This window comes from Flavobacterium sp. (assembly GCF_013823965.1).
In the GTDB taxonomy this organism is placed as follows: domain Bacteria; phylum Bacteroidota; class Bacteroidia; order Flavobacteriales; family Flavobacteriaceae; genus Flavobacterium.
The window spans coordinates 1-51718 of the sequence record NZ_PNNA01000060.1; the positions used below are offsets into that span (position 1 = coordinate 1).

The window sequence follows — 51718 nt, forward strand, 5'->3', positions numbered from 1 at the left end:
CTACAGGTGCCGGAATGATGGACTGTAAAAAAGCTTTAGTTGAAGCTGATGGAGATTTCGATAAAGCTATACAAAACCTTAGAGAAAAAGGACAAAAAGTGGCCGCTAATCGTTCTGACCGTGAGTCTTCTGAAGGAGCTGCTGTTTCTTTTATCAATGCCGACAAAACCAAAGGAGCTATCATCACTTTAAACTGTGAAACAGATTTCGTAGGTAAAAACGAAGCTTTCGTAACTTTGGCTAAAGAATTAGTTGAAAAAGCAATCAACTTCTCTTCTAAAGAAGAATTCTTGGCATCAGATTTCAACGGAATTACTGTTGCTGAAAAATTAATTGAGCAAACTGGCGTTATTGGAGAAAAAATCGAAATCGGTGGTTTCGAAATTTTAGAAGGCGCTTTCGTTGGATCTTATGTTCACGTTAACAAAATTGCTGCTTTAACTGCAATTTCTGCACCAATTGCTAATGGTGACGTTTTAACTAAAGACATCTCTATGCAAGTTGCTTCTATGGGAGCTGACACACTATCTTACAAAGATTTTGACCCATCTTTCGTTGATTCTGAACTTGCTGCACGTATTGCTATCATCGAAAAAGAAAATGAAGAAGCAAAACGTTTAGGAAAAACATTGAAAAATGTTCCTAAATACATTTCTTTCTCTCAATTAACCGAAGAAGTGTTAAAACAAGCGGAAGAAGATGCTAAAGCGGAATTAAAAGCGGAAGGTAAACCAGAACAAATTTGGGATAAAATTATTCCAGGAAAATTGCTACGTTTCATCTCTGACAATACTACTTTAGATCAAGAAAAAGCTTTATTAGATCAAAACTTCATCAAAGATGATAGTAAAAAAGTAGGTGATTACGTTAAAGGATTCAACGTTGAAATTACAGGTTTCAAAAGAGTTACTTTAGGTTAATCTATTCTAAACTCAAATATAAAATCCCATTTCGAAGCAATTTGAAATGGGATTTTTATTTTAAAATCAGTTCAGTAATTTATTTCGTCTTCAAACTCGACTCTCTTTCTATGATACTCGTCTCCAATTCGATTGTTCTGGGAACAAACACCTTTCCGTCTTTGTGGCAAATCATTTCTTCAAGTAGTAAACCGAAAGCGGCAACTCCCATTTCGTAACTCGGTTGGTCTACAGTACTTAATTTTGGGGTTATTACTTGCGACATAAACCAATTGCTGAAACCAATTACCGCAATTTGATTGGGCACTTGAATCTCTTTTTCATTAAAATAGGCCAAAACCCCAACGGCAACCAAATCCGTGATGACAAAAATTCCATCCACATCAGGATGATCTTCCACAATTTGTTTGGCAAATTCCACGCCTTCTTCAAATGTGACATTTTTGCAAGTGTAAACCAATTTGGAATCATAAGGAATTCCATTTTTTTCCAAAGCTTTTTTATAACCTATAAAACGATCAATGGCGTTTTGTGGATTTTCTGGACCCCTAATATGGGCGATTTTTTTGCATCCCTTGTCAATTAAATGTTGAACTGCTTCCATCGCTGCTTTCTGGTCATTGATAATCACTTTGGAACTTGGAATTAATTTCGATATTTTGTCAAACTGGACAAAAGGAATTTCTTTTCGAAGGATTTCCTTGATGTGAAAATCATTGTTGGATTCATTGGAAAGCGACATTATGATTCCGTCCACCCTTTTATTGACCAAAAGGGCCACCTGTTTTTTTTCTAATTCCAAGGATTCATTCGACTGTAGAATAATAACGAGATAACCTTTTTTCTCGGCTTCGGCGATGATGCCATTGATTACGTTCGAAAAAAAATGATGTACCACTTCAGGGATGATTAACCCAATGGTTTTTGACTCTTTGGTTCGCAGGTTTACGGCAAAACTATTGGGCGTGTAATTTAGTTCATCTGCCAAAGCAACAACTGCTTTTCGAGTTTTCTCGCTTACGTCTGGATAGTTTTTTAATGCTTTTGAAACAGTGGTAATCGATATTCCCAAAGTTTCGGCAATTTCTTTTAGAGTAGTCTCTTTCATGTAACAAATATGAGAAAAAAATATTAAATATAATCGAAAACGTTTTCGGTGTTTTCGAAAACGTTTTCGAAAAAAATATGTTTAAATTTAACAGTTATAAAATTAGTTTTGAAAAAAAATAACCAAACTATTTATTAATCAAATAATTTTAAACCATGAAAAGAAGTAATTCAGTATTGAAAAAGTTGGGATTGATTGTGGCATTGCTGATTGTCAACCTATCCTTTTCACAAAATGAAACTGCAGCTGTTAGTGACACAATAAAAACGACTCAACTGGAAGATGTTGTCATAACTGGTGTTGTAAACCCAAAAGCAAAAATCAAGTCCAGCGTGTCAATCACGACTATGGACGTGAAACAAGTTGAGCAATCAGCACCTAGATCTACAGCAGAAATTTTCCGTTCCATTCCTGGAATTCGCTCCGAATCGTCCGGCGGAGAAGGAAACTCGAATATTTCGGTTCGTGGTGTGCCTATCTCATCTGGAGGGTCTAAATATTTACAAATTCAAGAAGACGGATTACCTGTGCTTTTATTTGGTGATATTGCCTTTGCAACAGCTGATATATTTACAAGATTTGACGGAAACGTTGCCAAAATCGAAGCCATTCGTGGTGGATCGGCATCTACTTTATCCTCCAATTCTCCTGGTGGAATCATCAACTTTATCAGCAAAACAGGAAAAACTGAAGGCGGAATGTTGAGAACTAGTTTTGGATTGGATTACAACAATTTTAGAACAGATGTTGACTACGGAACCAAAATTGGGGACGGTTTATATTTTCATGTTGGCGGTTTTTACAGAGCGGGTGAAGGTGTAAGAAAAACGGGTTCCACATCTAATAATGGTGGACAGGTAAAATTCAACCTTACGAAAGAATTTCAAAATGGAAAAGTAACGGTTTATGCCAAATTCTTAAATGACAGAGCTGCGGCTTACATGCCAATGCCGGTAAAAGTTACAGGAACAAATGCCAATCCAAGTTGGGGAAGCGTTAGTGGTTTTGATGCCACAACAGGAGCCTTGCAATCCATTTATTTGAACCACAATGTAGGTCTTGGTACCAATGGAGAATTAAGAAGAGAAAATGTTGCTGACGGAATGAATCCCATTTCAAAATCGATTGGTGTGAGTGCAGCATTTGATTTGGAAGACGGTTGGAAAATTACCGAAAATGGTCGTTATTCCTCAAACAGCGGTGGATTTATTGCTCCATTTCCAGCAGAAGTTGGTTCGGCTGCGGCAATTGCTGCTTCTTTTGGAGCAGGTTCCACATTGACTTATGCCGATTCAGGAACTCCATTTAACAATCCAAATGGATTAGTATCCAGAATTCACATGTTCGACGCACAATTAAATGATTTAAGCAACTTCATGAATGATTTAAGAGTGACTAAAAAATTTGATAACATAGGCGTTACTGCGGGTTACTTCAAATCTATCCAAAATATTTCTACATCTTGGTTGTGGAACTCCTATTTACAGGAAGTTTCGGACAACAACCCGCGTTTGATAAATGTGAAAAATGCCACTGGAAATTTATTGTCAGAAAATGGTTTGTATGCTTATGGCACACCAGCTTGGGGTAATTTAGCCCGTAATTATGACACACAGTACAATGTATCGGCTCCTTATGTAAACATTTCTATTGATGCAACTGAAAACCTTTCTCTTGAAGGTGGTTTGCGCTATGATTTGGGTAAAGTGTCAGGATCTTTTACTGGTGGTACATCAAGCACTCATGACATCAATAATAACGGAATTATTTCAGTTCCGGAACAAAATGTTTTTGCTGTAAATACCGCCAATGAAACTGCCGTAAATTACGATTACGATTATGTTTCTTACACTTTGGGCGCCAACTATTTATTGACGGCAAAACAATCTCTTTTTGCCAGATACAGCAAAGGTGCTTCCGCAAAAGCAGACCGTATTTTGTTTTCAGGATTGAATTATCTAGATGGAAGTAAAATCAATGCATTGGACTTTTTGACTCAAGCCGAATTAGGATACAAACTTAAGTTTCCAAAAGGATATGTTTATGCAACTGCTTTTCATTCTAAAACCGACGAGCAAGGTGGTTTTGAAGCTACTTCAAACAGCATCATCCAAAACAATTATAAATCGTATGGTTTAGAATTGGAATCTTCTTATAACGTGAATGACAATTTCAATGTACGTGGTGCTTTAACATACACAAAAGCGGAAATTACATCAGGTGGCAACAAAGGAAATGAGCCAAGAAGACAACCAAAATTGATGTACAATTTGATGCCAACTTATAACTTCTCTGGAAATAAAAATGCTGTAGGGTTGAGCTTTATTGGTCAAAGCAAAGCATTCGCACAAGATTCAAATCAATTGGTAATGAACGGTTTTGTAATCGTAAATGCATTTGTTGATTTTGAAATCACAAAAGGATTATCCGTAAATTTATCTGCAAACAACTTATTTGACACCTTGGCAATTACCGAGTCAGAAGAAGGAAACATCACAGACAATACGGTAAATTACGTAAGAGCAAGACCAATGCCGGGAAGATCGGTTTCTATGGCTTTATCTTATAGATTTTAATCAATTCCTGTATTTAGTTTATGAACAATTCTTGTATCTCAAAAGTACAGGAATTGTTTTTAATAAAAATCGAGTTTATTATAAGATTCTTTAAACGTGTCGAAATTAAAAAAATCGTTTATTTGTTTCATTCTTTTTCCATTTAATGATCTAATAAAATAACTTCCCAAGCTATGTTCAAAAAGACAAAACTGAATTTCTGGCAGATTATCAATATGAATGTGGGTTTTTTTGGAATTCAATACAGTTTTGGTTTGCAACAAAGTGCTGTTAATCCTATATATGACTTTTTACATGCAAGTCCAGATCAAATTCCGATACTTAATCTTGCTGGGCCATTAACGGGATTATTGATTCAACCCATTATTGGCGCGATGAGTGACAAGACATGGCATCCAAGATGGGGAAGAAGAAAACCGTACTTTTTTATTGGAGCCATCATTTGCAGTATCGCGTTGTTTCTATTCCCGTTTAGCAGTTCCTTATGGATGGCCGCTGGTTTGCTTTGGATTTTAGACGTAGGAAACAACACCGCCATGGAACCGTATCGTGCTTTTATTGCAGATACTCTGGACGAAGAACAACAACCCGTAGGTTTTCAGGCTCAAAGTTTTTTTACAGGGTTCGGACAGTTTCTGGCTTATATTTCTCTTTTTCTGTTTCCAATTGTTTTTGTTGGTTATACAGGATCGTTGCCCACTTGGATTTATGCCTCCTTCTTTTTAGGAGCAATCCTTTCTGTAACTTCCATTTGGTGGAGTATGAGCAAAACCAAAGAAATTCCGCCATCAGCAGAAGAATTAGCGATTTTAAAAGCGGAACCATTAAACATCTTTTCGCCCTTCATTGATATTTATAAAGCCGTTTTAGAAATGCCAACAGTGATGTGGCAACTGTTTTTGGTGTATTTGTTTCAGTGGTATGCAATGATGTGCTATTGGCAAAACAATTCGAAAAGTATTGCCTTGTCTGTGTGGAATGTCACTCCAAAGGATGCGATAAATTACGAAAAAGCTGTAGAATGGAATGGTTTAATTGGCGCTTTTGGATTTATAGTTACATTTTCAATTGCCTTTTATTTGGCCAAATTAGCCAAAAAACACGGCGCAAAAATGATTCATTTTGGGTGTCTGCTTTTTGGAGCTAGTTCTTTTTTGTGGTTTCCAACTGTAGAAAATCAATACCTGTTTTTTGCAGTAATTATTGGCTACGGAATTGCTTGGGCAAGCATGATGGGTATTCCTTATTTGATGGTCGTAGCGGTTGTTCCAAAAGAACGTTATGGAGTTTATATGGGAATCATAAACATGATGATCGTGATTCCAATGATTATCCAAAACCTGTCCTTTGGTTACATCTTAAAGAACTTCTTGGATAATGACCCTCGTCAAGCCATTCGTTTTGCGGGTGTATTATTAGTGCTTGCTGCTATTTGCACCTTGTTAATCAAAATAAAAAACACAAAATTAAGTGAATAATGTAATACATAATAATATGGATGAAATAGATATCCTTTGTGTAGGTGAAGTCCTAGTCGATTTTATTGGGCATCAAGAAGGGGTACTCATCAATGAAACTAGAGATTATCACAGGTATTTAGGAGGTTCGCCCACTAATGTTGCCATGAATTCAACGCGATTAGGGTTGAATACCATTATGGTTGCAACTGTTGGAAACGATGGTTTTGGATCCTATATTACGAAACGATTAGAGAGTGTTGGCGTGAACACAAACCATCTTAACGTCCTGGATGATAAATCGACTAGCGTGATTTTTGTTTCAAGATCCGAGGGAACACCAGATTTCATTCCGTATCGTTCAGCAGATTGTTGCATTTATGAAGAACAAATTTCAAGAGAAATACTATCCCGTACAAAGATATTTCACACCACTTGTTTCGCATTGAGTAAAAATCCCGCGCAGAAAACCATCTTAAAGAAAGCACAAGAAGCACACGATTTAGGATGTCAGTTAAGTATCGATGTCAACTATGCCAAAAAACTGTGGAAAAGTCAAAAAAAGGCTTTTAAAGTAATAAAAACCTATTGTCAGTATAATCCATTAATAAAAATTAGTGAAGATGATATGCTGCGTCTTTTTGAGAAAGAACTTCCCCATCAAGAAATATTTGATTTTTTTCATCATCAGGGAGTAGACACGGTTTGCTTGACTTTAGGCAGCAAAGGGGTAAAATTATCTCAAAAAGGAAAAGAAGTCATACAAATGCCGGCAATAAAAATTGACAAAGTTTTGGACTCCACAGGAGCGGGTGATGCTTTTTGGTCCGGATTTTTATTTGCTCACATAAAAGAAAAATCAATCAATCAATGTCTGGATATTGCTTTAAAATTAGCAGCTTTAAAACTACAAAATGTAGGTCGATTACCGGACAACATCAACATTCTATCTAAACTTTTGTAAATACGATGCAACAAAATAATAAAAAAATCAGCAATGGTGTAATGCTCAATATTTATCCGGATAGCATTGGAGAAAAATTTAGTGACACCATAACCATGCTTAAAATGCCCGATTTTAAAAAAGTGTTCTCTTTACTATACGTGTTGCCTACCTTTTTTAATAGTGATTTAGACAGAGGTTTTTCTATTATTGATTATGACATAAATAAAGATTTAATAGACCCCAAAGATTTAAAGGACTTGAATGAACTCCAGATAAAGCTGAAGTTTGATATTGTGCTAAATCATCTTTCGGTAGCTTCACCGCAGTTTAAAGACTTATTGGAGCACGGAAATAAATCTAAATTCAAAGACTTTTTCATCAATTGGAATGAGTTCTGGGAAGGTAACGGACTAAAAAATGAAGACGGAATTGTAATTCCAAAACCAGAGTTTCTCAACAAATTGTTTATGAGAAAAACGGGCTTGCCCATATTGAAAGTGCGTTTTCCAGATGGTACGGAACAACCGTATTGGAATACTTTTTATCAACAAATAACCTACAATCCGATTGCTGTAACAGATTTAAAAAACATAAAAGGATTAACTGAAGAGCAAAACCTATTTATTATTGACCTCATTAATACTGCAATTAAAGATAATCAAGATTTTACAACCATTAATTTTGAAGATTGCACTCCATTTAAATCAGCAATTTTACAAATTATAGAACAAAAGCGCTCCTATTTAGGACAAATGGATGTCAATGCGGCATCGCCTTTGGTGTGGGAATTTTATAAAGAAACTCTAAAAAAATTAAGCGAATACGGTTGTAATATCCTTCGATTAGACGCGTTTGCCTATTTGCACAAACAAGTAGGAGAATCCAATTTTTTCAATAAACCGGGAACTTGGGAGTATTTAGAGCGTATTAAAAAAATAGCACAACAAAATGATTTGATGCTATTGCCCGAAATTCACGCAGAATATGGTTTGCATTTACATGATGAAGTCGCCAATGAAGGATATCACATTTATGACTTTTTCTTGCCTGGTTTAACGATACATACCATCGAAAATAAAACCAGTAAAGCCTTGATAAAATGGGCTAAAGAAATTGTTGCCAAAAAATATAAAACAGTAAACATGCTGGGTTGCCACGATGGAATACCTGTTCTGGATTTGAAAGGCAAGGAAGTAAATGGTGTTTATAACAAAGGATTACTAGAAGATGCCGAAATCGAAAGCATCATGAATACAATTATGGAACGTGGCGGTCGAGTAAAAAATCTTTACGACCCTTCTGGGAATAAAATTTCTTATTATCAAATCAATGCAACCTTTTTTAGTGCATTGGGAGAAGACGAACAAAAGTTGCTTCTTGCCAGAGTCATTCAAATGTTTATGCCGGGAATACCGCAGGTTTGGTATCTAGATGTTTTTGCTGGTAAAAACAATTACGAAGCAGCAGATAATGGTGGAAGTGCCGGACATAAAGAAATTAATCGCACCACATTGACAATGCACGATATCGAACAAGGGCTTAAAAGAGAAGTTGTTGCAAAACAGCTAGACATTATTCGTTTAAGAAATACGTCGAATGCGTTTTCAGGTCAAATAGAAATCAATGATACAATAGATAGCATTATAGACATCAAATGGATAAATGGCAACACGATAGCGCACTTAAAAGCAAACCTTCAAACTAATGGTTTCACAATTGACCAAACGGAAAATAATTTGACAAACACCATGTTTTTTTAAATTCCAAAAGCAACAGCCTAGACATATTTATGCAATATTAATGTAAACAATGGCTTAAAATAATTTATTCCGGTCTTAAACAAACACAAATCCAAAAATAAAACTCTATTTTTGGGTATTGAAAATTTAGAAGAACAGGAATATTATATGGAAAATAAAACAAGATGCGGCTGGTGTTTATCCAGTGATTTGTACAAAAAATACCACGATGAAGAATGGGGAATTCCCGTTTATGACGACCAAAAATTGTTCGAATTCCTGATTCTCGAAACTTTTCAAGCGGGTTTGAGTTGGATAACCATTCTAAAAAAAAGGGAAAACTTCCGATTAGCTTTCGATGATTTTGATTATCTAAAAGTTGCCCAATATCCCGAAGACAAAATTCAGGAATTAATGCAAGATGCCGGAATCATTCGCAACCAATTAAAAATTCGTGCTGCTGTTTCCAATGCGGTTGCCTTCATGAAAGTGCAGGAAGAATTTGGCAGTTTCAGCAAATACATCTGGAACTTCACCGACGGAAAACCAATTGACAACAAACGACAATCCTTAAAAGAAGTTCCCGCCACTTCCCCACTTTCAGACGAAATTAGCAAGGATTTAAAAAAACGAGGCTTCAAATTCGTGGGTTCCACAGTAGTTTACGCCCACATGCAAGCCACAGGAATGGTCAACGACCACGTGGAAGATTGTTGGACGAAAATTGATTCTTGATTCAAAAACCTAAAAGACCACATCGGCTCCAACCGCAATTATCCCTTCATTTAAAGAAAAAATATTTGTTCCAAAAAGAACATTATTGTTTGAAGTTCGATAGGTGCTTAATGTTTTTAATGGTTCTTTCATCATAATTCCCGTCATCGGATTGTTGTTGATCATTACGCATCGTCCGCAAGGTTTGGCGTTTTGAAATTTCACGCTCCCAATTTGAAAAACAGTAAAAAAATCTTCTTCGTGGGGAGTTTCAGTGCTAATCACGATATTCGGCCTAAATCTTTTAATCGTTACTTTTTCTTCCAATTTTTCGTTTAATGCATCCAAACTTTTAGAACCTATTAACAAATAAGGATAACCATCGGCAAGACTCACATTCAGGGTTTGATTAAGTTTCGTGCTTATGTGTTTCCTATCGCCTTTGTTGATGATTTTAACTAATTTACAACTAAAACCAAGTGCTTCGCTAAACCATTTTGAAGTTGCTTTGTTGACTTCAACCACTTTGCTTTCGTCATCCCAAACTTTTGAAAAAATATGTTCGTCTAAACTTTCGCTAATGAAAAATTCATGTTTTTTATCCTGATGCAAAATTTCAATCTTGTCTTCCTTGATTTGGGGATAAAACTGGCTCAAATTAGGATGTTTTCGTTGGGTTATAAACTGGTTTTCTTCGTCGATCAACATCCATCTTCGGTCGTTTTCGAAGCCCATTTCTTCGGCTTTGGCACTTTGAACAGCAATTCCGGCCAAACTTTTGATGGGATAGAGATACAATTCTTTTACAACATATTTCATAATCATTTACTTTTTTAACCTTTCCATAAAATCCGTTCTTTCCATTTCGCGGCAACCCAAACTTTCGAGATGTTCATTGTAAACCTGACAATCCAAAAGCTTGTAATTTCCTTTTTTTAATTGGTTGACCAAAGCTATGAAAGCCACTTTTGAGGCATTCGAAACTTTGGAAAACATACTTTCCCCGCAGAAAACATGACCCAAATCAACACCATACAAACCGCCCACCAACTTCTCGTTTTGCCAAACTTCAACTGATTTTGCAATTCCCAATTCGTTCAATTTGCAATAAGCTTCAATCATGTCGTTAGTAATCCAGGTTCCGTTTTGACCGTCTCGTTTTATCTTTTGGCAATTCGAAATTACTTCCCTGAAATTCTGGTTGAAAGTAACCGTGAAAATATTTCGATTAAGAATATTTCTCATGCTTTTTGAAATCACCAATTCGTCCAAAAACAACACCATTCTGGGATTGGGCGACCACCAAAAAATGGGTTCGCCTTGCTCAAACCAAGGAAATATTCCGCTGTTGTAGGCCAATAATAATCTTTCTGGAGACAAATCGCCACCAATGGCCAAAATCCCATCCGAATTGGCTTCGGAAACAGGAGGAAAAAATAATTCTTTGGATAAAAAATACATAGTCTTGGAACAAAAGTATAAATTTGGCAAAGCTAATTTACATTTTAAATTCCAATCCCAAAATTTTTATAAATTCCATGAAAATCAAACTCACGACACTTTTATTTTCCTTGTTGGTTTTTATGGGAAATGCCCAGTCGAAAGACACGATTGCCGCAATAAAAAATCAAGACAAAATCTCGTGCAAACAATTTATTGCTCCCGTTGCTCTCATAACCGCGGGAACTTTGCTTTTGAACAAGGCGCTTAATGATAATTTACAATCAAATGCCAACAACTTTTTTGGCAGAAATTTCAATACAACTGCCGACAATTATCTTCCATTTGTTCCTGTTGCCCAAATCTATCTTGGAAAAACTTTTGGACTCAAACCAAAAAATGATTTTCAACACCAGACTATCAACATAGCCATCGCGAATGCCATTATGGGAACCGTGGTTTTTGCTTCCAAAAATATATTCCAACAAGAAAGACCCGATCAATCTGACAATTTAAGCTTTCCGTCAGGACATACGGCAACTGCTTTTACCAATGCTTCCTTGCTCTATTATGAGTATAAAGATTCTAATTTATGGTATGCCAGCAGTGGCTTTTTGTTTGCAACGGCAACGGGAATTCTCCGAATTGCCAACAACAAACATTACACCTCCGATGTTCTTGCCGGAGCAGGTATTGGTTTGGCAACGGGATTGATTGTTTCGCACTGGAATCCGTTTCAGCCCGTGACATTTAGAAAAAAGAAAAAAACAACCGCTTTTATTTATCCACAAATTGGAAGCCAAATTGGGATGGGAGCCATTGTTCAACTAAATTAACATCCGTTAAAATTTTACCATTAAGGCATATAAGATCATTTTGGCCAAAGCTATTTGATTGTTTAAGTCAAAAAAAAAATCCTTGAAAATTTCAAGGATTTTTTTTTATTAGAACGGTAAATCGTCCGGTTCTTCTTCGTTGATGCTTGTTGCGGGTGGAAATGCAGCAGCAGCTGGCATTGGTGGCGCTTGAGGTGCAGGAGCTTCGGCTTGAGCTTTGGCAATTCTCCAACCTTGGATGGTATTGAAATAAACCGTTTCTCCTTGTGGGTTGGTCCATTCGCGACCTCTCAAGTTGATGTCGATTTTTACGGATTCTCCCACTTGGTAATTATTCAACAAATCACATTTGTCCTGAACAAACTGAACCAAAATATGTTGTGGATATTGTTCGTCTGTTGTAACAACAACATCTCTTTTTTTGAAACCTGCAGATCCAACCTCTTTGGTTTGATCGATCATTTTGATTTTTCCTGTAACTTCCATCTTAATTTTATTTATTTATATTGTTGTTATTCGGTTTAAATTCCTTTGGCCAAAAGCAGCTTCCAAGCCGAAAGAGTGTCGTTGTTGTCCAAATATTTTTTAGCTTTCCAATGTATTTTTTGAACATCATCGGAGCTTAAAACACCTTTCACCGCAAAATTTTGCTTTACAAATATATCAATTTCTTCATTAGTAGGCAAACTATTGATGTTGCCTAGTTTTCCGAAATCATTGCCGTCAAAAACAGGACTTTGCTTGACAAAATCAGGAATGGCATCTACTCCTATTCCCAAAGTTTGCAAGGGTTTTTCGACTTCAAACAATCCCGCTTTCGCCCGCGAATACCAGTTGGCTCCCATTCGGGAAACCAAGTCGATTTTCTCGGGATTGATGTCGCCATTTTCGTCTAGAATGGTTTCATTGACATGTATTTTGACTACTTCGCAAATAATTAAATTTCCCGCTCCACCTTCTTTTCCCAAAGCAATAATTTCGTTGACTTTGCATTCAAATTGCACGGGACTTTCGGCAACGCGATACGGTTTTACGATATCTGAAGGAATTTGTGTGAAGCCCGATTTCAGGAATTCGTTTACCCCTTCGGGATATTCGGTGCTAGAAAGGGACATTTGTTGTACCATGTCGAAATTGACGATGTTTATCACCACTTCCCGAGTGGCATCGCAATTGATCAAGGTGTGTTTTATGGTGTTGTCCCGAACGCGACGCGCCGGCGAAAAAATAAGTATGGGCGGATTGGAACTAAAAACATTAAAAAAGCTGAAAGGAGACAAATTGGGCTTTCCAGTTTGGCTCATTGTACTGGCAAAAGCGATAGGTCGAGGCGCAACGGCACCTTGTAAATAGCTTTGTAGTTTTGCTGGAGAAATTTCCTTTGGTTCAATGCTAATCATGGAATTTGTATTTAAACAAAAGTAGGAAATATGAAAATGGAATATGAAATTGTCAATGAATTTATTTCTACATCGCTATTGATAATTGATATTTGATATTGCTATTGCCATTGGAATTGTTATATTTATGCCACAAAAAACAGTTTATGCAGTTTTCCAAAAGTAGAAACACAACCCGTTGGGTTATCATTTTCGCTTCCTTTTTAATTATTTCGATGATTCTTTGGAATACCTACACTTTTTTCCAAATTTTCAAACACGAAGAACGGTTAAAAATGAATCTTTGGGCCAATGCACAAAAAACACTCATCAATGCCGGAGAAAACACTGACGTGGAACTTCCGCTACAGATATTCAGCAACAATACTTCGATCCCGATTATCCTTACCGAGAATGACAGCATCATCAACACGGTAAATATTGACGAGGAAATCGTGAATCATACCCAAAAAGCAGCCGCTTTTTTGGCTGGTTTAAAAAGCGAAAATGAACCCATTGTTATCGAATATGTTCCTGGAAAATTTCAGAAATTATATTATGGAAATTCGGCTTTATTAAACAAACTCAAATATTATCCAATTGCTTTGGTACTCATTATTGTACTGTTTGCTGGATTGGTCTACAACTTTTACAGAAGCACTAAAATGGCGACCCAAAACAAACTTTGGGCAGGAATGGCAAAGGAAACGGCACACCAAATAGGCACACCGCTTTCGTCATTGATTGGTTGGGTCGAAATCCTGAAGGCCGATGATGTGGAAGCAACCACCATTTTCGAAATCGAAAAAGACATTGACCGACTGCAAACCATCACGGAACGTTTTTCGAAAATAGGTTCAGAACCCAAATTAGAAAACAAGGATGTCATCGAGGAAACCCAAAAATCGTGTGACTATTTGCAATCGCGATTCTCCAAACAAGTCGAATTTTCTTTTAATGCGCCAAAAGAACCCATAATAGTTTTGATGAATCCCACTTTACACAGTTGGACGATAGAAAATTTGGTAAAAAACGCCATCGATGCGATGAAAGGAAAAGGAAAATTGGCTTTGCAGGTAATTCAGGAAGGCGATTTAGTAAAAATAAATGTATCCGATACTGGAGGCGGAATTCCCAAAAAACAATTCAAAAGTGTTTTCGAACCTGGATTTACCACCAAAAAACGCGGTTGGGGTTTAGGGCTTTCGCTCACCAAAAGAATTGTCGAAGAATACCACAAAGGAACCATAAAAGTCCTGAATTCCGAGATTGGAAAAGGAACGACAATGCAGGTAATTTTCAAGAAAAGTAAATTAATTTAAGGGAACTCCAAACCAAGACACCTTCGAAAACATCGTTTTGCGAACTAATTTACTTTTGCTTAAATAATTATTCACAAATGCAAGGTGCGTCTTAGATTGAACAAGTGCATCGGCAATTGATTTTTTTAAAGAACTGACACTGTCTGCATTTTCACTGCCCATAGAACCTATTCTAAAAAGAGATTCTTGACATTTTTCCAACTTTTCAATTGGATTTTGAATTTTCGACTTGATCTCTTCGTCTGGCAAAATGGGTTTAAATTTATTGTTTCGATAATAGATAAAATCATTCAATTCACTAATAGCTTCGTTGTATTGATTGACAATTGCATTGTATTTTGCTCCATTTTCATTTTCTCTTTGCGTGTTCCAAGACGTTTTTGCATACGTATAAGCCTGTGCAATCAATTGATTTTTTATTCCGTTTTTTTCGATTCTTTGAGCCGATTCAAATAGCTGGTCGATTTTGGGCAGCGCTTCATATTTTGCTATTTCTTTTTCAAAATCGAAGTTCTTTTGGGTTTTGTTGATCAGGACTTTACCCACAATAAATTCTTGGTTGGTTATCGGGTTATTGACAAACTGCCATAAATAATCAAATGGCATGTGCGAATTTATCATTTTTGAAGGCGCTACTTTAAAGTAAGCATTGTTGATTTTTCGAGTATATTTATTATTATTCACGTAGCCTGAACCCCAAGTTGGGTCAAACAAATACCATTTATTTTCTATTTTTGCAGCGCACCAAGCATGTGCCAAGGAAGCCACTTTTCCTTCTTGCTTTGTGTAACCATCAACAACAACCGATTTTACACCCACTAAATTGGCTATTTCATTAAAAATAGCAGCATAGTCCCCGCAAATTCCTTTTTTGGTTTTCAACGTTTTTGTGATTCTCTCTTGGGGAGTTTCCGTAATATTGACGGCAAACATATTCTCTACATCATAGCTGATGTTTGATGCCGTCCAATAAAAAACGGCTCTAATTTTATCGTTTTCTGTTTTGAAATTGGCGTTGATGTACTTGGCAATTCCCTCGGTAGAATTAGTGACATTGGAAGGAATCGCGGTCATTTTAGCATCGACTAAAGTGTAACTGACATTGGCTTGACCAAAACTGAGCATGGAAAAACAAAAAGAAAGCAGTAAATAAATATTTTTCATGTTACGGGACAATGGATAAATTAAAAGGGAATGGATTTTTACCCATTCCCTTTCTAAACGAAAACCATACCAATTTGTTTTATTGCTAAAACATTATAAATTGGCCTGAATACTTTTGGCCAAAGCTTCAAACTCTTCCTTGGTCAAACTTACTTTGTGCTTAAATGTCATTTCTCCCATTTCGTTCAAGGGAATCAGGTGAACGTGGGCGTGAGGCACTTCAAGACCTATGACGGCCATTCCAATTCTTTTGCAGGGAACTGTTTTTTCCAATGCAATGGCGATTTTCTTGGAGAACTGCATCAATCCAAGATACAAGTCGTCTTCGATATCGAAAATTTTGTCGATTTCCTGTTTTGGAACACACAAAGTATGTCCTTTTGCATTTGGATTCACGTCCAAAAAAGCCAAGAAATTATCGTCCTCGGCTATTTTGTGGCAAGGAATTTCTCCTTCTATGATTTTGGTAAAAATACTTGACATTGTATAATTGTTTAATTGATTAAACGGTTAACCGATTCAACAGTTAACCTTTGGAACCATAATTATTAGTCTCTGGAAACCTCCAGGATTTCAAATTTCAAAACGCCGTTTGGCACGGTTATTTCGGCCACTTCTCCAACGGATTTTCCCAACAAACCTCGACCAATTGGCGAAGTCACGGATATTTTTCCGGTTTTCAAATCGGCTTCACTTTCGGCAACAAGTGTGTATTTCATTTCCATTCCATTGGCTTGGTTCTTGATTTTCACGTTTGACAATACCAATACTTTGGATGTGTCCAATTGTGTTTCGTCAATCAATCTGGCATTGGAATGCACTTCTTCCAGTTTGGCAATTCTCATCTCCAACATTCCTTGCGCTTCTTTGGCTGCGTCGTACTCTGCATTTTCAGACAAATCTCCTTTGTCTCTTGCGTCTGCTATGTCTTGCGATGCTTTTGGACGCATCACGCTTTTTAAATAGTCTAATTCTTCTCTTAATTTTTTTAACCCTTCTGCAGTGTAATAAGATACTTTCGTCATAACTTCATCGTTTATATAAAATAGAAAAAATCCCATCAGGACGGGATTTCTTTCTACAAAGATACTATTAATTTTTTTTAGCCAATAATTATATGACAAACATATACATTTCAAAGTTAAATAAATTAAATTTGTTTCACTAATTCTTCAAATATATTTCGGATAATGAAAAAATATTTTTTCCTGTTGATGGTTTTTCCAATGCTTTTTAGTTGTACTCCCAACAGTATCAGCAACAACAATCCTTATTTGCCCAATTATACCTTTACCATAGACATCAATATGAATTTACCTGCTTATTCCAGTCTATTAACCCCAATCAACGCTATTTATTACCCTAATCAAGGAGCTGGCAGGGGTTTATATATTTTCAATACCGGCAGTGGCTACGTTGCCTTTGATGCCGCTTGTCCCAATCAAGCGCTAAGTAGCTGCTCTACGATGACTTTTAAAAAACTTGACCCTGCAGACCCTTTAAAAATCGATAAAACCACCGTGGTTTGTGCTTGTGACAGTGCTGAATACAGTTTATTTACAGGTCAAAGCGCCGGCAAACAATATCCTTTAAAACAATACAGAGTTGAAATCAACGGAACTATTCTTAGAGTATATAATTAAAAAATCCTGACAGTATAACCATCAGGATTCTAAAAAATTCAACAAAGTTATCTAAAATTTCAAACTTAATCCCACCAAGAAATTAATTCCTGATTGCGGATAATATCCCGCGCCTTCTATTGTTGTTATGGCTGGTGGATTGCTGTAATCATCATCATACGTATAAAAATATCCATTGCTTACATACTTCAAATCAAAGATATTATTGACCAAAGCCGAAACCAAAATAGACTTAAAAATGGTTTTTGGCTTGAACTCGTACGACACATTCAAATCATTGACAAAATAGCTTTCTAACTTTGAACCGTCGGAATCTATGTTGGCCATGTACTGCTCTCCAACAAATTTGGAATACAATGAAATTTGAAAATGGTTAACCGGCATGAAGGCCAATCGATTTCCCGCAACAATATTTGGAGAATACGCTATATTGGTGTCTCCTAAATTTTGCAAAACACCGTCTCTGGTAAAATAGAACTCTTTGTTTTTGTTTTGACTCAACGTGACATTAGGCTGCAAAACCCATTTTTCTGAAAGTTGAAAAGTGGCATCCAATTCAATTCCCACTCTATAACTATCGCCGCTGTTGGTTCTTATTGGCTCGCCCACATCGTTCAATTCTCCAGTCAAAACCAATTGATCTTGGTATTTCATGAAATAACCATTGGCATTCAACTTTATTTTATCGGAAAGATAACGCCATCCCAATTCAAAATCATTCAACTTTTCGGGTTTTGGACTTCCGCTTTCATAATCGGTTCGGTTGGGTTCCCTGTTGGCTCTTGCATACGAAAAATACAAACTATTGCTGTTGTTTAGTTTATATGTGGCTCCCGCTTTTGGATTGAAAAAATTAAAGGTGTCGTCCACCAAACCTGTTTCTGCCGAGTTGGCTTTATAAGTAACGCTTCGCAATTGCAAATCCCCGAACAAACTCCATGTATCGGAAACTTTATAATTGGCTTTGGCATAAATACTACCGTCGGTTTTTGTTGAAAAATCATCATAATAATGATCTCCCAATTCACTTTGCGAAGCAAAACGTGCCCAAATTACTTTCCCAAAATGGTCGCCTTCATATTTATTCCAGCCTCCACCAAGAATCACGTCCAGATTATCAGCTTTGTAATTAGCCGAAAATGTGGTTCCGTAAAAATCATTGTCCAACCATTTTTGACGAACGATATCTGTTGCGTTTACTACTGGATCCGCAACAATTGGCGCTAAACCATAGTCTGCAAAATCTTGGTCTTCTTTATATTCTTCATAATACCCTTTCCCTTTGGTATAATGAAATGCCAAGTTGGTGCTCCAATTTGTCGCAATTTTTTCGTTCCAATGCAATTGATAATGGTCCTGTTGGTAATTATCGGTTTGATTGTCATAAAAACGTAGGTTTCCAAACTCATCCGTAAACATTCCAGCAGGATTAAAGGTTCTGTCACTTTCCATTGTAGCAGCATCAACGCCATACCAAGCTTGATAGGTTTTTTCAGTTCCTCCAAAAGCCAAAGCTTTGATTAAAGTTGTTTTGCCCACGTAAGTTCCTTGAAGAAAATAGGATTTCAAATCAGATTTGGCCCTATCGATGTAACCATCAGACTGCAATGCAGATAAACGACCCGCAATTTCAAAATGATTGTTCATCAAACCTGTGGTGAATTTCAAGGTGTTTTTAAACGTATTGAAACTTCCGTAGGAACTAGAAATTTCGCCCGAAGCTTTATCGGAATAGGAATCTGTGAGCATATTCAAACTCGCACCAAAAGCTCCAGCTCCATTGGTTGAAGTTCCCACGCCGCGCTGCAATTGCAAACTTTCGACCGACGAAGCAAAATCAGGCATATTTACCCAATAGGTTCCGTGACTTTCCGAATCGTTGTACGGAATACCGTTGATGGTCACGTTCACTCTGGTAGCATCGCTTCCGCGAACGCGAATTCCGGTGTAACCCACTCCGTTTCCAGCATCGGAAGTGGTTACAACTGACGGCAAATAATTCATCAAAACAGGAATATCTTGCCCCAAGTTTCGGGGCTTGATTTCCTTTTTGTCCAAGTTGCTGAAACTAACCGGTGTTTTTGAAGTGACACGAACCGCCGAAACCAAAACCTCGTCGAGTTGATTGACTTTTGTGGTGTCTTGTTGTTTTTCTTGTGAAAAAGAGACTAATGAAAAAAGAAAAAAAAGAAGAGATAATAGACGAAGAGATAATAGATTAAAAGGTTTCGTCTTTGTACTTTGTAAATAAAATAAAGTGTTCATCCGTAAATAGTTTTACGAATAAAAGGGGGAATTATTCTTTTGTTAAATTAAAAAAAATGATTTTTCTGAATTTCCAGATGACGTGCACTTCATCTTTAATTCTATTTTCCCTTAACAGCATTACCTGTTCAGGTTCTATGGGTATAATCTCAGCTCGATATTTAGAGCACCCCTTTGAGACGGACACAAAGATACTTTATTTGTTTAAAGTTCCAAGTTTAAAGTTTAAAGTTTTTTGGAGAACTAAAAATCCGGTTTTCTTCGGGCTTTCTTTATTTCGGATACGTTCTTTTTATCCTTGATTCGTTTTCGAATCACCGATTTGGGAATTTTTGTGGCCTTCCTGATTTTTGGAACATAAAGTCCAGCTGTGATGATGTCCAGAAACCTTTTGGTCACTATTGCCTTGTTTTTGAGTTGGCTTCTGTCTTCGTCACAATTCAAAATCAGGATTTGCCCTGAAGTCAATCTAGAATAAAGTTTGGTTTCCAACAAGGCTTTTTCTTCTTCGGACAAGGCTTGCGAATTTTTCAAATCAAAGGTCAAAACCACTTTCGAGGAAACTTTGTTCACGTTTTGGCCTCCGGCTCCACTACTGCGGACGGCTTTGTATTGCAATTCTGATATGATTTTTTCGGTTTCCAAAGTTATTGTGGTTGGTGGGCTGGCTTCAATAAATCGTTAACTGTTTTTACGGGATTGAAAGTCATCAACGGGACTTCAACAAAAACGGTAATCCATTTTGCCATTGCTCCGTTCCACAAACCCGGTAATTCATATCCTTTTAAAAATTTGCCATTTTTATTTTTTTCGACAATAAAACCGCTATTATGATCTACAAAATGACTCAAATCAAACTTTTCGTTTTTATGATTTAATATTCCGCAAACTAAATCCACTGGATTGAAATGAGTGGCATCGGCAAGAATTTTAACTTGTTCGGCATTCGTCAAATCTACCTGCGAAGTTTCGACAATTTGCAACGAAATTGCCCCTTTTAAATCTCGTACCCAAAATGGTCCGCCACCTGGTTCTCCTTCATTTTTCACCATTCCGCAAACACGAATTGGCCTGTCCAAAAGTTCTTTTATGTGGCTGATTTTATTTTCTAAAGTATATTTCGAAAAATCCTCCTGAATTTCCACATTCAAATTATTTTGGGCGAAAGCAATCATTTCTTCCAAATCGGTTTCTTTTGCGCTTTCAATTTCATTCAAATAATGAAAGACTTGTCGTTGCATTTCTATCAAAATTCCCGCCAATGCTTTTTTATACAAAGCGATACTTTCTTTGTGATTTTGAATGACGTTGTCAATGTTTTTAATGAAAATAATATCCGCGTCCAGATTATTTAAATTCTCGATTAAAGCACCGTGACCTCCGGGTCTGAAAACTAATTTTTCGTTTTCGTCCCTAAATGGATTATTGTTAAAATCAACGGCAATGGTGTCTGTAGCTTTATTTTGATAGGAATAACTCGTGGTTATTGTGGTTCCTGATTTTTTTTCCACGGTACTTTTTACTGAATCCACCACACTTTCGAATTGGCTTTGATGCGTTTCCGAAACGGTAAATTGCAAATGGGAGCTATTATTCGAACTGGAATAATAAGCACATTCATACAAATGCTCCTCAATTGCAGTGGCAATATGCGTTTTGTATTTGTGAAACGGTAGCACTCCTTTGGGCTTATTGGCAAAATCAAAATAATCAGGAGACAACAGCAATTTTATGAAATAATAATTTTTATAATCTCTTTCCAATGTGTTAAAATCCGGAAACACCTCCTTCAACTTCGCATCGACCGCCTCGAAAAACGGAAATTTTTCCAATCCAACAATGAAAATGGACAATTCACTGTCCTTTTTTCTGTTGATGTAAGCATTGATGCTTTCGTTTTCGATATCAAACTCATTCAAAAACGTGTTTAAAAACTTAAACATTCTGCTGGCAGCTCCTGAAGCCGGAACGAATTTTTTTAATTTTAAAGTTGATTTATTGGCATCAAAAAATTTGGCTTTTTGCTGAAAATCATTTTCCGATAGTTTTGAAATCCCTTTAAAAACTTTGGCTGGCTCATCCAAAACAGTTTTGGGAATCCCGTTTTTGAAAATATTCAACTGCTTTTCGATGTTTTCCAGTGCAACTCCATGTTCGTGAATCTGTACAAAATCAAGAGAAGAAAAGCCCATTTTTTTGGCTTTTGCCAAATCATTGACAATAGAAATGGCATTACACAATCGTAAATCTTTGTCGCCGGAAAGTGTGATAAAAGGCTTATTGTTGTCGATCAAAGTCTGTTTGAAAACTGCAAAAACCGATTCTCTTCCTTCGGGTTTGTCCCTCAAATCATCCTTTTCCCAAGGAACATCAATATTGGTCAGGAAAAACAAATCGTATTCATGTTCCAAGGCAGCTTTCTCCAATAACGGATCACAAAAGTTGTAATACACTTCCGAAAAAACTTTGGTTACCAATAAATTGGTGTCACAAAAAAGGAATTTATTGGCAATGGAAAGACTGTCGTTTTCGAGCTTGGTTTGCCCATAAGCTATGGGCAACATATCGTCAATATCACAAATCTGGCGGAATTTTTCCCATTTTTCCTGAAGATAATCACGCGCAAATTCAGGTGCCCAAGCGGTTTTAAAATGCTCGGCAAGTTGAATGGCCAATGTGGTTTTCCCGGTAGATTCCGGACCAAAAAGGGCAATTTTTATTATTTCTGAACTTCCTGGTTTTGGGAGCTGTTTAAGATTTTTTTCCATTCTAAATAAGCCGAAATGGCTAAAATTGTAAAAATTAAATACTGCAAAGACAACATCCCCATTCCACGGTAGGCGTACAACGGAGTCACAATTATATCGCCAAAAATCCAAAGTGTCCAGTTTTCGATTTTCTTGTTGGCCATATACCACATTCCCGTGAAGAATAGTCCTGAGGCAAATATATCGATATAATTGGCTGTTTTTATTTCATAGTCAAAGAAATTGTAAATTCCAAAAACCACAAAAATGGTGACAAAGAAAAACACCATTCCTGTTATTTTTTCCTTGTTGTTGGTTCTCGAAATGGCAATGACTTCAGTGTCGTTCTTCTTTCGTGCCCATTTGTACCAGCCATAAATACTCATTATGGAAAAATATCCATTAATCATCATGTCGCCCAAATAACCCGCAACATAAAGTAAATAAGTCGTGATTATCGTGGCTATCAAGCCCGTTGGATACACCAAAATATTTTCTTTTTTGGCAAACCAAACGCTCAAAATCCCGAATACAAAAGCAACAAACTCCAATATGATTTGGATCATCGAGGCATTTTTGTATGCATTTAGGAAAAATTCTATCATGTTTTTTATTTATTAAAAAAATCAACGTCATTTTCAAAAGCGGTTCCAATAACCACCAAATCGGCGCCGGAATCGTAGGCTTTTTGAATTCCCTGCAAATCTATAATTCCTCCTCCAACTAGTAACGGAATTTTAATGTTTTGAGCTACTTTTTTAATCATTTCCAGCGGAACGGCTTGTTTTGCGCCACTTCCCGCTTCGAGATAAATGAGTTTGTTGCCCAACATTTCGCCAGCTTGGGCAGTTGCCAATGCCAAATCGGGATTATTCCTGTCCAAAGGATTGGTTTTGCTCACTCTTTCCACGGCAGTTTTTGTTCCGCTTTCGATTAAAATATAACCTGTTGAAATAATTTCGAGTTGGGTTTTCTTTAAAATGGGAGCCGATTTTACTTGGTGTTCTATCAGGAAATCCGGATTTCTTCCTGAAATAAGGGACAAAAACAAAATTCCATCAGCAAGGGAAGAAATTTGGGAAGGATTTCCGGGAAACAAAATAATGGGTAAATCAAGCTGTTTTTTGAGAAGAATTACCAATTCGTCTAAAATATTGTTTTCGACAAGGCTTCCGCCAATGAAAATATGGGTGGCCGGCGACTGGCTTATTTTTTTGATTAACAAGTCTAGAGTATTCAATTCGATTTTGTCGGGATCGAGGAGAATCGCGAGTAGTTTCTCGTTGTTTGCTTTTGATTGTAGAATGTTGCTATAGATGTTTGTCATAATTTTTTATTACCGCAGATTCGCAGATTTTTTTATTAAGATTTTAAAAATCTGCGAATCTACGGTTTGTCTTTTTTTAATTTTCGAAGGCATAAACTAAAGTAAAATTCTCAAATTCAATGAAATAAATAGAAAATTGTTGTTTTGTGTTTTTGATTTCTAGAATTGCTGTTGTTTGTTTGTCCTGGATTTCAAATGGATTGACTTGAATGTGATCTTTGAAACTGATTCCTTTTTCGTTTCGGATTTTGAAGATGGCTTCTTTGGCTCCCCATTTTACGGTTAGTTTTTTGATGTAATCTTGAGTATCAAAACTTTTGAGTCGATTTAATTCTGTTGAATTCACAAATTTATCGGCGATGCGAATGATTTTTTCTCTTTGCATTTCGATGTCGATTCCAACGGTTTCATCACTTATAATAATGGCCGAAAAATGATGTGAATGGGTTATGGACACTTCGACAGGCCCAGTGTGACGGTTATTCGGATTCAAATAAGGTTTTCCGAATTCGTCATAATACAAATCAAAATCATTGAAACCCGATTCTTGCAACAACATTCTAACGCTTAAAAAAGCACGTTGATGAATTTCAGATTTCATTCGGTTTAAACGAAGCTGGGTTTTTTCTTTCAAAACTACATTGCCCAATAATTCCTCTAAGGATTCGGTTATTTCCCAAACCAGGATTTTGGTGGTGGAATTATAGTTGATGGTTTTATATAGCGGCATTTTAGTAACTTGATTTTCTAGCCCTGATGGAAACGGCATCTTTTTATGCCGGTGTTCGGCATAAAAGATATAGTGTACAGCAGGATTAGCTCCTCCCTTCGACAGCGCTCAGGGTGACATTAAAAATTATTTCATTATAATTCAAAAGATTAGGACACTAAACAATTCATAAAAGTTCCTGATTGCTTTTTAAATTATAAGTTATTACGTAAATTTGCAAAAATTTTATAATTACAAATATACTATAAATGAGTACATCGACTATGCCTTATGTGGCTTTCAAAGTAAAAGACATTTCTCTAGCGGCTTGGGGAAGAAAAGAAATTGAATTGGCGGAAGCCGAAATGCCAGGTTTAATGGCGCTTCGTGCCGAATACAAAGACGAACAACCGCTGAAAGGCGCTCGTATTGCAGGATGTTTGCACATGACAATCCAAACTGCGGTTTTGATCGAAACTTTAATTGCTCTTGGTGCTGAAGTGACCTGGTCTTCTTGCAACATTTTCTCTACTCAAGATCAAGCTGCCGCCGCGATTGCCGCTGCCGGGATTCAAGTTTATGCTTGGAAAGGTTTGAACGAAGTGGATTTTGACTGGTGTATCGAGCAAACGTTGTTCTTTGGCGAGGACAGAAAACCATTAAACATGATTTTGGATGACGGTGGAGATTTGACCAACATGGTGATTGATCGTTACCCAGAATTGGTTGCTGGAATCAAAGGATTGAGCGAAGAAACTACAACTGGAGTTCACCGTTTGTACGAAAGAGTAAAAGCTGGAACGTTGCCAATGCCTGCCATCAACGTGAATGACTCGGTTACTAAATCGAAATTTGACAACAAATACGGATGTAAAGAAAGTGCTGTAGATGCAGTTCGTCGTGCAACTGACATTATGTTAGCCGGAAAAAGAGTTGTTGTTTGTGGCTACGGAGACGTTGGAAAAGGAACTGCAGCTTCGTTTAGAGGTGCTGGTTCTATCGTGACAGTTACCGAAATTGACCCAATTTGTGCTTTGCAAGCTGCAATGGACGGTTATGAAGTTAAAAAATTAGACACGGTTATTGCTAATGCTGACATTATCATCACAACCACTGGAAATAAAGACATCGTTCTAGGTTCTCATTTCGAGCAAATGAAAGACAAAACCATCGTTTGCAACATTGGACATTTTGACAACGAAATTGACATGGCTTGGTTAAACAAAAACCACGGTGCATCGAAAATCGAAATCAAACCACAAGTTGACAAATATACTATCGCTGGAAAAGACATCATCATTTTGGCCGAAGGTCGTTTGGTAAACCTTGGTTGTGCTACAGGTCACCCAAGTTTCGTGATGAGTAACTCATTCACCAACCAAACTCTTGCCCAAATCGAATTGTGGAAAAACAGCGCTGCATACAACAATGAAGTGTATATGTTACCTAAACATTTGGATGAAAAAGTGGCTATGTTACACTTGGCTAAACTAGGAGTAGAATTGGAAACTTTACGTCAAGACCAAGCGGAATACATTGGTGTTGAAGTTCAAGGACCATTCAAACCAGAATATTACAGATATTAAATCTATTTTAGATTTCTGAATTTAGATTTTAGATTATTTCAGAACCCTTGCAGCGATGTGAGGGTTTTTTGTTTTTGGGCGTGACCCTTCATAAAAACTACGGGTCGGGCTATTCGTTGCAATCTTTATGTTTTTAAAGGAAAAACATAAAGGATTTCCACTGCTATCCCTCACGCTACAGTGATCAAAACCTTAAAATTAATCAGATATTTTCATACTTTTGAAGTGTATTCTAGAAAACCAAATTATGAGAACACGCCTGATTATAATGATAATAATGATATTGCCCCTTTTTGTGGATGCACAAAATTTTAATCCGCCAAAACCACAAATGCAAGATCCGTTGTTTAATCTATGGGGAAATAAACGACCAGAACTTCCACAAACGCCAACTGTTAAACCTCTTTATCGAAGTCGCGCTGAAAATGCACAAGCTAAATTAGCAATAGAAGAACGCAAACTAATAAAAATAGCAAAAAAAGCGTGGGCAAAAGAAGCTGATTTAAAAAAAGAAAAAGAAAATCTAAAGAATCTTGAAAACACTCCAGAAACCGACAATAATGCCTATCATCAAAAAAAAATTGAAAAATCTAAAAAGCAAATAGCTAAATCTCAGGATAAACTAAATAAATTAAAAACGGAGGTAGATTCAAAGTCAAAAAAAGTAGAAAACATGGAAAAAGCTATAGAAGCAGCTAAACTAAAAAAAGAAGAAGATTACTAACAGTATTGCAAACTTGCCCTTCAAAGGCTACCAAATTCCATAAAACTCCAAAACTCCTAGCCTCCCAAAAGCCTAGGAGTTTTTTGTTTCTATGCCAATTCAATCCGTTTTATATTTTTACGTAAATTAGCATCACTTAAAAAACACATCGAACTTAGAATAGAACAAGTATGAAGGCAAAAAGCATTCTGGAAACCATTGGAAAAACACCCGTGGTTCAAATCAACAAATTGTTTGGAAACAGCAAAGAAGTTTGGATTAAATTAGAAAGATCAAATCCGGGAAACAGCATCAAAGACAGAATTGCACTAGCGATGATAGAAGATGCCGAGAGCAAAGGATTATTGAATGCCAACAGCGTCATTATTGAGCCAACTTCAGGAAACACGGGAATTGGTTTAGCTCTGGTAGCTGCGGTGAAAGGTTACAAAGTTATTTTGGTAATGCCTGATTCCATGAGTGTGGAACGCAGAAAATTAATGGAAATTTACGGTGCTGAATTTGTTCTTACACCGCGCGAAAAAGGAATGAAAGGTGCCATTGAAAAAGCAGCCGAATTAGTCCTGGAAACACCAAATGCCTGGTCTCCCAAACAATTTGACAATCCAGCCAATGTCGCAGTTCACGAAAAAACTACCGCTCAAGAAATTCTTGCAGATTTTCCCGATGGATTGGATTATGTCATCACGGGTGTTGGAACCGGCGGACACATTACTGGCGTTGCCAAAGTTTTGAAAGCTAAATTCCCCAACTTGAAAGTAATCGCAGTGGAACCAGAATTATCACCCGTATTAAGCGGTGGAACTCCTGGCCCACATCCTTTGCAAGGCATTGGAGCCGGATTTATTCCTACTATTTTCTCCAGGGATTTAATTGACGAAGTAATTCAAGTCGGCAAAGACGAATCGTTTGAATTTGCTCGAAAAATTGCCAAACAAGAAGGAATTCTTGTGGGGATTTCTACTGGCGCATCCTTGGCGGCTGTAGCCAAAAAATTAGAAACAATTCAAGATGGAGCGGTTGTACTCACTTTTAATTATGATACAGGAGAGAGATATTTATCAATCGAAGGTTTATATTAATCCTGAAATTATTTCTAACACAGATTTAATTCTTCAAAACTCCCAGCAATTCATTGTCCTGGGAGCTTTTTTTAGACCAAAACCATAAAGTAGCCATCCCTTTTTCTATTTAAGAAAAAAACAACTTTACACTTGTTTAATTTGCCCAATTTCACCATATTTACATATAACAACTATTGTATTGTATTTCATCATACAAATTACTGGATTTAAAACCTTGCCTACTAAAAACCTCTCATTAGAATAATGACTATTAATTACAAATTTTCGTCTCATACTTCAGTTAGTATATTTATTATTCTTTTGGCAATAACTGTAATAGCTGGATGGCTGTTTGATGTCAGTGTGTTGAGAACAATCATTCCCGGCTTTATCTCAATGAAAATAAACACCGCCATTTGTTTCTTGCTTTCCGGAGCGATTTTCACATGCTTGACAATGGGTAGATGGAATACCGTTTGTCGTTTTATATCATTTTTTCTTTTAGTCTTTGGAATCGCTACTTTTTCGCAAAACATTTTTGGCTACAACTTGGGAATAGACCAATTATTGATCACTGATTATGATGCCATCAAAAATGGATTGCCTTATCCGGGTCGTCCTTCGCCAACTACAGCTTTCTGTTTCAGTTTGTACAGCTGTGCATTATTGTGCATTACGTCACCAAATTCTCATTTAAAAAAAATAGGCCAATACAGCCTTCACCTCATTACACTGATTTCATTCATTGCGCTATTGGGTTATTTGTTTTCTGTGGCCGCATTTTACAAACTTGCATTTCTTACCGATATAGCCTTTCATACTGCATTCGCTTTTTTTGTGCTCTCAGTTGCCTCTTCTTTCATTCAAAAAAACAAGGGAATTACCGGAATATTCACAGGAACAAAAATTGGAAATCTAGTGGCTCGAAAGCTTTTTCCAAAAATGGCAATCACCATTCTCCTGCTTACTTTATTGGAATTATTCATACTAAGACATCACATGATATCGGAAGATTTTGGAATAGCGCTTTTTGGCACTTCATTTATCATTGTGACGTTGTTTTTTATTGCCTCGACTTCACGACAACTCAACCGAATAGACATCAAAAGAATTCAAGCCGAAAACAAAATAATAAAAACCAATAAAAATCTTGAAAAAATTGTAATTGACCGCACTATTTACCTAACCAATCAAAACAAACAATTAGAAGATTTTGCACACATTATTTCCCACAATCTTCGGGGTCCTGTAAGTAATTTGAATTCGCTTCTAAACATTTACAAAGAAGAAAAAGACCTGGAAGTCAAAAATGATTTAATGGAGATGTTTGAAAAAACGGTCAACAATATTGGAAGCACCCTCAATGAATTGCTGGAAGTGGTTTCCATAAAACACGAATCAAAGAGAAATAGAGAGGAAATTATTTTTGAAACCGTTTTTTCTAAAATCAAGGAAACTTTTCAAGGTGATATTTTAAGACTAAAAGCCGATGTAACGGGGGATTTTTCTCAAGCTCCAGTAATAGAATACTCTTCAACTTATCTTGAGAGCATTATGCAAAACTTACTAAGTAATTCCTTAAAATACCATAATCCGGACCAAAAACCCACCATTCACTTTGCAACAAAATATATCAATGAAAATATAGAGCTCACGGTAAGCGACAACGGTCTAGGAATTGATCTTTCTAAAAACGGATCTCGATTATTTGGATTGCATAAAACTTTTCACGAACACCCGGATGCAAAAGGTGTCGGACTTTTTTTAACCAAAACACAGGTTGAAACAATGGGAGGAGAAATAACTGTAACCAGTGAAGTAAACAAAGGCACAACCTTTAAAATCATTTTTTACAACAATAGACCAGCAGATTAAAAAATCAAATCCCAAACAAAAAAATAACACAAAAAAACCCGTTTCTCACGAAACGGGTTTTTTTAATTATTGAGAAAATCGATTATGCTTCAACTTCGAATGGAAGTATAGAAACGTATGATTTATTATCTCTTTTCTTTTGGAACTGAACAACTCCATCCACTTTTGCATGTAAAGTGTGATCTTTACTAATGTAAACGTTTTCACCTGGATTATGTTTTGAACCTCTTTGTCTAACGATGATGTTCCCTGCAATGGCAGCTTGTCCACCAAAAATCTTAACGCCTAAACGTTTTGATTCTGATTCTCTACCATTCTTGGAACTACCGACACCTTTCTTGTGAGCCATGACGTATTAGTTTATTTTGTTATTATTCTTGTGTCTCTTCTTTTTTAGCTTTTGGAGCTTTTTTTACTTTTGGAGCTGCTACTTCTTCAGTTGCCACTTCAACAGTTTCTTTTTTGGCAGCGGCTTTTTTAGGAGCTGATGCTGTAATACCTTCGATTACAATTTGAGTAAGATACTGACGGTGTCCGTTTCTCTTTTTATAACCTTTTCTTCTTTTCTTTTTGAAAACGATTACTTTATCTCCTTTTAAGTGTTGTAACACTTTGGCTTCTACTGAAGCACCTTCTATAGCTGGGGCGCCTATCGTGATTGTACCGTTGTCGTCTAACAAATAAACTTTGTCAAAAGAAACTTTAGTTCCTTCTTCATTTGCCAAACGGTGAACGTAAACCTTTAGGTCTTTGCTAACTTTAAACTGTTGCCCTGCTATCTCTACGATTGCATACATAACAAATTGTTTTATAAATTTTTAAGGTTGCAAATATACAATTAAATATTTATCCTGCAATTAGTTCCCGCAAAAAAATAGTTTCTTCAGTCAAAGACTTGTTTTTAAAGGCTTTCGCAATGATTCTTGAGTCTTTTTTTCTACAACAATTGTTAACTTTTACACAAAGTAGGAAAAATTTGTCATCGTTTATTAAAATAAAGTTATTTTTGATGTAACAATAACAACGGTTTGATTACCAACTGTAAATAATAAAATTATTAATCCTTATGAAAAAATCAATAATGGCGTTAAGTGCTGCACTTTTGCTTGGAGGAATAGCCTCGGCACAAAAAGTGGATTTTGAAGAATACGATTTAGATAACGGAATGCATGTTATTTTGCACAACGATCCCTCTGCCCCAGTGGTTGTAACATCGGTAATGTACCATGTGGGTGCCAAAGACGAAAACCCCGAAAGAACCGGTTTTGCACACTTTTTTGAACATTTGTTATTTGAAGGAACCGAAAACATCAAGCGCGGGGAATGGATGAAAATAGTCTCTTCCAATGGAGGCGTAAACAATGCCAACACCACTGATGACCGAACGTATTATTACGAAGTTTTTCCATCAAATAACCTGGAACTCGGACTTTGGATGGAATCCGAAAGAATGATGCATCCTGTAATCAACCAAATTGGTGTTGACACACAAAATGAAGTTGTCAAAGAAGAAAAAAGAACCAGTTTTGACAACCGTCCTTACGGCAACATTCTTACGGTTGTAAAAGAAAACATGTTCAAAAATCATCCTTATCGCTGGAACACCATTGGTTCGATGAAACATTTAGACGCAGCCACTTTAGAAGAATTTCAAGCTTTCAACAAAAAATTCTATACACCAAACAATTCCGTTTTGGTTGTTGCGGGTCAAATCGACATTGCACAAACCAAAGAATGGATCAAAAAATATTTTGGCACAATCCCAAGAGGCGAAGACTTTACAAGACAAACTTTTACCGAAGAACCCATTACCCAAACCATAAAAGCGACTTACCAAGATCCAAATATCCAGATTCCAATGTTGGTGGCTTCTTACAGAACCCCTTCGATGAAAACTAGAGATGCTAGAGTTTTGAACTTGATTTCCTCCTATTTAAGTGACGGAAAAAGTTCAAAATTGTATAAAAAAATAGTAGACCAGAAAAAAATGGCATTACAAATTGGAGCTGTTGGATTTAGTCAAGAAGACTATGGAATGTACATCATATATGGATTACCTATGGAAAAAATCACCATGACCGATTTGTTGAAAGAAATTGACGAAGAAGTCTTGAAAATTCAAACCGATTTGATTTCCGAAAAAGATTATCAAAAATTACAGAACACTTTTGACAATCAATTTGTAAATGCAAATGCCGGAGTTGAAGGAATTGCCGAAAACTTGGCAAAATTCCACATGCTTTATGGAGATGTTAATTTAATTAATTCCGAGATTGATTTATACCATTCTATCACACGTGAAGAAATTAGAGACGTGGCAAAAAAATACTTAAACCCGAATCAAAGATTGATCCTGGATTACGTTCCATCAACTGAACAAGCTCAAAACTAAGACATCGAAATCATGAAAAAAATAAGTATAGTACTATTCATTTTGTTCTTAACCGGAATTATGCAAGCACAAGACCGTCCACAACCCAAGCCTGGAAAAGCACCAGTGGTAAACATCAAGAAACCCCAAACATTTGTTTTGGCAAATGGTCTAAAGGTGATGATTGTCGAAAATCACAAATTACCACGAGTAACTTATAACCTTACCCTAGATAACGCCCCTTTTGCGGAAGGAAACAAAAAAGGTATTGACGAATTGGGCAGCAGTTTAATAGGAAATGGGTCTAAAAAAATAACAAAAGATGTTTTTAACGAAGAGATAGATTTTTTTGGGGCCAATGTCAACTTTAGTTCTAGCGGAGCTTATGCCAGTTCCCTTTCTAAATATGCCAACCGAATATTGGAATTGATGGCCGACGGCGCATTGAACCCTAACTTCACCCAAGCAGAATTCGACAAAGAAAAAGCCAAAATGATCGAAGGTCTTAAGGCCGAAGAAAAAAGTGTTCCGGCAATAGCTGGCCGAGTTGCTGATGCTTTAGCCTTCGGAAAAAATCATCCTTCAGGTGAATTTGTAACCGAAGAAACGTTGAATAACGTGACACTAGCCGATGTTGAAACCAATTATAAAAACTATTTTGTGCCCGAAAATGCGTATTTAGTAATCATTGGCGATGTAAAATACAAGAAAATCAAACCAGTTGTCGAAAAATTATTTGGCAAATGGGAAAAAAGAAGCACTCCAAAATTGACTTATGCCGATCCAAAAAATGTTGACTTTACCCAAATCAATTTTGTGGATATGCCAAATGCAGTACAATCTGAAATTGCATTGGTCAATACGGTGAATTTAAAAATGAGCGACCCTGATTTTTTCCCGGCAGTAATAGCAACCCACATTTTGGGCGGTGACTTCAACAGCTATTTGAACATGAATTTAAGAGAAGCACATGGATGGACTTACGGTGCCAATGCCACTATTGGTGCAGACAAATATGTGTCGAAACTAAGATCCGCATCGGCGGTAAGAAACGTGGTTACTGATAGTGCAGTGGTTGAATTTATCAAGGAAATTAAAAGAATTCGAACCGAAAAAGTAAGCGAAGCATTACTTAACAACGTAAAAGCCTCTTTCATTGGAAAATTCGTAATGCAGGTGCAACAACCTCAAGCCGTAGCCAGATATGCTTTGAGAATCGAGACAGAAAATCTTCCTGAAGATTTTTATGAAAATTACATCAAAAGCATCAACGCCGTAACTCCTGAACAAGTACAGCTTGCCGCCAATAAATACTTCCTTGTTGACAACACCAGAATTGTAATTGCCGGAAAAGGAGCAGACGTGATTCCAGGATTGGAAAGTCTAAAAATCCCAATATTATATTTTGACAAATATGGCAATCCTACAGCAAAACCCGTTCTCAAAAAAGAAGTTCCAGCTGGCGTAACTGCCAAAATTGTTTTGGATAATTACATCAAGGCAATTGGTGGCGAAAAAGCGTTGAATAACGTAAAAACTATTGCAATGATTGGATCAACTACAATTCCGCAAGCTCCATCACCATTGACTTTTACCAATAAAATTGACGCCAAAGGAAAATTAATGGTTGAAATAGCCATGGGACCAATGAGCTTGATGAAACAAGTAGTCAACGAAAAAAGCGCTTATCTCTTGCAACAAGGACAAAGAAAAAACATTGAAGGCAACGATTTAGCCGAAATGAAAGCCAGCGCCATTCCTTTTGAAGAATTGAAATTGGCCAAGAAAGAAGGACTTGTGCTTACCGGAATTGAATCCATCAACGGAAATGATGCTTATGCATTGCAAAACGGAAAAACCACTTTGTTCTATGACACAAAAACAGGCCTAAAAGTAGCCGATACAAAAACAATGGAACAAGGTGGAAAAACGATGACACAAACCACCACTTACGGAGATTACAGAGAAGTGAAAGGCGTGAAAATACCTTTCAACATTATTCAAAATGTAGGTTTCGAATTGGATATAAAAATGTCCGAAGTAAAAATCAACGAAGGTGTTTCTGACGCTGATTTCCAATAAAAAATCTAGAATAAATTTTCAAAGGCTGTCCAAAAGGGCAGCCTTTGTTGTTTTATAGAACTTTAAACACTATTTCTTGGCCGACAAATAAACTCCAAACAAAATAATAAAAGCGCCAAAAAACTGGATTGGCGTTAACATTTCATTATCAAACAATCCCCAACCAAAGGCCACAACAGGAATTAAATACGTAACCGAAGTGGCAAACACCGGAGAGGAGATTTGAATGGTCTTAAAGAAAATGATGTTGGCAATTCCGGTTCCCACCATTCCCAAAATCAAGATAAATATCATTGAATGTTGGACGCTTTCGACTTGAATTACATCAAAAAAACCAGAGAAAAATAAAACAACTAGCGCCGGTAAAAGCAGCACCAAAAAATTCCCCGTCGTAATACTCAACGGACTCAAATCCGATAAATATTTTTTGATTAAATTGACATTAATTGCATAGCAAACCGAGGCTATTATCACCAATATTGCATAATAATAATTTTGTTCCGGATGATGGATGGCTCCATTTATTATTAATAAAAAAGTCCCTACTAATCCAATAACAACACCAAAAACTTGAGGTCTCCTGAAAGTTAGTCCAAAACCAAAAACACCAAAAATCAATGTGTTTAAAGGTGTCAAAGAATTAAGTATCGAACTTACCGTACTGTCAATTTGGGTTTGTGCCAACGCAAAAAGAAAGGCTGGAACGAATGTGCCCAAAGTTGCCGTCAAAGCAATGTATTTCCATTTAACATGATGAATTTTGACCAAGCTTTTGAACCCTATCATCAACAGAAAAATGGCAGCAAACAAGATTCTAAGCGACCCAAGTTGCATTGGCGTCAAACCGACCAAACCTTTCTTTATGAGGATAAATGAACTACCCCAAATAAAGGCAAGTGCCAACAAATAAACCCATTTTAATTGTTTCGAATCCATAAAAATAAATTTTGGCTCAAAATTGTAATTATTTTATGAATTAACCGTGTTTTTTTTAGTTAATTTTGTCTTCAACAACAAGATAATTAATCTTTTAAAACCCAAATGAACATGTATTTTTTAAAATCAATATTGACAATAACACTTGCAAGCCTTTTATTTGTGGGTTGTAAAGAAAAAACTGCTGACGCTGTATCAGATGCCGCAACAGAAAATAATACTCCAAAAGTAAAAAAAGAAATTGCCGCCGAAAATCTGCAAACGGCGAGTTTCTCCATCGAAGGAATGACCTGTGAAATTGGTTGCGCCAAAACTATAGAAAAAGAATTGAATGGACTCGACGGCGTTCAAAAAGCAACGATAGATTTCGAAAAAAAATCTGCCACCATCTCTTTTGACAAAACCATCTTAAAAACCGAAAACATCAGTAAAGTGGTTGAGGCAACCGGAGACGGAAAAACATATAAAGTTTCAAATATGAAGTCTTAATTATTTGAACTTTTTTATTATTTACAAAAAAAGTTCTAGACTTATGTCACAAAAAAAAGCTTCCCAAATTGAGAAGCTTTTTTTGTGCGGGTAATAGGACTCGAACCTACACGCCTTGCGGCACCAGATCCTAAGTCTGGCATGTCTACCAATTTCACCATACCCGCAAAATTGTGAGTGCAAATATAAACATATCTTCTTACTTTCAAAGGAAATTATTCAAAAATATTCAACCTCTTTTTTGTACTTTTGAAAGTATTAAAATTTAACAAAATATGGAAACCATAAAAGCATACGTTCAACAGCACAAAGACCGTTTCATAACCGAATTAATCGAACTGTTGAAAATACCTTCCGTAAGCGCCGATCCTGCTTACCATCAAGACATTATCAAAACCGCCAATGCCGTAAAAGCAAGTCTGGAAAAAGCAGGTTGCGATTTTGTGGAAATTTGCGACACGCCGGGAAACCCTATTGTTTATGGCGAAAAAACAATCGACAAACATTTACCAACCGTGCTTGTTTATGGACATTATGACGTGCAACCGGCCGATCCTGTCGAATTATGGACTTCTCCCCCATTCGAACCCGTTATCAAAAAAACCGAAATTCATCCTGAAGGAGCCATTTTTGCTAGAGGTTCATGTGACGACAAAGGCCAAATGTACATGCACGTAAAAGCATTGGAATACATGATGCAATCCAACACTTTACCTTGCAACGTGAAATTCATGATTGAAGGCGAAGAGGAAATCGGTTCCAAAAGTTTGGGATGGTTCGTGGAACGCAACCAAGAAAAACTAAAAAATGACGTAATTTTAATTTCGGATACCGGAATGATTTCCAATCAGCAACCATCAATTACTACTGGATTGCGTGGTTTAAGTTACGTTGAAGTGGAAGTTACTGGGCCAAATCGCGATTTGCATTCCGGATTATATGGTGGAGCTGTTGCCAATCCAATCAACGTTTTGGCAAAAATGATTGCATCGCTTCACGACGAAAACAATCATGTTACCATTCCTGGTTTTTATGACAAAGTGCAAGAATTGTCTCTCGAAGAAAGAGCCGAAATGGCCAAAGCACCTTTCAATCTAGATAATTACAAAAAAGCATTGGACTTAAATAATATTTACGGCGAAAAAGGATATTCTACAAATGAAAGAAATTCCATTAGACCAACACTTGACGTAAACGGAATTTGGGGCGGATATACTGGCGAAGGTGCCAAAACCGTTATTGCAAGTCAGGCTTTCGCCAAAATTTCGATGCGATTGGTTCCAAATCAAGATTGGGAGGAAATCACCGAATTGTTTACCAAACATTTCACCAGCATTGCTCCAGCCGGAGTAAAAGTGAAAGTAAAACCGCATCACGGCGGACAAGGTTATGTGACACCAACGGACAGCATTGGCTACAAAGCCGCCAACAAAGCCTACACCGAAACTTTTGGAATTCCAGCAATTCCAGTGCGTTCCGGCGGAAGCATTCCCATTGTTGCCTTGTTCGAAAAAGAACTAAAAAGCAAAACTATCTTGATGGGATTTGGATTGGACAGCGATGCTATTCACTCGCCAAACGAACATTTCGGGATTTTTAATTACTTGAAAGGAATTGAAACGATTCCGTTGTTTTACAAGTATTTTGTGGAGTTGAGTAAATAAAAAATCACAATCCGCTTCTCCTGACAACAAAAGGAAAAGCGGATTTTTTTAACAAAAAAACTAAAATTAAATTTATTCCGGATTATACCCCAAATAAGGCACTGTTTGTTCCTTGAAAACAACTCCATATTCTTCTAATTCTTTCAAAATAGGCAAATACACTTCTTCCCGAATTGGTAATTGAACTCCTGGCGTTTTAATTTTCCCGTTTAAGATTAATAAAGTCGCCATCGCTACAGGCAAACCAACGGTTTTTGCCATTGCAGTATAAGTTTGATCTTCGCCAAGACAAACCATTTTGGAATCGATTTGTTCTTTTTTACCATTTATTTCATACCCAAATTTGTGATACATCACAATCATGTCTTTTTCTTTGGGTTGCAATGTCCAACTGTCGGTAAGGATTTTTTCTAGAATTTGGGCTGGTGTCGCCTTTTTCAAACCTACTTTTTTGTTTCTGTTGAACAAATCCAATTCCAGCAATTTGTCCCACATAATATCATCTTGATCAATTTTTAAAATCAAACGCATCTTGATTTCAACAGAATCCGTGGGATGATACGGCAAGAAGGAATTCACGAAATCTCGGTAACTCATATTCTCGGAATCTTCCATAATGTAGCTGTCATCGGTCATTCCGAGCTGTACAAACATATTCCATGCTTTGGAAAATCCCACTCTGCGAATCGTTCCTCTATATAAAGTCAACACATCATTCAGTCCATAAACATCTAAATATTTTAAAGAATCCCGGTTCGAATACGCTTCAAAACGGCCATAACCTTCCACTTCCAGAAATTCGGTTCTGCGGAATAAATTCCAATACGGAATATATTTATACGTTCCTTCCTGAATAAATTTTGCCGCACCACCTTGACCAGCCAGCACCACGTTTCGTGGCGCCCAAGTAAATTTATAATTCCACAAATTGGTATCCGATTCTGGAGCAACCAATCCGCCACAAAAAGATTCGAATAAAAGCATTTTTCCGTCTTTTGCCCTGATTTCATTGATTACTTTCATTGCACTCATGTGGTCGATTCCGGGATCAAGTCCAATTTCATTCATAAAAATCAAATTGTTTTCCTTGGCCAAAGCGTCCAATTCTTGCATCGCATCGCTTACGTAAGAAGCCGTTACCATGTGTTTTTTATATACAATGCAATCCCTGGCAACTTCGATATGAAGATGCGCCGGCAACATCGAAATCACTATATCCGCTTTTTGAATGGCATTTTTTCTTTGATTTTGGTCAAAAACATCCAAAGCAATCGCAGTTGCATTAGGATGATTATTTGTTTTGGTTTGGGCTGAAGCCAATGATAGATCACCAATAATTAAATGCAGGTTCTCAACTGCTGATTTGTTTAAAAGATAGTGTATAAGTGACGAAGCAGATCTTCCTGCTCCAATGATTAAAATCGTTCTCATAATTACATAAATATAACACAAATATATATAATTGTTGAATTTGTAACACATACTGAAGGATTAAAAATGAAAATGTGTAAAATAAAAGCGAAAAAAATGTTCGCCAAAAACACTTCCAATTTGACCAGAAATAAATACTTTTGTATGGTAAAAAAACAAAAAATGGACAAGAAAATAATTTCAACAGGAGCAATTTTAGGAATGACTGCCATCATTTTAGGAGCATTTGGAGCACACACCTTAAAAAAAGTTTTATCCATCGAAGAGCTTTCGACATTCGAAACCGGAGTGAAATATCAAATGTATCATGCCTTGTTTTTAGTATTCATTGGAACGCTAAATGAACTCTCCCTAAAGGCGAAGAAAACCATCTATAATTTGGTGCTTTTGGGTGTATTATTCTTTTCGGGATCCATTTATTTATTGGCAACAAACAGCCTTACTTCGTTTGACTTCAAAATAATTGGATTTATAACTCCCATCGGCGGACTCCTATTAATACTGGGCTGGTGCGTTTTATTTTTTAATTTCATAAAGAAAAAATCATAAAGTTGGGATAAAAAAATTCTAACTGAAAAATAATTTCTACTTTTGCGCGCATAAATTTAACCACACAACACACCAATTTATGGACAACTACGCCTTGTTTACGAAATCGATTTCGTTAAAAAATCTAGGAATCGAAAACGCTACTATTCAGTATCAATTAACTCCAGAAAAATTACACGACCTAACAGTCCAATATGGACAAGGAATTGAAGTTTCAACAGAATCATTGGCTGTCAACACAGGAGAATTTACAGGTCGCTCACCCAAAGACCGATTTATTGTAAAAGACAATATCACCAAAAACAAAGTTTGGTGGGGAAATGTGAATATCCCTTTCGAACCAGAAGCATTTGAAGCATTATACAATAAAGTAACCGCCCATTTATCCCACAAAGAAATTTTTGTCAGAGACGCTTACGTGTGTTCGGATCCAAATTACAGGTTGAATATAAGGGTGATTACCGAAACACCTTGGGCAAACTTGTTTTGCTACAACATGTTTTTGAGACCTGAAATGAAGGAACTGGAGAATTTCACTCCTGAGTGGACGTTACTTTGCGTGCCAAGTTTTACGGCGGTTCCAGAAGTTGATGGAACGCGTCAAAGCAACTTTGCCATTCTGGATTTCACCAAAAAAATAGTTTTAATAGGAGGAACGGGATATACTGGAGAGATGAAAAAAGGAATTTTTTCGGCTTTGAATTTCATTTTACCAGTTTTCAAAAATACTTTACCCATGCATTGTAGTGCCAATGTTGGAAAAGAGGGTGATACGGCCATTTTCTTTGGATTGTCGGGAACAGGAAAAACCACGCTATCAGCCGATCCAGCTCGAAAACTTATTGGCGACGACGAGCACGGTTGGACAAATGAAAATACGGTCTTCAATTTTGAAGGAGGTTGCTATGCTAAAGTCATCAATCTTTCGGAGGAGAATGAACCCGATATTTTTAAAGCCATAAAAAAAGGATCTATTCTAGAAAATGTGGTCATCAAATCAGGAACAAACGAAGTCGATTTTGAAGATGTCACCATAACCGAGAACACCAGAGTTAGCTACCCAATTTATCATATTGAAAACATTCAACCGGGTTCCATCGGTAAAAACCCAAAAAATATTTTCTTTTTGACAGCAGATGCTTACGGTATTTTGCCTCCAATTTCGATGCTTTCTCCTGGACAAGCCGCTTACTATTTTATTTCTGGTTATACGGCAAAAGTGGCCGGAACCGAAGCTGGAATCACAGAACCACAACCCAATTTCTCCACTTGTTTTGGCGCCCCGTTTATGCCTTTGCATCCAACAAAATATGCTGAAATGTTGAGCAAAAAAATGAAAGATGCCAACGTAAAAGTTTGGCTTATCAATACAGGTTGGACTGGAGGCCCTTACGGAGTGGGAAGTAGAATGAAGTTGAAATTTACACGCGCGATGATTACCGCAGCATTAAATGGCGAATTAAACGAAGTGTCGTATGAGAACCACAAAGTATTCGGAATTGCAATACCACAATCGTGTCCAAATGTACCAAGTGAAATATTGAATCCAAGAAACACATGGGAAGATCCCAATTTATATGATAAAAAAGCGGTAGAATTAGCCCAAATGTTCAAGTCGAATTTTACCAAATTTGAAGAATTTGCCAATGCCGAAATTATGGAAGGAGCTCCGCTGGTTTAGTTAATTTTAATTCAAGACAAAAAAGCTGTTCATGATGAACAGCTTTTTTTATGCAAAACCAGAACAACTATTTACAACAATCGGTAACATTTGGCGTTAAACAGGTACTAATCAACATCAATCAAATCAAATCAAAATCAATCATGTTAAAACAATTTTTTATCCTCTGCTCTGGAGCCGACAAATCCTTGCTGGAAGGTTGCTCCGAAGGCGAACAAACCAAATATGTTGGTATTGGCGCCACGGTTTTCTTCACTGCCGTTATGGCTTTCATTGCCAGTTCCTATGCCCTTTTCACGGTTTTTGACAATCCAATTATTGCCATGGGATTTGGAATCGTTTGGGGATTGCTCATTTTCAATTTGGACAGATTCATTGTTTCCACCATTCGAAAAAGAGACCAATTCAAAAGCGAATTTTTGCAAGCAAGTCCACGAATTATTTTGGCGATAATTATTGCCATCGTGATTTCGAAACCATTGGAAATTAAAATTTTCGAAAAGGAAATCAATACCGTTTTATTGAAAGAAAAAAATGCAATGGCCTTGAACAACAAGAAAGAAGTGGCCAATTATTTCAAATCGGATTTGGAGAAAAATAAATTAGAAACCAATAATCTTAAAGCAGAAATCAGCAAAAAAGAAAAAGAAGTTAACGCATTGTACGAAACCTACATTACCGAAGCCGAAGGAACAAAAGGCACGATGAAATTAGGGAAAGGGCCCGTTTTCAAGGAGAAAATTGCCAAACATAATTTGGCTTCCGCTGAATTGGATTCCATCAGAAAAACTAATTTGGCCAAAATTGCAATCAATGACAAAAAAGCAATAACACTACAAGCCGATTTAGACAAAAAAGTAACCGAAACACAACCCATAATCGAGGGTTTCGATGGTTTGATGGCGCGAATTAATGCGTTGAACAAATTGCCGTTGATTCCTTCCTTGTTTATAATGTTGTTGTTTTTGGCCATCGAAACCTCGCCAATAATCGCCAAATTACTGTCTCCAAAAGGGGAATACGATTACAAACTGGAAGATTTGGAAACGGCATTGAAAGCTACTTTGACCCAAGACAAATACCAACGTGATTTATTGGTGAAAACAAGCGCAACAATGCACGACAAAGTGTATGACGACATTGCCCAAGACAAGAAATTATATGATTTACAACGTCAAAAAGCAACCGAATTACTAGAACTTCAAGCGCATAATTTTGTTGAAAAACAGAAGAAAACAATGTGATTTTGTTCTAGAAAAATTAAAAAAGGCAATGGTTAACGATTAACCATTGCCTTTTTATTATTGTAACATTAATAAACTAGGTGAAAATGATTTGGGTTCTGTCCCCGTCACATAATTCATAGAATTCTCCAATTGTGATAATGTCTTTAACCTCATCCGATAAATCAGCTTTTGTCAATTTAAACATATCAACAGCAAGTTTACATGCATAAATATTTCCGCGTCCAGCCGTAATCATTTCTAAAAACTCATCAACAGGAGGCATTCCCAATTCATCCATTTGTTTTCTCATCATACTGGAAACTGCAGATTCCACTCCGGGAAGTCCACCAAGCATTGTTGGAAAAGGCAATCCTCCGGGCATTTTCATAGCGGGGTTACCTGTAGTTGCTGTATGGAGATGATTCATTGATTTTTTAGTGATTCCTTCAAGACCAAAGAATGTGAAAAATAGATTGGTTTCGATGCCTTCCATTACGGCTCCATTTGCCATGACCAACGAAGCATATACGTCTTCTAAATTCCCTTTAGCACATATTATACAAACTTTTTCTAAAGGTTTTTTTTCTTTTATTTCCATTTTAAAAATTTTAAATTATATACAACTTTTTGGTCTAGGGATTCCGGCCATTTTACTTGAAATTTTTAAAGGTCCTTTCGGAAACAAATCGTATAATTGCTTGATATCGACTACTCCACTTTTTCCAACTCCTCTTATAGTTAAAGCGACATCTTTTCTTTGCTGGTCTTGTAAATAAGCCAGCACTTCAAAATGTTTGTCGGTTACTTCATTTATTCCCTCTTCTTTTCCAATTTCAATTGCAATTTCTTTATTCCATTGGGATAAATCTGTTAAATAACCATTATTGTCAACACTAACAGTTTTTCCTGCATATACTTTTTCCATCTTTAAATTATTTTATATTAAACATTATTTTTAGTTAAAATTCTTTCCTGCTTTGCTCATTTTTGGTGTTACGAACGGTAATTTTCTGGCTGGCAAGAGCATATTCCAATAAATCCATCTAAAAGCTAACTTACCCCAATGGTTCAATCGAGATTCAGTAAGCAAGCTTAAAGGACCAATTCCTGCAAAAGGGAACTTGCCTTTAACCGGTTCGTAGTCGTAGTTGAAGTCTATTAAAAGTGCTTTTCCGTGACCTGTTTCGATAAAACAATTGGCATGGCCGTCAAAATCAGGATTTAATTCTTTTCCTTCAATGTATCTCAGAATGTTTTCTGTTAAAATTTCTGCTTGAAAGTGCGCAACAGAACCCGCTTTTGAAGCTGGAACATTAGTACAATCACCTATTGCAAAAATATTTTCTTTAACTGTAGTTTGCAATGTGTTTTTATTCGTGGGAACGTAGTTTAGGTCATCTCCAAAACCTGAACGAAGCATTAGTTCATCTCCCATATTTGTCGGAATGGTCACCAATAAATCAAACGGCACTTCATCTCCTCCATAATCCACAATTACACCTTTCTCGCCATCAATGTGTTCTACGGCAAAGTCCGGTACAATTTTGATGTTTTTCTCTTTTAGCAAATACGTCAAAGCAGTTGTGCATTTTTCTTTTGTAAATGCACCGGAAAGAGGTGTTACATAAGTGATTTCAACTTTATCACGCATTCCTTTTTTAAGGAAGAATGAATCTGCAAGAAACGCAAATTCTAAAGGTGCAACGGGACATTTAATGGGCATTTCCGTGATATGCACCACTAATTTTCCACCTTTCCATACTCTAAGTTTATCTCTCAATGCCAAGGCTCCTTCATAAGTATAAAAATCAAAAATTGATTTGTACCAATAATCTCCTAACATTCCTTCAACTTCTCCCGGAGCGGTTTTTGTTCCTGTTGCAATGATTAAAATGTCGTATTTTAATTTTTTACCGCCTTCTAAAACTACCGTGTCAGAATCTTTGTTAATTACATCTATTTTTTCCCGGATCAATTTCACTCCTTTCGGAATAAATTCATCGATAGATTTTTTAACGTCTTCCGGTTTATAAGTATCAAAAGGTAAAAATAAAAATCCCGGCTGGTAATAATGGGTTTTGTATTGATCTACAATCGTGATTTCCCAATCTGATTTATTTAATTCTTTCTTTAGGTGGCTTGCCATCATTGTTCCGGCCGTTCCAGCACCAAGTATCACTAAGTTTTTCATATTATTATAAATTACATTGCCTTATTTTCTATGTTAAAATTACAATTGAATTTATAAGTTTTGTGTAACAATTGTTGCACAAAATGAATAATAAAGCTTTTATTATCTGGATAATATATTTAATAAATCCACAACATAAATCCACATCGTTTTACAATCAAAATTTCCTAATTAGCTTGTTTTGCATTAAACTTATATGAAACTCCTATCATTATCAAGTCAGTTGTCATATCATAAGCCACATAAGATGCTGGTATGGCACCATTAGGATTTGAAGGTGAAGCCATCATTGGATTGAGTATCTGACCAAAAGTCTTTCCGTCACTTGCTCCATGGTGATAAACTGCATCAAGACAAATATTTTTGCCAGCTTTATAACTAAAACCAAATTGAAAAGCATTTGCGATAATTGCAGTAGCTGGAATATTAAAAAATGCTGCATCATAACTAATAGGATTTGAACTATACGTATATCCAAGTCTTAAAGGAAATTTTTCGAATCCTTTATATTGAACTCCTGCCGAAAAAATGGAAACATTATCCCATCCAAAACCTTTCACGGAAGCTGTTGGAGTCCATCCTGTTTCTGAAAATCCGTTCGTGTTTTTATAATCCACCATTCTATAATCTAATGCGATATCAAAATCACTTTTAGAATATCCCAATCCAAATGAAAGAATGGCTGGATAATCCATATCGAATTCATTGTTTCCTGTAGTATTGTCTAAATAGGTGTTTTCGAATTTTAAATCACTTAAATCTTGGGTTGTTTTGTACGAAACTCCCGCTTTGAATCCCGTTTTTGAATCAAAGAATAAACCAAGTTGAGCACCAAAACCAGTAGTTGAAGCTTTGTTAGTAGATGGATAACCCGCTGCCGATGGATTTGCAGTTGGATTTGGCATTAGCTCTAAAGTCCCATAATTAAACGTTGGTTCAACACCCACAGAGAGTTTATCGGTTATTTCATAAGCCCATGTTAATCCTATTTGCATCAACATATAATCTGATTCTACACGACCAAAACCTCCTGCTTGTTGAGGATAATTTACGGGATTAGAATTTAATGAAGGGTCAAAACTGGAACTCAAAGGATTATTTGCTTCTTCAGGAAATGTCACTCCAAATCCACTAATACCAAAAGCAGAAACTCCAAAAGTGTGTTTACTTCCTTCTTTGCCCCAAACCATCGCTAATGCAGGCATTGGAGAAACCCCTCTGTCATCTTTAGTGACTCCAGACACTGCAGGAGAACCTGGCCCCATCATTCCGGCCGGTAAACTTGAACTCAATTCAGGCGAAGAGTAAAATAACCCAATGTCAAACTTAATTATTTTGTCATTAAAAGCTGAAATTGATGCCGGATTCCATTGCAATGCCCCTGATATATCGAGAGGTTGTGCCGTTGAAGCGCCTCCCATTGACATATTAAAAGCCCCAACTCCTTGCATAATATGACCTGCTTGCGAAAAAGCAAAAGTCGAAAAGAACAAAAAACCAAATTGCAAAATAATTTTTTTCATGATAGTGAAGTATTTATAAAAGTTTAAATTAATTAGAGAATGACCTTATGTTTATTCCATACTTGTCATTACTGCAACAAGAAGTACTAAACTTTAAAATAATAAGGTTTGAATTGAATAGATCTGACTTTCTGAAGTAAATTACTTCCGGTTTTGTCATAACTTGATGTGTTGATTTTGCACATTAAATGTACTTTATAAAAAAAAGTGCTTATGTAACAATTGTTACATAAAGGAAAGAATCCTTGTTGATGTCAACTATTTGATTTACTGTAAATTACACAAAAATGTCCTCTTTTAAATAGTCAAAATAATTATATTTTTATATGATAAAAATCAGGTAATTGAAAATTTTACACCTAAAATTTATCACTAAAAAAACCCGACAAATGATTAATTTGTCGGGTTTTTTTATGGAATTCTAAAACAATTGCTACATCATGCTCAAAATCTCTTTTTTGAAAGCGTCGTATTCGCCTTGCAAAATCAATCCGTTGTCCAAGAGTTTTTTATAGTTTTGAAGCTTCGCAAAAAGTTCGTCTTGTGTCAATTCGCTCGACAATTTTTCTGTTGAAGTGGCTGTATTTTCCACAATTGGTTCCGCATAATTAGAAACTGACGGCAAAATTTCGGCAAAATTTGTAACTTCTTCCGTTTCTACTTCTTCCACAATTTCTTCTGGAATAAATTCCGGGATTTGGGTTTTCACTTCTTCGGTAGCAACAGGATTTTTCAACAAATCCAATTGTTCCTTGGCATAAGTAGAAATCTTTCTGGCCTGGGTTTTCGGAATGTAATCGATGGAAACTTGCATTTGTGTTTTAGTAGAAAACGAAAATTCCGAACCCAAAATATTTTCTTTCATAAAAGTTCCTTCTATTTCGTCCCAAGCAAAATCAGTGAAATTCATCGAAAGACCCATATTTTTGGGCTGGCAGATGATAATTCTTTTATTGGTGACCACAATACTATCTGGAAAAACGGTAATGGCTGGTTTTTTTTGAACGGCGATATAACCAATTTCTTCGTTTTTCATCAACAAATCATTCAATTTTGAAGTGATTTTCTCGATGGCTTTTGGATCTTGCTCTTCGTTCAGGAATTTTTTTATATTCTCAATCATGGTGTTTTATTTGAAAGTGTTCTGAAATATTTGACAAAAGTAATGTCTATTTTTCTAATTCAAGGATTTCATTTTGTGTATTTTTTGTTAAACTTTTGAAAACCAATTCATAGGAATCGTCAATCAATTCCTTTACCAATTTATCCGAAACATCGTTGTTTATGGCAATAGTGTTCCAATGCACTTTGCTCATGTGAAACGCTGGCTGAATGTCGTCATATAAGGCTCGCAATTCCTGGGCATAATCCGGATTGCATTTCAAATTTACTGATGGCTCTCCTTTTTCCCATTGATTTAAAGAAGACAAAGCAAACATTTTCCCGCCCACCTTAAACACTAAAGTATCTTTGTCAAACGGAAAATGTTCGGTGACGCCTTTCTTGGACAAGCAATATTCATAGTAGGTTTCTAGATGCATTTCTAAAATTATTTTGAGTTTATAAAAAACAAATCACTGGCGATTCCATCCGTCAAGAATTTCCCTTTTTGGGTGGTTTTCAAAATGTTGTTTTCAACAAAAAGCAGCTCATCTCTCATGAATTTTTGTGCCTGCTTTTGCAAATAATCTAAATATTCGTTTCCAAATTCTTTCTCAATTCTATCCAATGAAACGCCCCAAATGGTTCGCAAACCCGTCATAATATATTCGTTATAACGGTCGGTTTTAGATAAAATTTCAATATCGTTTGGCAATTTATTTTCCTCCAATGATTTCAAATAAATGGAATTGTTCGAAACATTCCAACTTCGGGAAATTCCGTCATAACTGTGTGCCGATGGACCAATCCCGACGTATTTTTTGCCCAACCAATAAGCAGAATTATTCTTTGAAAAATAATTCTCCTTTCCAAAATTTGACAATTCATAATGAACAAAACCATTTTTTTCGAGCGTTTCGACCAAAATCTGGAAATGCGCTTCGGCAACTTCGTCTTTGGGTTGGGCAATTTTTCCGGTTTGAATGAGTTTGTTCAAAGCCGTTTTGGGTTCGACTGTCAAGGCATAACTCGATATATGCGAAATCCCGAAACTCAAAGCCGTTTCGATGTTTTGTTGCCACTTTTCGTTACTCATCCCCGGAATTCCATAAATTAAATCCAGGGAAATATTGTCGAAATATTTTGTTGCCAATTCCAGACATTTTTTGGCTTCGCCCGAATTGTGAGCACGATTCATCATCACCAAATCCTCTTCAAAAAAAGATTGAATCCCAATAGAAAGGCGATTGATTCCAATTTTTGAAAGTTCGATTAAATAGTCTTCCGACAGATCATCGGGATTGGCTTCGAGGGTTATTTCTGGGTTTTCAACAACTTTATAATTTTTATACACTTCATCAATCAGAAATCTGCAATCAGAAATCTGCAATGTAGAAGGTGTTCCTCCACCAAAATAAATCGTTTCAACAACCTCATCTTTAAACTCTCTTTTACGCATTACAATTTCTTTGGCCAAAGCCAAAACCATCTCGTCTTTCTTCTTCATCGAAGTCGAAAAATGAAAGTCACAATAATGGCAAGCCTGCTTGCAAAAAGGGATATGGATGTAGATTCCGCTCATAAATTTGTGGTCAGTGGTCAGTGGTCAGTTTGCAAACTGAATATTGATCACTTTTTTATTCGTTCTTCATTATTCTTCACAAAAGCATCCCAACCACTATAACTTTTTTCGCCAATTACTTTTCCGGAATTGAAAAAATGACAAACCGCAGCCGCCAATCCATCGGTGGAATCCAGATTTTTGGGTAATTGTTTCAGGCCTAAAAGTTGTTGGAGCATTTTGGCAACCTGTTCCTTGCTGGCGTTTCCGTTGCCGGTAATGGCCATTTTTATTTTTTTGGGTTCGTATTCGGTAATGGGAATATCTCTCGAAAGTCCCGCAGCCATTGCCACGCCTTGCGCTCTTCCGAGTTTCAACATCGATTGTACGTTCTTGCCAAAGAATGGCGCTTCAATCGCAATTTCGTCTGGATTGTGGGTGTCGATGAGTTCGATGGTGCGTTCGAAAATGATTTTTAGTTTCTGGTAATGATTGTCGTATTTGGACAATTGCAATTCATTGAGCTGCAAAAATTCCATTTTCTTGTTGACGACTTTTATCAATCCAAAACCCATAATCGTGGTTCCGGGGTCGATTCCTAATATGATGCGTTCGTTTGCCAAAAGATTTATTTAAAGTTTTATTCCGCTACGCTCCATACAATTCGGCTGCGCCTCGGGTTAGGTTCAAAGTTTAAAGTTTTGTTACTTTGCACCAATGATTTCAATTCCTCACAAAGCTAAACAATTCCTCGTACTTCTAATCAAACTTTTGATTGTTGGTGGTGCCTTTTATTTTATTTACAGTCAACTGGCCAATAACGACAAACTGGATTGGGAAAAGTTTATCATTTTGTTCCAAAAAAACCAATCGGTTGCGGGAATCAGTTTTATCTTGTTGTTGAGCGTTTTGAATCGGTTTTTCGAAATCCTGAAATGGCAGAATTTGGTTCTTTATCTCCATAAAATTTCTTTGTCGGAAGCAACCAAGCAAGTTCTTGGCGCGCTGACTGCCGGATTATTTACTCCAAACGGCGTGGGCGAATATGCCGGAAAAGCATTGTTTTTTGAAAAATCGAAAGCCAAAAAAATCGTGTTTTTGAACTTGATTTGCAACGGAATCCAGATGATTTTGTCGATAGTTTTTGGAATATTTGGTTTATTGTATTTCAATGCCAATTACAATATCATCACTTCAAAAACAGTTTTAATTCTATTTGGAATTTGTTTTTTGTTGTTTGGAATTTTATTTTTTTCGAAGAAAATAAACATCAAAGGTTATTCTATCGAAAGAATGATTCACAAAATCAACGAAATCCCAAAGTCCATTCACCAAAAAAATATTTTTTTGGCCATTTGCCGTTACTTGGTTTTTTCGCACCAATATTATTTTTTGTTCTTGGCTTTCGATGTTGATTTACCTTATTTTACCTTAATGACAACCATTGCAAGCGTTTACTTTTTGGCCTCTTCCTTGCCTACTTTCCAGTTTTTGGACTTTGCCGTAAAAGGAAGTGTTGCCGTTCATTTCTTTGGAATTCTTGGCGTAAACGAATGGATTGTAGTTTTTATAAGCACCTTGATGTGGTTTCTGAATGTGGTTTTGCCAGTTATAATTGGTAGTTATTACGTGATGAATTATAAAATCCTCACCCCGACCCTCTCCGAAGGAGAGGGAGACGAAACTTAATAAAATGATGATTACAATTGTTTTATATATAATCCTGTTCATTTATTGCTTGGCGATAATCGCCTTGATTTATGGATTTACCAAAGTCAATTCTTTCGATTATCTTGGGCAAAAGCCAAAAAACAAATTCTCGATTGTCGTTCCTTTTCGCAACGAAGCTGAAAATTTGCCAATCCTTTTAAATAGTTTTTCAAAATTGAATTATCCTGCTGATTTGTTTGAAGTGATTCTGGTTGATGATGAATCGGAGGAAGTGTTCAGTTTTCAGTTTTCAGTGTTCAATGTTCAAATGATAAATAATATTCGTGTTTCGAATTCGCCCAAAAAAGATGCGATTTCAACGGCAATTCAAGTCGTAAAAAACGATTGGATTATCACGACTGATGCGGATTGTGTCGTTAATGAAAACTGGCTTTCGGCATTGGACAATTACATTCAACTTCACGATGTTTCGATGATTGCCGGAGCGGTTTCTTATGATTGCAAAAATTCCTTTTTGCATCATTTTCAGCAATTGGATTTGGCCAGTTTGCAAGGAGCAACTATTGGAAGTTTTGGTTTGAGAAAAGGTTTTATGTGCAATGGAGCCAACTTTGCTTACACCAAATCGTTTTTTCAAGAACTGAATGGTTTTGAAGGAAATGATGAAATTGCGAGCGGTGACGATGTTTTTTTGTTGCAAAAAGCGATTGCAAGATTCCCTGATAAAGTTCATTATTTAAAATCCGAAAACAACGTTGTCCTCACAAAACCTTTGGATGATTGGAAATCCTTGTTTTACCAAAGAGTGCGTTGGGCTTCAAAAACGGGTTCGTATCAAAGCAATTTTGGAAAAGGTTTGGGTTTGGTGGTTTTTGGCGGAAATTTGGCTTGGATTTTGGGTTTTGGGTTTTGGGTTTTGGGTCTTACGCCATTTCTAAACATAATTTTGATATTCTTTTTGAAATTCGTTGTTGATGCGGTTTTGATTTATAAAGCAAATCTTTTCTTGAATAAAAACAGCATGCGCTATTTGATTTTGGGAAGTTTGGTTTATCCGTTTTTTAGCGTGAGTGTGGCTTTGTATTCCGTGTTTGGAAAATACGAATGGAAAGGGAGGCAGTTTTAATCCTTGAATTACTCTACTTTGAGAATAACGGGAAGGATAAATTGTGTTTTTACTGGAATTCCGCGTTTAATGGCTGGATTCACTCTTGGAAAATCGACCAAACGGGATTTTAGAATACTGTCAATTTTTATGGTGTCGTAAGCGACAGAATCTTTGGGAAATTGGGGTTCGAATTGCATCGTGGCATTAGGAAAAATGGTAACTTTCACTTCAATCGTGTCCAATTCAGGATAGAGAATCGACAAGGTGTCAACACTTAATTTTTCCTGAATAAGCTGAGTCATATATTCGAAAAAGCATTGCTGACGTTGGGTTTTGTTCTCGATTTTCTCGCAATCAGCGACTGATGGAAACTCGTCGACTTCTTTCCAGTTGATGGCTTTCAATTCTTTCTGTAACAATTCTTTTTCTGACGGCACTTGCTTGTCAAAGTACTGGCAGGAACTAAAAAGTAGTGGCAAAAAAAGTGTTATTAGAATTATTTTCCTCATATTCGTTAACGAAAGAAATGCTGTTTTAATTTTGTTTAAAAGTACTGCTTTAATTTTCAAAAATACTAAAAAATACTTTATGGA

At 36.5% G+C, this 51718-nt stretch carries 49 protein-coding genes, 1 tRNA gene and 1 riboswitch; of the genes, 22 read left to right on the forward strand and 28 right to left on the reverse strand.

The genetic code is table 11. The features are described from left to right. Positions 1-920 (forward strand): translation elongation factor Ts (tsf, locus tag C0430_RS06955; RefSeq protein WP_290867227.1); only part of this gene is annotated, 920 nt, incomplete at its 5' end. A 79-nt stretch (positions 921-999) separates the two neighbouring features. On the opposite strand, the gene C0430_RS06960 is transcribed toward tsf, so the two are convergent. Beyond that, on the reverse strand, positions 1000-2028 hold the full coding sequence (locus C0430_RS06960; RefSeq protein WP_290867229.1) for a LacI family DNA-binding transcriptional regulator: 1029 nt from the start codon (positions 2026-2028) through the stop codon (positions 1000-1002). A gap of 155 nt (positions 2029-2183) precedes the next feature. On the opposite strand from C0430_RS06960, the gene C0430_RS06965 reads away from it, so the two are divergent. The 5 genes from C0430_RS06965 to C0430_RS06985 all read left to right on the forward strand — a co-directional run bounded on the left by C0430_RS06965 (position 2184) and on the right by C0430_RS06985 (position 9481). Beyond that, positions 2184-4604 (forward strand): TonB-dependent receptor, encoded by a 2421-nt coding sequence (locus tag C0430_RS06965; protein WP_290867231.1) that lies wholly within the window; start codon positions 2184-2186, stop codon positions 4602-4604. Between the two features lie 173 nt (positions 4605-4777). Then, entirely contained in the window at positions 4778-6082 is a 1305-nt protein-coding gene (locus tag C0430_RS06970; protein ID WP_290867233.1) for an MFS transporter, read from the forward strand. A 16-nt stretch (positions 6083-6098) separates the two neighbouring features. Beyond that, positions 6099-7025: a PfkB family carbohydrate kinase gene (locus tag C0430_RS06975; RefSeq protein ID WP_290867235.1), complete on the forward strand. Its 927-nt coding sequence runs from the start codon at positions 6099-6101 to the stop codon at positions 7023-7025. Between the two features lie 5 nt (positions 7026-7030). Next, positions 7031-8767 carry a glycosidase gene (locus C0430_RS06980; RefSeq protein WP_290867238.1) on the forward strand — a complete coding sequence of 579 codons (1737 nt, stop codon included), beginning with the start codon at positions 7031-7033 and terminating at the stop codon, positions 8765-8767. Between the two features lie 147 nt (positions 8768-8914). Then, the gene (locus C0430_RS06985; RefSeq protein WP_290867323.1) at positions 8915-9481 is read left to right on the forward strand and encodes a DNA-3-methyladenine glycosylase I; all 567 of its coding nucleotides are present in this window, start codon (positions 8915-8917) and stop codon (positions 9479-9481) included. A 9-nt stretch (positions 9482-9490) separates the two neighbouring features. On the opposite strand, the gene C0430_RS06990 is transcribed toward C0430_RS06985, so the two are convergent. Further along, on the reverse strand, positions 9491-10279 hold the full coding sequence (locus C0430_RS06990) for an MOSC N-terminal beta barrel domain-containing protein (RefSeq protein ID WP_290867240.1): 789 nt from the start codon (positions 10277-10279) through the stop codon (positions 9491-9493). 6 nt (positions 10280-10285) lie between these two features. Then, positions 10286-10921: a leucyl/phenylalanyl-tRNA--protein transferase gene (gene aat / locus C0430_RS06995; RefSeq protein ID WP_290867242.1), complete on the reverse strand. Its 636-nt coding sequence runs from the start codon at positions 10919-10921 to the stop codon at positions 10286-10288. A gap of 77 nt (positions 10922-10998) precedes the next feature. Here aat and C0430_RS07000 point away from each other — a divergent pair, with 77 nt between their 5' ends. Then, the gene (locus tag C0430_RS07000; protein WP_290867244.1) at positions 10999-11736 is read left to right on the forward strand and encodes a phosphatase PAP2 family protein; all 738 of its coding nucleotides are present in this window, start codon (positions 10999-11001) and stop codon (positions 11734-11736) included. A gap of 108 nt (positions 11737-11844) precedes the next feature. Here the strand turns inward: C0430_RS07000 and C0430_RS07005 are convergent, their stop codons facing one another. Both C0430_RS07005 and C0430_RS07010 read right to left on the reverse strand, forming a co-directional pair. Further along, a complete protein-coding gene (locus tag C0430_RS07005; RefSeq protein ID WP_290867247.1) occupies positions 11845-12222 on the reverse strand; it encodes a DUF3127 domain-containing protein in 378 nt (125 codons plus the stop codon). Positions 12223-12257: 35 nt separating this feature from the next. Then, complete coding sequence (locus C0430_RS07010; RefSeq protein ID WP_290867249.1) at positions 12258-13136, reverse strand: flavin reductase family protein; 879 nt, start codon at positions 13134-13136, stop codon at positions 12258-12260. Positions 13137-13282: 146 nt separating this feature from the next. Here C0430_RS07010 and C0430_RS07015 point away from each other — a divergent pair, with 146 nt between their 5' ends. Then, complete coding sequence (locus tag C0430_RS07015) at positions 13283-14437, forward strand: HAMP domain-containing sensor histidine kinase (protein ID WP_290867251.1); 1155 nt, start codon at positions 13283-13285, stop codon at positions 14435-14437. Here the strand turns inward: C0430_RS07015 and C0430_RS07020 are convergent. From C0430_RS07020 to greA, 3 genes are all read right to left on the reverse strand, one after another. Continuing rightward, positions 14429-15601 carry a transglutaminase domain-containing protein gene (locus C0430_RS07020; RefSeq protein WP_290867253.1) on the reverse strand — a complete coding sequence of 391 codons (1173 nt, stop codon included), beginning with the start codon at positions 15599-15601 and terminating at the stop codon, positions 14429-14431. The two genes, C0430_RS07015 and C0430_RS07020, sit on opposite strands and share 9 nt — an antisense overlap. A gap of 93 nt (positions 15602-15694) precedes the next feature. After that, complete coding sequence (locus C0430_RS07025; RefSeq protein WP_290867255.1) at positions 15695-16084, reverse strand: HIT family protein; 390 nt, start codon at positions 16082-16084, stop codon at positions 15695-15697. A gap of 65 nt (positions 16085-16149) precedes the next feature. After that, a complete protein-coding gene (gene greA, locus C0430_RS07030) occupies positions 16150-16626 on the reverse strand; it encodes a transcription elongation factor GreA (RefSeq protein WP_290867257.1) in 477 nt (158 codons plus the stop codon). Between the two features lie 165 nt (positions 16627-16791). Here greA and C0430_RS07035 point away from each other — a divergent pair, with 165 nt between their 5' ends. Next, positions 16792-17244, forward strand: coding sequence for a hypothetical protein (locus C0430_RS07035; protein ID WP_290867259.1), 453 nt, complete (start codon positions 16792-16794; stop codon positions 17242-17244). Positions 17245-17295: 51 nt separating this feature from the next. Here the strand turns inward: C0430_RS07035 and C0430_RS07040 are convergent, their stop codons facing one another. From C0430_RS07040 to C0430_RS07065, 6 genes are all read right to left on the reverse strand, one after another. After that, entirely contained in the window at positions 17296-19509 is a 2214-nt protein-coding gene (locus tag C0430_RS07040) for a TonB-dependent receptor (protein ID WP_290867261.1), read from the reverse strand. 89 nt (positions 19510-19598) lie between these two features. Next, a riboswitch (TPP riboswitch) is annotated at positions 19599-19693 on the reverse strand. Between the two features lie 59 nt (positions 19694-19752). Beyond that, complete coding sequence (gene arfB / locus C0430_RS07045) at positions 19753-20154, reverse strand: alternative ribosome rescue aminoacyl-tRNA hydrolase ArfB (protein WP_290867263.1); 402 nt, start codon at positions 20152-20154, stop codon at positions 19753-19755. A gap of 2 nt (positions 20155-20156) precedes the next feature. Then, positions 20157-22277 (reverse strand): DUF4301 family protein, encoded by a 2121-nt coding sequence (locus C0430_RS07050; RefSeq protein WP_290867265.1) that lies wholly within the window; start codon positions 22275-22277, stop codon positions 20157-20159. Then, on the reverse strand, positions 22229-22861 hold the full coding sequence (gene pnuC / locus C0430_RS07055) for a nicotinamide riboside transporter PnuC (RefSeq protein ID WP_290867267.1): 633 nt from the start codon (positions 22859-22861) through the stop codon (positions 22229-22231). The genes C0430_RS07050 and pnuC overlap by 49 nt, the downstream gene beginning before the upstream one ends. A gap of 5 nt (positions 22862-22866) precedes the next feature. Continuing rightward, a complete protein-coding gene (locus C0430_RS07060) occupies positions 22867-23583 on the reverse strand; it encodes a geranylgeranylglyceryl/heptaprenylglyceryl phosphate synthase (RefSeq protein ID WP_290867269.1) in 717 nt (238 codons plus the stop codon). Between the two features lie 76 nt (positions 23584-23659). After that, positions 23660-24313, reverse strand: a complete 654-nt coding sequence (locus C0430_RS07065; protein ID WP_290867271.1) for a 4'-phosphopantetheinyl transferase superfamily protein — start codon at positions 24311-24313, stop codon at positions 23660-23662. 248 nt (positions 24314-24561) lie between these two features. On the opposite strand from C0430_RS07065, the gene ahcY reads away from it, so the two are divergent. From ahcY to C0430_RS07085, 4 genes are all read left to right on the forward strand, one after another. Continuing rightward, positions 24562-25878: an adenosylhomocysteinase gene (ahcY, locus tag C0430_RS07070; protein WP_290867273.1), complete on the forward strand. Its 1317-nt coding sequence runs from the start codon at positions 24562-24564 to the stop codon at positions 25876-25878. A 247-nt stretch (positions 25879-26125) separates the two neighbouring features. Further along, a complete protein-coding gene (locus C0430_RS07075) occupies positions 26126-26602 on the forward strand; it encodes a hypothetical protein (protein ID WP_290867275.1) in 477 nt (158 codons plus the stop codon). Positions 26603-26772: 170 nt separating this feature from the next. Next, on the forward strand, positions 26773-27684 hold the full coding sequence (gene cysK / locus C0430_RS07080) for a cysteine synthase A (protein WP_290867277.1): 912 nt from the start codon (positions 26773-26775) through the stop codon (positions 27682-27684). 246 nt (positions 27685-27930) lie between these two features. Then, positions 27931-29541, forward strand: coding sequence for a HAMP domain-containing sensor histidine kinase (locus C0430_RS07085; protein WP_290867279.1), 1611 nt, complete (start codon positions 27931-27933; stop codon positions 29539-29541). 82 nt (positions 29542-29623) lie between these two features. On the opposite strand, the gene rpmA is transcribed toward C0430_RS07085, so the two are convergent. Together rpmA and rplU are read right to left on the reverse strand one after the other, a co-directional pair. Then, positions 29624-29890 (reverse strand): 50S ribosomal protein L27, encoded by a 267-nt coding sequence (rpmA, locus tag C0430_RS07090; RefSeq protein WP_103806944.1) that lies wholly within the window; start codon positions 29888-29890, stop codon positions 29624-29626. 22 nt (positions 29891-29912) lie between these two features. Further along, positions 29913-30338 (reverse strand): 50S ribosomal protein L21, encoded by a 426-nt coding sequence (rplU, locus tag C0430_RS07095; RefSeq protein WP_290867283.1) that lies wholly within the window; start codon positions 30336-30338, stop codon positions 29913-29915. 269 nt (positions 30339-30607) lie between these two features. Here rplU and C0430_RS07100 point away from each other — a divergent pair, with 269 nt between their 5' ends. Together C0430_RS07100 and C0430_RS07105 are read left to right on the forward strand one after the other, a co-directional pair. Beyond that, positions 30608-31933 (forward strand): pitrilysin family protein, encoded by a 1326-nt coding sequence (locus tag C0430_RS07100; protein ID WP_290867285.1) that lies wholly within the window; start codon positions 30608-30610, stop codon positions 31931-31933. Positions 31934-31945: 12 nt separating this feature from the next. Further along, positions 31946-33994, forward strand: coding sequence for a pitrilysin family protein (locus tag C0430_RS07105; protein WP_290867287.1), 2049 nt, complete (start codon positions 31946-31948; stop codon positions 33992-33994). Positions 33995-34063: 69 nt separating this feature from the next. Here C0430_RS07105 and C0430_RS07110 read toward each other — a convergent pair whose 3' ends face one another. After that, entirely contained in the window at positions 34064-34930 is an 867-nt protein-coding gene (locus C0430_RS07110) for a DMT family transporter (protein WP_290867288.1), read from the reverse strand. A 132-nt stretch (positions 34931-35062) separates the two neighbouring features. Here C0430_RS07110 and C0430_RS07115 point away from each other — a divergent pair, with 132 nt between their 5' ends. Beyond that, complete coding sequence (locus tag C0430_RS07115) at positions 35063-35419, forward strand: heavy metal-associated domain-containing protein (RefSeq protein WP_366559315.1); 357 nt, start codon at positions 35063-35065, stop codon at positions 35417-35419. 85 nt (positions 35420-35504) lie between these two features. On the opposite strand, the gene C0430_RS07120 is transcribed toward C0430_RS07115, so the two are convergent. Beyond that, positions 35505-35586, reverse strand: a tRNA-Leu gene (locus tag C0430_RS07120). A gap of 108 nt (positions 35587-35694) precedes the next feature. Between C0430_RS07120 and C0430_RS07125 the strand changes: the two genes are divergently transcribed. Beyond that, positions 35695-37083: a dipeptidase gene (locus C0430_RS07125; RefSeq protein WP_290867292.1), complete on the forward strand. Its 1389-nt coding sequence runs from the start codon at positions 35695-35697 to the stop codon at positions 37081-37083. Positions 37084-37155: 72 nt separating this feature from the next. On the opposite strand, the gene C0430_RS07130 is transcribed toward C0430_RS07125, so the two are convergent. Further along, positions 37156-38514: a saccharopine dehydrogenase C-terminal domain-containing protein gene (locus C0430_RS07130; RefSeq protein ID WP_290867294.1), complete on the reverse strand. Its 1359-nt coding sequence runs from the start codon at positions 38512-38514 to the stop codon at positions 37156-37158. A 162-nt stretch (positions 38515-38676) separates the two neighbouring features. Here C0430_RS07130 and C0430_RS07135 point away from each other — a divergent pair, with 162 nt between their 5' ends. From C0430_RS07135 to C0430_RS07145, 3 genes are all read left to right on the forward strand, one after another. After that, complete coding sequence (locus C0430_RS07135) at positions 38677-39063, forward strand: DUF423 domain-containing protein (RefSeq protein WP_290867296.1); 387 nt, start codon at positions 38677-38679, stop codon at positions 39061-39063. A 79-nt stretch (positions 39064-39142) separates the two neighbouring features. Next, positions 39143-40744, forward strand: coding sequence for a phosphoenolpyruvate carboxykinase (ATP) (pckA, locus tag C0430_RS07140; protein WP_290867299.1), 1602 nt, complete (start codon positions 39143-39145; stop codon positions 40742-40744). A 143-nt stretch (positions 40745-40887) separates the two neighbouring features. After that, complete coding sequence (locus tag C0430_RS07145) at positions 40888-41988, forward strand: DUF4407 domain-containing protein (protein WP_290867325.1); 1101 nt, start codon at positions 40888-40890, stop codon at positions 41986-41988. A gap of 76 nt (positions 41989-42064) precedes the next feature. Here the strand turns inward: C0430_RS07145 and C0430_RS07150 are convergent, their stop codons facing one another. The 8 genes from C0430_RS07150 to ruvC all read right to left on the reverse strand — a co-directional run bounded on the left by C0430_RS07150 (position 42065) and on the right by ruvC (position 48969). After that, the gene (locus C0430_RS07150) at positions 42065-42568 is read right to left on the reverse strand and encodes a DsrE/DsrF/DrsH-like family protein (RefSeq protein ID WP_290867301.1); all 504 of its coding nucleotides are present in this window, start codon (positions 42566-42568) and stop codon (positions 42065-42067) included. A gap of 15 nt (positions 42569-42583) precedes the next feature. Continuing rightward, a complete protein-coding gene (locus C0430_RS07155) occupies positions 42584-42895 on the reverse strand; it encodes a TusE/DsrC/DsvC family sulfur relay protein (RefSeq protein WP_290867303.1) in 312 nt (103 codons plus the stop codon). Positions 42896-42925: 30 nt separating this feature from the next. Then, positions 42926-44161 carry an FAD-dependent oxidoreductase gene (locus C0430_RS07160; protein WP_290867305.1) on the reverse strand — a complete coding sequence of 412 codons (1236 nt, stop codon included), beginning with the start codon at positions 44159-44161 and terminating at the stop codon, positions 42926-42928. 167 nt (positions 44162-44328) lie between these two features. Next, entirely contained in the window at positions 44329-45684 is a 1356-nt protein-coding gene (locus C0430_RS07165) for an outer membrane protein transport protein (protein WP_290867307.1), read from the reverse strand. Between the two features lie 433 nt (positions 45685-46117). Continuing rightward, positions 46118-46807, reverse strand: a complete 690-nt coding sequence (locus C0430_RS07170) for a PH domain-containing protein (protein WP_290867312.1) — start codon at positions 46805-46807, stop codon at positions 46118-46120. 46 nt (positions 46808-46853) lie between these two features. Beyond that, positions 46854-47225, reverse strand: coding sequence for an MmcQ/YjbR family DNA-binding protein (locus tag C0430_RS07175; RefSeq protein ID WP_290867314.1), 372 nt, complete (start codon positions 47223-47225; stop codon positions 46854-46856). A gap of 8 nt (positions 47226-47233) precedes the next feature. Continuing rightward, entirely contained in the window at positions 47234-48367 is a 1134-nt protein-coding gene (gene hemW, locus C0430_RS07180) for a radical SAM family heme chaperone HemW (protein WP_290867317.1), read from the reverse strand. A gap of 47 nt (positions 48368-48414) precedes the next feature. Beyond that, positions 48415-48969 (reverse strand): crossover junction endodeoxyribonuclease RuvC, encoded by a 555-nt coding sequence (gene ruvC, locus C0430_RS07185; protein WP_290867319.1) that lies wholly within the window; start codon positions 48967-48969, stop codon positions 48415-48417. 94 nt (positions 48970-49063) lie between these two features. Here ruvC and C0430_RS07190 point away from each other — a divergent pair, with 94 nt between their 5' ends. Beyond that, positions 49064-50035: a hypothetical protein gene (locus C0430_RS07190; protein ID WP_290867321.1), complete on the forward strand. Its 972-nt coding sequence runs from the start codon at positions 49064-49066 to the stop codon at positions 50033-50035. A 7-nt stretch (positions 50036-50042) separates the two neighbouring features. Then, positions 50043-51143 carry a glycosyltransferase gene (locus C0430_RS07195; RefSeq protein WP_290867327.1) on the forward strand — a complete coding sequence of 367 codons (1101 nt, stop codon included), beginning with the start codon at positions 50043-50045 and terminating at the stop codon, positions 51141-51143. 8 nt (positions 51144-51151) lie between these two features. Here C0430_RS07195 and C0430_RS07200 read toward each other — a convergent pair whose 3' ends face one another. After that, entirely contained in the window at positions 51152-51634 is a 483-nt protein-coding gene (locus C0430_RS07200; protein WP_290867329.1) for a hypothetical protein, read from the reverse strand. Positions 51635-51718 lie beyond the last annotated feature (84 nt).

Coding starts and splice junctions, on each gene's coding strand:
- C0430_RS07025 (WP_290867255.1), bottom strand. CDS start 16,084: ATGTCAAGTATTTTTACCAAAATCATAGAAGGAGAAATTCCTTGCCAC.
- pckA (WP_290867299.1), top strand. CDS start 39,143: ATGGACAACTACGCCTTGTTTACGAAATCGATTTCGTTAAAAAATCTA.
- C0430_RS07020 (WP_290867253.1), bottom strand. CDS start 15,601: ATGAAAAATATTTATTTACTGCTTTCTTTTTGTTTTTCCATGCTCAGT.
- pnuC (WP_290867267.1), bottom strand. CDS start 22,861: ATGATAGAATTTTTCCTAAATGCATACAAAAATGCCTCGATGATCCAA.
- C0430_RS07075 (WP_290867275.1), top strand. CDS start 26,126: ATGAGAACACGCCTGATTATAATGATAATAATGATATTGCCCCTTTTT.
- ahcY (WP_290867273.1), top strand. CDS start 24,562: ATGAGTACATCGACTATGCCTTATGTGGCTTTCAAAGTAAAAGACATT.
- C0430_RS06985 (WP_290867323.1), top strand. CDS start 8,915: ATGGAAAATAAAACAAGATGCGGCTGGTGTTTATCCAGTGATTTGTAC.
- C0430_RS07150 (WP_290867301.1), bottom strand. CDS start 42,568: ATGGAAATAAAAGAAAAAAAACCTTTAGAAAAAGTTTGTATAATATGT.
- C0430_RS07145 (WP_290867325.1), top strand. CDS start 40,888: ATGTTAAAACAATTTTTTATCCTCTGCTCTGGAGCCGACAAATCCTTG.
- C0430_RS07065 (WP_290867271.1), bottom strand. CDS start 24,313: ATGCCGCTATATAAAACCATCAACTATAATTCCACCACCAAAATCCTG.
- C0430_RS07170 (WP_290867312.1), bottom strand. CDS start 46,807: ATGATTGAGAATATAAAAAAATTCCTGAACGAAGAGCAAGATCCAAAA.
- C0430_RS07005 (WP_290867247.1), bottom strand. CDS start 12,222: ATGGAAGTTACAGGAAAAATCAAAATGATCGATCAAACCAAAGAGGTT.
- C0430_RS07165 (WP_290867307.1), bottom strand. CDS start 45,684: ATGAAAAAAATTATTTTGCAATTTGGTTTTTTGTTCTTTTCGACTTTT.
- C0430_RS07010 (WP_290867249.1), bottom strand. CDS start 13,136: ATGATTAGCATTGAACCAAAGGAAATTTCTCCAGCAAAACTACAAAGC.
- hemW (WP_290867317.1), bottom strand. CDS start 48,367: ATGAGCGGAATCTACATCCATATCCCTTTTTGCAAGCAGGCTTGCCAT.
- rplU (WP_290867283.1), bottom strand. CDS start 30,338: ATGTATGCAATCGTAGAGATAGCAGGGCAACAGTTTAAAGTTAGCAAA.
- C0430_RS07135 (WP_290867296.1), top strand. CDS start 38,677: ATGGACAAGAAAATAATTTCAACAGGAGCAATTTTAGGAATGACTGCC.
- C0430_RS07040 (WP_290867261.1), bottom strand. CDS start 19,509: ATGAACACTTTATTTTATTTACAAAGTACAAAGACGAAACCTTTTAAT.
- C0430_RS07190 (WP_290867321.1), top strand. CDS start 49,064: ATGATTTCAATTCCTCACAAAGCTAAACAATTCCTCGTACTTCTAATC.
- C0430_RS06975 (WP_290867235.1), top strand. CDS start 6,099: ATGGATGAAATAGATATCCTTTGTGTAGGTGAAGTCCTAGTCGATTTT.
- C0430_RS06970 (WP_290867233.1), top strand. CDS start 4,778: ATGTTCAAAAAGACAAAACTGAATTTCTGGCAGATTATCAATATGAAT.
- rpmA (WP_103806944.1), bottom strand. CDS start 29,890: ATGGCTCACAAGAAAGGTGTCGGTAGTTCCAAGAATGGTAGAGAATCA.
- C0430_RS07155 (WP_290867303.1), bottom strand. CDS start 42,895: ATGGAAAAAGTATATGCAGGAAAAACTGTTAGTGTTGACAATAATGGT.
- C0430_RS07105 (WP_290867287.1), top strand. CDS start 31,946: ATGAAAAAAATAAGTATAGTACTATTCATTTTGTTCTTAACCGGAATT.
- cysK (WP_290867277.1), top strand. CDS start 26,773: ATGAAGGCAAAAAGCATTCTGGAAACCATTGGAAAAACACCCGTGGTT.
- C0430_RS07100 (WP_290867285.1), top strand. CDS start 30,608: ATGAAAAAATCAATAATGGCGTTAAGTGCTGCACTTTTGCTTGGAGGA.
- C0430_RS06965 (WP_290867231.1), top strand. CDS start 2,184: ATGAAAAGAAGTAATTCAGTATTGAAAAAGTTGGGATTGATTGTGGCA.
- C0430_RS07175 (WP_290867314.1), bottom strand. CDS start 47,225: ATGCATCTAGAAACCTACTATGAATATTGCTTGTCCAAGAAAGGCGTC.
- C0430_RS07200 (WP_290867329.1), bottom strand. CDS start 51,634: ATGAGGAAAATAATTCTAATAACACTTTTTTTGCCACTACTTTTTAGT.
- C0430_RS07000 (WP_290867244.1), top strand. CDS start 10,999: ATGAAAATCAAACTCACGACACTTTTATTTTCCTTGTTGGTTTTTATG.
- C0430_RS07060 (WP_290867269.1), bottom strand. CDS start 23,583: ATGACAAACATCTATAGCAACATTCTACAATCAAAAGCAAACAACGAG.
- C0430_RS07160 (WP_290867305.1), bottom strand. CDS start 44,161: ATGAAAAACTTAGTGATACTTGGTGCTGGAACGGCCGGAACAATGATG.
- C0430_RS07125 (WP_290867292.1), top strand. CDS start 35,695: ATGGAAACCATAAAAGCATACGTTCAACAGCACAAAGACCGTTTCATA.
- C0430_RS07110 (WP_290867288.1), bottom strand. CDS start 34,930: ATGGATTCGAAACAATTAAAATGGGTTTATTTGTTGGCACTTGCCTTT.
- C0430_RS06990 (WP_290867240.1), bottom strand. CDS start 10,279: ATGAAATATGTTGTAAAAGAATTGTATCTCTATCCCATCAAAAGTTTG.
- C0430_RS07130 (WP_290867294.1), bottom strand. CDS start 38,514: ATGAGAACGATTTTAATCATTGGAGCAGGAAGATCTGCTTCGTCACTT.
- aat (WP_290867242.1), bottom strand. CDS start 10,921: ATGTATTTTTTATCCAAAGAATTATTTTTTCCTCCTGTTTCCGAAGCC.
- greA (WP_290867257.1), bottom strand. CDS start 16,626: ATGACGAAAGTATCTTATTACACTGCAGAAGGGTTAAAAAAATTAAGA.
- C0430_RS07035 (WP_290867259.1), top strand. CDS start 16,792: ATGAAAAAATATTTTTTCCTGTTGATGGTTTTTCCAATGCTTTTTAGT.
- C0430_RS07015 (WP_290867251.1), top strand. CDS start 13,283: ATGCAGTTTTCCAAAAGTAGAAACACAACCCGTTGGGTTATCATTTTC.
- C0430_RS06980 (WP_290867238.1), top strand. CDS start 7,031: ATGCAACAAAATAATAAAAAAATCAGCAATGGTGTAATGCTCAATATT.
- C0430_RS07085 (WP_290867279.1), top strand. CDS start 27,931: ATGACTATTAATTACAAATTTTCGTCTCATACTTCAGTTAGTATATTT.
- C0430_RS06960 (WP_290867229.1), bottom strand. CDS start 2,028: ATGAAAGAGACTACTCTAAAAGAAATTGCCGAAACTTTGGGAATATCG.
- C0430_RS07195 (WP_290867327.1), top strand. CDS start 50,043: ATGATTACAATTGTTTTATATATAATCCTGTTCATTTATTGCTTGGCG.
- C0430_RS07050 (WP_290867265.1), bottom strand. CDS start 22,277: ATGGAAAAAAATCTTAAACAGCTCCCAAAACCAGGAAGTTCAGAAATA.